This window comes from Rhodococcus sp. NCIMB 12038 (genome assembly GCF_002165735.1).
Classification (GTDB): domain Bacteria; phylum Actinomycetota; class Actinomycetes; order Mycobacteriales; family Mycobacteriaceae; genus Rhodococcus_F.
In genome coordinates, this window is record NZ_NHML01000022.1 from 56,738 (window position 1) to 114,146 (window position 57,409).

Here is a 57,409-nt window from a genome sequence, read left to right on the forward strand (position 1 = left end):
CATCAACAGCGCAGGGGTGCGGCGCGTAGAATTTGGCGGGTGCAGACCTGCCGCGAGCTGCTGCTCACCCGTCGCCGCACAGTCGACCTGTGTCGCGTCGGCGGTTGCTGTTGCCTTTGGCGTCGCTGACCGCGGTCCTACGTCATTTTTCGATTCGCCCTGCGACCACGTGCTGACTTTCCGCCCCTTCGGTGATCGACTCGCTCGCGTTCCATCGCATTCCCTCGGCCATCCGACACATTCGTGGAGCACAGTCAATGTCCACCACAACCGCCGCCGCCGAACAGGTCGACGTCCGCGGTCCCCGATTCGCCGCCTGGATCACCACGGCGGTTCTCGTTGCCGTCCTGCTCACAGCATCCGGCCGTAGGGGCCGCGCCGCGGTCCGACGGCGGCGCTGACGGCGAACAGCTGGTCGGCTTCATATTCTCAGCGGTGGGCCTCCTCGGATTCGCGTTGAGCGCGCCCGTCGTCGGTGCCGTCTTCACCGGCTTCGCGCTGTTCGCGGCGTTCCTCAACGCTGCCTTCGGCATCTGCCTCGGCTGCCAGATCTATCCGCTCGTCGCCCGATTCCGACCGTCCGGATCCGCCGACCACCCGACCCCCGACGGGAAAACCCCGGCAAGTTCTCAATCAACTACCCGGTCCTGAAGGACGCGGGTTTGCTGCTCACGTTCTCACTGGCTGTGAGAGGGGTGGCTGCTTTAGGCACGGTTGATTGGGCGGCCCGGTAATTGTCGTGTCCGAGTGCGGCAATGTTGGCGGCGGCGTTATGGTCGGCGTGGCCGGCCCATCCGCAGCCGCGGCACCGGAAAAGTGCTTGACTGCGCCTGTTCGCGGTGTCGCAGTACCCGCAAAGGTGGCACGTCTTACTGGTATTGCGAGGATTGACCACCTGCACCGGCACCCCTGCCGCGTGCGCCTTATAGGTGATCTGGTCGCGCAGCTGCGCGTATGCCCAGGAATGCAATTGCTGCCGTTGTCTGCGTGCGAGCCGTACCCGGTCCCGGATTCCCGACAGGTCTTCTACCGCGATCCCTTGACCGGCGCGTTGTGCCTGGGCAACAATCGTTTTCGAGAGTTGGTGATTGATATCGGTGGCGTACCGAGTCTCCTTCCTCCGCCGTTTCTTCAGTTTCCGTTTCGCGGACTTGGTCCCCACCTTCTGCAGCGCGGACCGCATGGCTGCGTTCTTTTTCCGGCGGGCGGTGACCGCACCACCGGACCACCGCACGTCGAGCTCGGCCGGGTCGTCTGCGGTGGTCACCGCCAGGTTCACGATCCCCAAGTCCACACCCAGCCACCCGGTGGGGTCGTCGGCGGGCACCAGCTGTGGCGGTGCGTCGGTGTCGACGGTTGCATGCAGGTAGAAACATCCGTCGCGGAAAATCAGATCCGACTCGCCTTTGCGGTCGGCGAGCATTCTCAGCTGCCACGGCGCGCACACGAATCCGACGTCGCGCATCCGGCCCGCGCTCGTCCAGATCGACACCGTCGATCGATCGATCTGCCACGACAAGCACCGATCGTCGAACGGTTGGCCCGCGTCCTGACGGAACACGATCGCCTTACCCGCAACCTTCGCATACCGTCTCGATCCCGGCGTGCCGTAATTGCCGTTACGCAGGTTCGCTGTCCGGGTCGCGTACGCATCCGCGACCTTCTTGATCACCCGGATCGCCGGCTGCGCCGACAACCCACACGCTTTGAGCTGGGCATAGACCTGCTTNTGCAGCGCGAACGGNCGCCGATCAGCGGCGGTGTGCGCGAGCTGCGCAACCANGTTCGCCCCCGCATTGCACAACTCCAGTGTCGATGTCAGCGCCACATACTGCTCCGGGGTCGGAGCCAGCTTCACGACAACGATCCGCTTCACACCCCNCGCCTTTCCCTGCGGATACNCTTTGGTCTATGTCACCGAGATGATGGCAGAGGTGTGTGACAAGTTCGGCGCAACGTTGACCGAGTTCACCGGAGAAACCGACCACGTCCACCTATCGATCCACCACCCACCCACCGTGCAACTCTCCACCCTGGTCAATAGCCTCGAGGGCGCCTCCGCCCGATACCTGCGCCAAGAGTTCCCCGACCACACCCAGAAATACCTGTTGGGGCAATCACTTCTGGTCACCGTCCTACTTCGCCGCCTCCGCCAGCGGAGCCCCACTCGCCACCGTCGCCGAGTACATCACCAACCAAAAACGACCCAAACCCACGCAAGAAAGCGACCCCGCTACGCGCCATCCCGCGGTAAAGAATCAGCTTCCTCCCAGCCCGACTGGGCCAGACTTCCTCTGATTAATCCGATGAACTCCCCCCTCACGGACAGCGGACCGGCGCCCCGCTGTGCACCGTACGTTCCGTGCGCAGCGGGGACCAGTCTTCTCGCGTCCTGCCCTCGACGTGTCGTCTAGGAGCCGGCGCTGAGGAAACCGAGAAGGTCGTGACGGGTGATGACGCCCGCGGGCTTTCCGTCGTCGACGACCATCAGCGCGTCGGTGTCGCCGAGCGCCTTGGTGGCGGCCGACACGGGCTCGCCCGAACCGATGAGCGGGAACGGCTTGCTCATGTGCTTCTCGACCGGGTCGGCGAGGTGTGCACGGCCCTCGAACACGGCGCTGAGCAGGTCGCGCTCGGTGACGCTGCCCGCGACCTCACCGGCCATGACGGGCGGCTCGGCACCGACGACGGGCATCTGGGACACCCCGTACTCGCGGAGGATCTCGATGGCGTCGCGCAGCGTCTCGGACGGGTGGGTGTGGACGAGGTCCGGGAGTTCGCCGGACTTGCCGCGCAGCACGTCGCCGACGGTCTTCTCGTCGGGCTTGCCGTCCAGCGGGGTGCGGAGGAATCCGTAGGACGCCATCCACTTGTCGTTGAAGATCTTCGACAGGTATCCGCGGCCGCCGTCGGGCAGCAGGACGACGATGACGGCGTCGGGGCCCTCACGCTTGGCGACCTCGAGCGCAGCGACGACGGCCATGCCGCAGGAACCGCCGACCAGCAGGCCCTCCTCGCGGGCCAGACGACGGGTCATCTCGAAGGAGTCGGCGTCGGACACGGCGATGATCTCGTCGGGGATGGACGGGTCGTAGGCGCTGGGCCAGAAGTCCTCGCCGACACCCTCGACCAGGTACGGACGGCCGGTGCCACCCGAGTAGACGGAGCCCTCGGGGTCGGCGCCGATGACCTTGACCTTGCCGCCGGACACCTCCTTGAGGTAGCGGCCGGTGCCGGTGATGGTGCCGCCGGTGCCGACGCCCGCGACGAAGTGGGTGATCTTGCCGTCGGTGTCGGCCCAGATCTCGGGGCCGGTGGTCTCGTAGTGGCTCTGCGGGCCGCCCGGGTTGGAGTACTGGTTGGGCTTCCAGCCGCCGGGCAGTTCGCGGGCGAGCCTGTCGGAGACGCTGTAGTAGCTGTCCGGGTGCTCGGGCGCGACCGCGGTGGGGCACACCACGACCTCGGCGCCGTAGGCCTTGAGGACGTTGCGCTTGTCTTCGCTGACCTTGTCGGGGCAGACGAACACGCACTTGTATCCGCGCTTCTGGGCGACCAGCGCGAGGCCGATGCCGGTGTTGCCGGATGTGGGCTCGACGATGGTCCCGCCCGGTTTCAGCTCGCCCGACGCCTCCGCGGCGTCGATCATCTTGACCGCGATGCGGTCCTTCGAGCTTCCACCCGGGTTGAGGTATTCGATCTTGGCTGCAACGGTCCCGTGGTTCTCACCGATGACGGAAGAGAGCTTGACGAGAGGGGTGTTGCCGATCAGGTCGACGACGTGTTCCGCGATGCGCATGCCTCCATGCTCCCAGATGCCCTGATCCGATGCTCACGGACGTCCGGCACGGGGGCCCCGATCCGACTAGATTGGTGCGGACGCAGTCCGCTGGAACCCGTGAGATGAGCACCAGGTAGCGGAAAGGTGAGACCAGTGCCCAAGAGGACCTGGCAGTCCGGAGTGAAGGCCGGCGCCGCGGCTGTCGTGGCAGGTTCGAGCGCAGGCACGCTGTCGTGGGCGGCGTACTCGTATCTGATGTCGCAGGCGACGGCGGCCCGCGGGGTGATCGGCCACAACGTCGCCAAGCCGCCGGAGGCCGACGGCGTCTACTCCCCCGGCGCGGCGGTGCCCGAACGCTGGCTGCGGACCACCCCGTACGACATCCACCTGATGATCTTCGGCGACTCCACGGCCGCCGGGGTGGGCTGCCTGTCGGCGGAGGAGGTGCCCGGCGTGCAGATCGCACGGCGCCTCGCCGACGAGACGGGCAAGCGGATCCGGCTGAGCACCAAGGCCATCGGCGGCGCCACGTCCCGCGGGCTCAGCGGGCAGGTGGATGCGATGTTCGTCGCCGGACCGCCGCCGGACGCCGCGGTGATCCTGGTCGGCGCCAACGACGTGACGAGCAAGAACTCCATCCGGGCGTCGGCGCGCAGGCTCGGCGAAGCCGTCGAACGGCTCCGCGCCCACGACTGCGCCGTCGTCGTCGGAACGTGCCCCGACCTGGGGGTGGTGACGGCGATTCCGCAACCCCTGCGGACCGTCGTCCGGACCTGGGGACTGCGGCTGGCCCGGGCGCAGGCGGCCGCGACCAGCGCGGCGGGCGGCCACCCGGTGGCACTCGCCGACCTGCTGGCCCCCGAGTTCCTGGCGGCGCCCGACCGGATGTTCTCCTCCGACCACTTCCATCCGTCGGCGGCGGGCTACGAATTGGCGGCCATCCAGATCGTGCCCGTACTCGCGACGGCCCTGGGCCTGTGGCACGGCGGGCCCCTGCCCGATCTGCCGGAGGTGTCGGAGGCCGCGGAATCACGCAAGCTGTCGACCCGGATAACGGCCTCGCTCAACCGTTTTCTGTGGCGACGCGACGTCCGGCGACGCGCACCCGCCCGCCTCGACGAACTCCTCGCGATCGAGGAGGCGTCCGCGCCCGGGACGCGACGGGTCGCTGAGTGAGATGGCGGCGACACCGGCGGCGCCCGGCAACGTAGGTTGTCGGGAAGGCCACAAACGGGTGGTCTGAAACACAGTGCAGACACCCGCCGTTGACAAAGGAGTTTTCATGCCCGAGGCAGTCATCGTCTCCGCAGTACGCTCACCGATCGGCCGAGCCATGAAGGGCTCGCTCAAGACCATCCGCCCGGATGATCTGACGACGCAGATGGTGGCCGCGGCGCTGGCGAAGGTCCCCGAACTCGACCCCACCGAGATCGACGACCTGCTCCTCGGCTGCGGCCAGCCCGCCGGACAGTCGGGCTTCAACATCGCCCGCGTCGTCGCGGTGGAACTGGGTTACGACTTCCTGCCCGGCGTCACCGTCAACCGCTACTGTTCGTCGTCGCTGCAGACCACCCGGATGGCACTGCACGCGATCAAGGCCGGCGAGGGCGACGTGTTCATCTCCGCCGGTGTCGAGTCGGTGTCCAGCTTCGTCACCGGCAACGCCGACGGCCTGCCGAACACCAAGAACGCGAGGTTCGCCGACGCCGAGGCGCGCACCGCGAAGCTCGCCGAGGGCGGTGTCGCCTGGACCGACCCGCGCGAGAACGACCAGATCCCCGACGTCTACATCGCCATGGGCCAGACCGCCGAGAACGTCGCTTCGGCCACCGGCATCACCCGCGAGGAGCAGGACCGCTGGGGCGTCCGCTCGCAGAACCGCGCGGAGGAAGCGATCAAGAACGGCTTCTTCGAGCGGGAGATCACCCCGGTCACCCTTCCCGACGGCACCGTCGTCAACACCGACGACGGCCCCCGCGCCGGCACCACCTACGAGGGCATCAGCCAGCTCGAGCCGGTGTTCCGGCCCGACGGCACCGTCACCGCAGGCAACGCGTGCCCCCTCAACGACGGCGCCGCGGCGCTCGTGATCATGTCCGACACGAAGGCGAAGGCCCTCGGACTGACCCCGCTCGCCCGGATCGTGTCCACCGGCGTGTCCGGCCTGTCGCCCGAGATCATGGGCCTCGGCCCGATCGAGGCCGTCAAGAAGGCGCTCGCCATCGCGGGCAAGTCCATCTCCGACATCGACCTGTTCGAGATCAACGAGGCGTTCGCCGTGCAGGTTCTCGGGTCCGCCCGCGAACTGAACATCGACGAGGACAAGCTGAACATCTCCGGCGGCGCCATCGCCCTCGGTCACCCGTTCGGCATGACCGGCGCCCGCATCACCAACACCCTGCTCAACAACCTCCGCGAGCAGGACAAGACGTTCGGCGTCGAGACGATGTGCGTCGGCGGCGGTCAGGGCATGGCGATGGTCCTCGAGCGCCTGAGCTAGGCCCTCCGGGCTCGTGCGCCTTTCTGGTAGCGGGAACAACCAGAAAGGCGCACGGGCGCGAAGCGCGAAAAGGCCCCGAGAGCTTCAGCTCGCGGGGCCCTTTTCGCGCGTTCGCGCCTAGTCGCTGTTGAAGTAGCTCAGCAGTCGCAGGATCTCGACGTACAGCCAAACCAGGGTGACGGTGAGTCCGAAGGCGACGCCCCATGCTGCCTTCTCCGGCGCCTGGGCGCGGATCAGCTGGTCGGCGGCGTCGAAGTCCAGCAGGAAGCTGAACGCCGCGATGCCGATGCAGACGAGGCTGAAGATGATCGCCACGGGACCGCCGTCGCGGAGGCCGAGGCCGCCTTCGGTGAAGAAGCTGGCGATCAGGTTGCCGAGGGCGAGGACGACGACACCGATGAGGGCGCCGATGATCATCCGCGTCAGGCGGGGTGTGACCCGGATGGCGCCGGTCTTGTAGACGACGAGCATGCCGAAGAACACGCCGAACGTGCCGAGCACGGCCTGCCCGATGAGCGCCGCACCGCCGACTCCGCCGAAGGTGACGTCGGTGAACATGAACGACAGCGCGCCGAGGAACAGGCCCTCCGCCACGGCGTAGGCGAGGACGATGCCCGGGTTGTCCATCTTGCGGCCGAACGTGGCCACGAGGACCAGCACGAGGCCGACGAGGCCGCCGCCGATGACGAGCGGGGTCGCCAGGTTCGCGTTGTTGCTCACCAGGAAGTAGGAGATGATCGCCGACACCGTGAGCACGCCCAGCGTGACGCCCGTCTTGGTGACGACGTCGTCGATGGTCATCGAACGGTGGTCGGGACCTGTCCGGTAGGGCTCGGCCTGCGGGTACTGCGGCTGACCGAACTGCTGCGTGACCTGCGCGGCGCCGGCCGTCGTAGATCCGAACGAGGCGTATCCGCCGCTGCCCTCTTGTTTGGGCAGGTTGCGGAACACCGGGTTACTGGTGGTGCGCACCGTGCACATCCCTTCTCGTGGCTCGCCGGGTGGATCCGGGTGTCTTGTACGTTGAACGTCCCGCACCCACCGCAAGTTCCCGTTCGTCGCTTTCGGGTCGGACAATTCGGACTCTACCGGTGCCGCGGGGACACTCGCCAGACGAGGCCGGTCGGCGTGGCGGTCAGGCCACCGACCGGGTGACCGTGAATTTGGGATTCCGCCCGACCACGTCGGTTCTCCCGACGAGCCGCTGCAACCGGCCCCGGTATCCGAGGTGGGAGTTGTACACGGTCCACAACTCGCCGCCGGGCCGGAGCACGCGCCCGGCTTCGGCGAACATCTTCGACGCCCCACCGGTGTGGACGGCCGCGCCGACGTGGAACGGCGGGTTGCACAGGACGACGTCCTGGCTGTCGGTCGCGAGGCTGGACATGGCGTCGTCGCGCAGGGTCGACACCCGCCCGTCGAGCCCGTTGGCGCGGGCGGTGGCGGCGGCCGACGCCACCGCCGCCGACGACTGGTCCGTCGCGATCACCGACACCTCCGGGAGGAGCCGGGCCAGGCTGACGGCGAGGATGCCGGTCCCGCAGCCGAGGTCCACCGCCGCGCGTGCTCGCGGGTTCACCCGGGGCAGGAAGTCGAGGAGGTATCGCGTCCCGATGTCCAGTTTGGGGCCGGCGAACGCGGCTCCGTAGGAGACGACGTCCAGCCCGATCTCGGCGAGGTGATCGGTGACGGGATACGTCTGCTGCGCCGACTCCCGCGGTCCGCGCGCGATCAGCACCCGCGACTTCTGCCTGCCGAGGGTAGCGCGGACGTCGGAGAACGACCGCCCGAGCACGTCGTTCATGGCGGTGGAGATGTGCTTGTTGCGTCCGCCCGCATAGACGACGACGGACGGGTCGGCGTGGCGGGCGATCGTCTCGGCGACCTCGGTGAGTTCGCCGAGGCTCCGCGGCAGTTGCATCAGCACGACCGTCGTCCCCGCGAGCAGTTCCTCGCCGAGCGCGCACGACCGGTAGCGGTCGGCGAGCCCGACCGTCTCGGCGTTGGCGGCCAGCGCCAGTTCGCCGGTCAGCGGGTCCTGGTGCACGCGGATTCCGGTAACACCGTGCGCCGCCGCGGCGCCGAGGGTCAGCGCACCGTAGTGATCGCCGATCACGGTGAGCGCCCCGGAAGGCGCGGCGGACAGCGCGGCCGCGGCCTCGTCGAGGATCAACCGGTCGGCGGCGTCGACTGCCGTCAGGTTGGGAGCCTCGATGTCGGGGCGGCGACGCAGCCGGGAGAACAGGTCGTCGCGGTCGAACACTTCGGAGTCGAGCACGCTACCGGGACACCCACTGCGCGACGTGGGCGACGGGTTCCCGGTGGGTGCGGAATCCGTTGACGGGGTTCTCGGTGTCGGGGTAGCCGAACGAGATCGCGCAGACCACCCTGCGGTCCTCCCCGAGCGCGAAGAAGTCGTGGATGAACCGCGAACTTCCCGCGACGGCGGCCTGCGGAATGGTCGCCACCCCGAGGCTCTGCGCGGCGAGCAGGAACGTCTCGACGTACAGGCCGCAGTCCACGGCGCCGTAGGTGCCGAGCGCTTCGTGGGTGGTGACGATCGCGACGTGCGGCGCCCCGAACAGGTCGAAGTTCTTCATCGTCTGCTCGGCGGACGCTGCCCGGTCGCCGGGGGCGATCCCGACGCTCGTGTACAGCTGCATGGCGCACTCGCGGCGGCGCAGTTTGTGCTCGCCCACGTATTCGCGGGGCCACTCGAAGTCGGACTCCTGCGGGTGGGTGCGGACGTACTCCGCCAGCCCGGCACGGAACCGCTCGGTGCCCTCCCCCTCGGTGATCGCGACCTGCCACGGCTGCGTGTTGCACCACGACGGCGTCTGCTGGGCGAGCTCGAGGATCCTCTCGATCACGTCGTGCGGCACCTGCTCGGGCAGGTATGCCCGGCAACTGATTCGCGCGTCGAGCAGCTGGGCCAGGGTGCGCTCGGCCGGGGTCGTGCGCGCTGTCGCAATGCCGGTATCCGTCACCGTCGAATTCTCCTCGGGTCTACTCGTTCTCGAACACCGCTCTCCGTGTCGCACGTCCGCGATATGCTGGCGTCAGTGCACCGAGAAGGTGATTTCATTGAGTGTGCCACGACACCCGGAAAGCAGTTCCGGGCCGACCGACTCGGATCCGCAGGCTACCAAGCGGATCGTCGTGACCGACATCGTCGCGGAGCTGTCTTCGGAAGGATTCGACGACGCCCGCGAGATCGGCCGGGGAGGGTTCGGGGTCGTGTACCGCTGCCTGCAGACGGCCCTCGACCGCACGGTCGCGATCAAGGTGCTGTCCTCCGATCTGGACGGGGAAGATCGGGAACGTTTCCTGCGCGAGCAGCGTGCGATGGGAAAATTGTCGGGGCATCCGCACGTCGTCGACATCCTGCAGTCCGGCGTGACGCGCAGTGGCAGGCCATACATCGTGATGCCGTATCACTCGCGCAACTCGCTGGACGCCTGGATTCGCCGTGAAGGGCCGCTGCCGTGGAGTGAAACGCTGCGCGTCGGCGTGAAGTTGGCGGGCGCCCTGGAGACGGCGCACCGGCTCGGCACCCTGCACCGCGACGTGAAGCCCGCGAACATCCTGCTCACCGGATACGGCGAACCGCAACTCACCGATTTCGGCATCGCGCGCGTCTCGGGGGGGTTCGAGACCACGTCGAGCATGATCACCGGTTCGCCGGCGTTCACGGCCCCGGAGGTCCTGCGCGGCGACGCGCCGTCCGCGTCCTCCGACGTGTACAGCCTGGGCGCCGCCCTGTTCTGCCTGCTCACCGGTCACGCCGCTTTCGAGCGGCGCAGTGGGGAGCGGCTTGTCGCGCAGTTCCTCCGCATCGCCACGCAACCCGTTCCGGATCTGCGCGGCGAGGACATTCCCGACGACGTGTGCTCGGCCATCGAGCGGGCCATGTCCGAGGAACCGACCGACCGACCGGAATCTGCAGCGGAATTCGGCCAGGAACTCCGCGACATCGAACGCAGGCACGGACTCGACGTCGACGAGATGGCGCTCCCCGCCGCGGCGGACGAGTTCCCTCGCACCGAGCACAGTTCGACGCCGACCACGCAGTCCGGGCGCAGTCGCAGCTACCGGCGGCGGTCGGGTGCCACCCCGCCGAGCGCCGCCGCCCGCTTCCGGCCGCCGACCCCGATGCGTTCCCTGGTGGAGCGCACCCGCCTCCTGGATCTGCTCCGGCTGGGCCAGCGGCGGCGGTTGACGCTCATCCACGCACCCGCCGGGTTCGGGAAGAGCACGGTCGCGGCCCAGTGGCGCGACGTCCTCATCGAGGACGGCGCCGCCGTCGCCTGGTTGACGGTGGACAACGACGACAACAACGTCGTCTGGTTCCTGTCCCACCTCGTCGAGGCGATCCGCCGGGCCGAGCCGACGCTGGCGGACGAACTGGGGCAGGCGCTCGACGAGAACGGCGCCGATGCGGAACGGTACGTGCTGACGTCGCTGGTGAATCAGGTCCACGACAGCAGGCGCCACGTGGTGGTGATGATCGACGACTGGCACCGTGTCACGTCTTCGGACACGATCGCGGCGATGGACTTCATCCTGGAGAACGGCTGCCATCACCTGCAGATGGTGGTGAGCAGCCGTAGCCAGGCGGGACTTCCACTCGCCAAGATGCGGGTGCGTGACGAGCTCGTCGAAATCGACTCCGTGGCTTTGCGTTTCGACCTCACGGAGTCGCAGCGATTCCTGGTCGACCTCGGCGGACTGCACCTCGACGACTCCGACGTGGAGGCGCTGGAGGAGACCACGGACGGGTGGGTGGCGGCGCTGCAACTGGCGTCCCTGTCGCTGCGCGATCGCGACGATCCCGGCGACCTCATCCGGCACATGTCGGGCCGCCACCACGCGATCGGCGAGTACCTGGCGGAGAACGTGCTCAGCACTCTCGAGCCTGCGCTGCTCGACTTCATGCTGGCCACGTCCATCACCGAGCGGGTGTGCGGCGAACTCGCGTGCGTGCTGGCGAACGTGCCCCGCGGTCAGGCCCTGCTCGAGCAGGTCGAATCGCGCGACCTGTTCCTGCGCAGCCTCGACGAGGACCGGGAGTGGTTCGAGTACCACCACCTGTTCGCCGAATACCTCCGCCGACGGCTCGAGCGCGATCATCCGTCGCGCGTCGCGGATCTGCACCGTGCGGCCGCGCACTGGTTCGCCGATCACCACTACGTCAGCGACGCAGTGGATCACGCGCTGGCGGCGGGCGATCGCGACGTGGCCGTCGCGGTGGTCGAGGAGCAGGGCATGTACCTGGTGGAGCATTCGCGGATGGTCGCGCTGCTCGGCCTGGTCGACAAGCTGCCGCAGTCGCTGGTCGAGTCCAGTCCGCGTATCCAGATCGCGGTCGCGTGGGCGAACATCCTGCTGCAGCGGGTGGCGCCGGCGCTGCAGGCACTGTCGCTCGTCGCGTCGGGCCTCGAGTCCTCGGCACTGAGCGAATCCGAGCAGGCGGACATCCGGGTGGAGGCCGACATCGTCCGGGCCGTGATCGCGGTGTCGTCCGATCGCGTCGCCGGGGTGCCCGACCTGATCGCGGAATGTCTGGCCCGTCCGGAAACCCTACGCGCGTGGGTGGTCTCGGCGGGGTCCAATCTCGCCTCCGCGGTCGCGATCGCCCAGTTCGATTTCGTGGAGGCGCGCCGCCTGCAGGAGTGGGCCACCGGATATCACCAGCGGACCGTCGGTCCGTTCAGCAAGATGTACGGCTACTGCTTCGCCGGTATCGCCGCGTTGGAGCAACTCGATATCACCGCAGCCGAGGACAACTTCCGGCTGGCCGTGCAGACCGCGACGAAAGGGGTGGGCCCGCACTCGCACGCCGCACGTCTCGCGGGGGCGCTGCTGGGCGAGTTGATGTACGAGTTGGGTCATCTCGACGAAGCCGAACGACTTCTCGACGAGAGCTACGAACTGGGGCCCGAGGCCGGCATCGTCGATTTCATGATCGCCCGGTTCGTCACGGGCGCCCGGCTGAAGGCGGCGCGCGGGGACGTCGCGTCCGCTGCCCGGCACCTCGACGAGGGTGCGTCCGCGGCGGCGGCGCTGGGACTCCCCCGGCTGCGCGCCCGGGTCGAGAACGAACGGGTCCGGCTCGGACTGCCCGCCTCGCCGCAGCCGCCGCCCACTGCCGGGAAACCCACCCGGGAACCCGATTTCGGTTTCGCCGAGATCATCGCGCAGCTCGACGACGCCACCGAGATCCGGAAGCAGTTGGCGGTCGAGCCGGACGTCGCGTGTCGCCGCGCGGAGGAGTGGGTGCGCCGGGTCGAACAGGAGCGCAGGCCGAGGGCGGCCATGCAGGCCAATCGCCTGCTCGTCGCGTGCCTGGTCGCGGCGGGCCGGGTCGACGAAGCGAAGTCGGTGCTGGCGTCCATCGCCGCGACGTGTGTGCGAATCGGCTTCGTGCGCTATCTGATCGACGGCGGGCCGCGCATGGTGCCCGTGCTGACTGCACTCCTCGAGGACAGGCTGGCGGGCCGGTGGCAGTCCGACTGGCCGGAGGTTCCGGCGGAGTTCCTGGCCGCGGCACTGGAGACGGCGACGCCGATCGAGAGCTAGCGGCGACCTCTCGCCGCTTCCGCCACGAAGAGGAACCGCCGCGGCATATCGTGGACTGATGACCGATCCATCGCCGCAGGACGGGCCACGGTTCAGTGGTCTGCGCGCTTTGTTCGTCAACTGCACCCTCAAGCGGTCTCCCGATGTGAGCAACACCCAGGGGTTGATCGACCGCAGTGTCGGCCTGATGGAGAAGGAAGGCGTCTCGGTCGACCAGTTCCGGGCGGTGGACCACGACATCGCGACCGGCGTCTACCCGGACATGACCGAGCACGGGTGGCCGAGCGACGAATGGCCACAACTGTTCCGGCGTGTGCTGGACGCCGACATCCTGGTGCTGGCGGGCCCGATCTGGCTCGGCGACAACGGTTCCGTCACGAAGCAGGTGATCGAGCGGCTGTACGGGTGCTCGTCGCTGCTCAACGACCACGGCCAGTACGCGTACTACGGGCGGGCAGGCGGGTGCCTGATCACCGGCAACGAGGACGGGGTCAAGCATTGCGCGATGAACATCCTCTACAGCCTCCAGCATCTCGGATACGTGATCCCGCCGCAGGCCGACGCCGGATGGATCGGTGAAGCGGGTCCCGGACCGTCGTATCTCGACGAGGGGTCGGGCGGCCCGGAGAACGATTTCACCAACCGCAACACCACGTTCATGACGTACAACCTGATGCACGTCGCCGCGATGCTGAAGAAGGCAGGCGGGTTCCCCGTGTACGGAAATCAACGTTCGGAGTGGGACGCCGGGTGCCGTCCCGATTTCGCCAACCCGGACTACCGCTGATCCGTCCCACCCGAGAGGGAAGTCATGTGCCGATTGTTCGGGTTGTCCGCCGCCCCGCACCGCGTTCGCGCGTCGTTCTGGCTGCTGGACGCCCCGGACAGTCTGGCGCAGCAGAGTCACCGCGAACCGGACGGCACCGGCCTCGGCACGTTCGCGGAAGACGGGACGCCGCTGGTGGAGAAGCAACCGCTCGCCGCGTACGAGGACGCGGAATTCGCGCAGGAGGCGAAGCACCGGTACTCGGCCACGTTCGTCGCCCACATCCGCTTCGCGACCACCGGTGAACTACTTCCGCAGAACACCCATCCGTTCGCCCAGAACGGTCGCGTGTTCGCCCACAACGGCGTGGTCGAGGACCTGCCGAAGCTCGAGGCGGAACTGGGCTCCGATCTCGCTCTCGTTCACGGCGACACCGACTCGGAACGGGTCTTCGCGCTCGTGACGCAGCACATCGGCAGGAGCGGCGGCGACGTCACGGCCGGCATCACCGCCGCCGCCCGGTGGCTGGCCGACAACGTGCCGATCTACGCGCTCAACATCCTGCTGACCACTCCCGGCGAACTGTGGGCGCTGCGCTACCCGGACACCCACGACCTACTCTTCCTCGAGCGGCGCGCGGGCGGTCCGAGCGGTGGCCGCCACCTCCAGCACGCGAGCACCCCCGGCCGGATCCGGGCCAGGTCCGAACACCTCTCCGAGCGTCCGGCGGTGGTCGTGGCGAGTGAGCAGATGGACGAGGACCCCGGGTGGACGCCATTGCAGTCGGGCGAACTGCTGCACGTCGGCCGCGACCTCGCCGTCACCCGGGAGGTGATCGTCGATCACCCGCCGCGGTACCCGATCCGCCTCGAGGACCTGAATGCCCGGGCCGCGGCGGCGCAGACGGAGAAGTAGCCACCCGGTCAGAACTCGATCCGCAGGTGCTCGCTGACGGGGCGGGCCTGGCACGCGAGGATGTAGCCGCTCGCGATGTCCTCGGGGTCGAGGATCGACGCGTTGTCCATGTCCACCTCGCCCTCGACGACCGTGCATGCGCAGGAACCGCATTCACCTTCGCGGCACGAGTACGGGACGTCGAGTCCCGTGGAGAGCATGACGTCGACGAGTGTCGCCTGGCGCGGCCAGCTCAGGTTGTGCGCTTCGCCGTCGAGTTGTACCTCGACCGTCGACGCCGTTCCCGGTTCCGTGTCCTCCAGTGCGTCGACGACGATCTCGGCGAACGGATCACCCGTCAGTGAGGTGAACACCTCGGCGTGCACCCTCTCCCGGGGGACGCCGGCGAGTGCGAGCGACTCGTGGATCGCCTCCATGAAGGGGCGCGGTCCGCACATATAGGCCCGGTGGTCCCGGAACCGGTCCGACAGGTTCGCCAGTTGCCGCGGCGTCGGCAGGCCCTGCACGCTCTCGAGCCAGTGCACGACGGTCAGCCGGTGTTCGTGGCGGGCGGCGAGGTCCCGCAACTCGTCGGCGAAGATCACCGACTTCTCGTCCCGGTTCGCGTACACGAGAACGACTTTCCCGGTCCCCTCACTCAGCGCCGATTTGAGGATCGACATCACCGGGGTGATTCCGCTGCCCGCGGCGAACAGGATCAGGTCTTCGTCCAGACTCGCCGGAGTGAACACTCCGGCGGGTGGCAGCACCTCGATGCGGTCGCCGACGCCGACGTTGTCGCACAACCAGTGCGAACCGTATCCGCCCGCGGTGCGCTTGATCGTCACCTTCGGCAGGTCGTCGGTGAACGGCGAACTGGCCAGCGAATAGCACCGGGCGACCGATCCCGTGCGATCGCTCGGGATACGCAGTGTCAGGAACTGCCCGGGCTTGTAGGCGAATTCGTGCCTGCGCTCGTCGGGGACGTCGAACACCAGCGAACGGGCGTCGGACGTCTCCTCCACGACGGCGGCCACGGTGACCACTACTGATCGCGAACTGCGTGGTGTTTCAACGGTCGTCATCGCGACGGTGCCCTCTCGCTACGGTAACTCGATCCTGTCGAAACTACTGCAGGTCGGCGGCGGCGGCCGCGGGTCTTCCCGCTGGGCGGGACCCGGATCGTCGCAGTCACCCCCACCGCGACTGCCCGCCGTCCAGCGGGATCGTCGCCCCGGTGAGGTAGCCGGCGTCGTCGCTCACGAGGAACACGACGGCGCGCCCGATGTCGGATTCGGCGTCACCGACCCGTCCGAGGGGGATACCCGCCACGAACTCCGCCGCCTCGTCCGGATTCCGGTCCATCCACCGTTCGAGCGCCGGACTCTTCGCGTGCGGGGCGACGGACAGCACCCGGATCCCGTCCCGGCCCCACTCGCAGGCCGCCGACCTGGTCAGCGAACGCATGCCCTCCTTGATCGAGCCGTACGCCCCGTAGTTGCTCGCGTCCCAGCGGACGGCCGCCGACGTGACGAGGTTGACGATCACGCCGCCGCCGCGCGCGACCATATGCGGGTGGCACGACTGCATCATCCGCAGCGTCGCGAGCGGTCCCGTCGCGAACGACCGCTCGTACTCCTCGTCGATCACCGACAGGATCGGTCCCGGTGAGCAGTCGTTGGCGTTGTTGACCAGGATGTCGACGCCGCCGAACGCGTCCACGGTCCGCTCGACGGCGGACGCGATGTCCTCGCGCCTGCTGACGTCGCACACCACCGGTGTGCTGCGGGCGCCGATCGCGGACAGTCGCTCGCACGTGTCGTGCAGTTTCGACTCCGTGCGTCCGGCGACCGCGATGGCTGCCCCTTCCCGCGCGAGGGCGAGGGCGATGCCCTGCCCGATGCCCTGCCCCGCACCCGTGATCAGCGCGACCTTGCCGTCGAGTGTGTTCATGTCCGCTCCCGTTCCCCTACTATCGAACCAAGCAATTGCTTGGTCTTGCGTATTCACTGATCACCGCCGAGCGCCGGATCTCCCCGCGCTCCTCACTCCGAAGGTCTCCCCGTGACACATCCCCATCCTCTCGATTTCCGTGGCCGCGCCGTCGTCGTGACCGGCGGCACCAAGGGCATCGGTTTCGTCGTCGCCGAAGCGTTTCTCGCCGCGGGTGCGAACGTGCTCGTGTGCGGCCGGTCCGCGCCGGACACCCTGCCCGCACACGGTGATCGCACCGCCGCGTTCCGCGCGACCGACGTTCGCGACCACGCCGACGCCGCCGGACTGATCGACGACGCCGTCGCCCGATTCGGCCGCCTCGACGTCCTCGTCAACAACGCGGGTGGGTCGCCCGACGCCGACGCCGCCACCGTGTCGCCGCGCTTCGTCGAGAAGATCGTCGCGCTGAATCTGCTGGCTCCCTTCACCGTCGCCCAGGCCGCGAACGCGGTGATGCAGCAGCAGTCCGACGGCGGCGCGATCGTCAACATCGGCAGCGTCTCGGCCCACGATCCGCAACCCGGCACCGCCGCGTACAGCGCCGCGAAGGCCGGCCTGCTCGTGCTGACGAAAGCGCTTGCGCTCGAATGGGCTCCGAAGGTCCGCATCAACCACATCACGACGGGACTCATCCGCACCGAGAGCGCGGCGTCCGTCTACGGGGAGGACGGCGGCGCCGCCGTCACCCGCACCCTTCCGATGGGGCGGATGGCGGTGCCGTCCGACATCGCGGACGCCTGCCTGTTCCTGGCGAGCGCGCAGGCGTCGTACGTCAACGGCGCCGATCTCGCCGTTCACGGCGGCGGCGAATACCCCGCGCGGTACCTCGCGACCCACTCCTGACGTCCGCGCCGAATGTCACCCCGGTTGTCCTGCACCGGTGTGACATTCGGCGGTGAAATCCCGACGTGCGGTCAGCCGAACTCGGCGCGGGCGCCTGCGATCACCGGCGCGTCGTCTCGGACCAGTTCGAACGACGCGTCACGCGCGTCGCCCCACGCCCGCAACGACGGCGTGTCGCCCGGGTAGACCGGCGCGGCGAACCGTCCCTCGAGCCGCGCGAGGTCGGCGGGGTGCACGTCCAGCGCCCGCGCGAGTTCCAGCGCGCTCGCGGCGAGGGTGCACAGGCCGTGCATGATCGGCCGGGGCTGCCCGATCCGCTCGGCCGCCGCCGGATCGATGTGGATGTGGTGCCGGTCGCCGGTCAGCCGGTACAGTGCCGCCTGGTTCTCCGCGGTGTGCAGCACGCGCTGCACGGCCGGTTCACCCTCGGGCCGAGACGGTTTCGCGGGACCGCGATCGCCGCCGAACCCGCCGGCGCCCGGCGCGAACAGCGACCACGTGGCGACGAAGTACTCGGATTCGACGCGCACGTCGAACACCGCCGCCGAACCCTTGTCCCACACCTCGCCGACGGACGCCGACAACGCGATCTCGCCGCGGCGCGGAAGCGGCGCGAGCACCGTCAGTTCCTGCGATCCGTGCAGCGCCGTCTTCGTGTCGAAGGCGCCCCGCGATCCGAGTGCGTCCGGCGCCCACTGGGCGAGGGTGAGCGCGAACGTGGGCAGCACCCGCAGACGCTCCTCGAAGACGAGGTCCAGTTCGGTGGCCGTCGCACCCACCGACAGTGCGTACAGGATGGCGTCGCGCTCGTCGTAACTCACGGTGCGGGTGCCGAGGTCCGCGCCTCGCCACGCTCCTGCCGTCGTGCGCTCGGTTGTCGTCATGATCAGTCCTCTCTGCCCAGGATCAGGCCACTGGTGGGCACGGCGGTGCCCGCGGTCACCAGCACGTTGCCGATGCCGTCCGGTTGTGTCGTCGACGTTCCGCGGATCAGGCGGACCGCCTCCGCGATGCCGTTGACGCCGTGCAGGTAGGCCTCGCCGATCTGCCCGCCGTGCGTGTTGGACGGGAGGCGGCCGCCGATTTCGAGGTTGCCGTCCCGGATGAAGTCCTTCGCGTCGCCGGGGTCGCAGAACCCGAGTTCCTCGAGTTGCGGCAGGACGAGCGGGGTGAAGTGGTCGTAGAGGATCGCCGCCGAGATGTCGTCCGATGCGAGACCGCTCTGCCCGTAGAGTTGCCTGCCGACGAGGCCCATTTCGGGTATTCCGGTGATGTCGGGCCGGTAGTAGCTTGCCATCATGTGCTGGTCCTTGCCGGACCCCTGCGCGGCGGCCTTGATCATCGCCGGGGTGGTGCGCAGATCGTTGGCGCGTTCGGCGGAGACCACGACGAGGGCCTGGCCGCCGTCGGTTTCCTGGCAGCAGTCCAGCAGGTGCAGCGGTTCGGCGATCCACCGCGACTGCTGATGGTCGTCGAGTGTGATGGGCCGCCCGTGGAACCACGCGGCGGGGTTGACGGCGGCGTGCTTGCGGGCGACGACCGCGACCCGGCCGAAGTCCTCGCTGGTGGCGCCGTACCGGTGCATGTACCGGCGGGCGAACATCGCCACCCACTGGGCGGGCGTCGACAGTCCCTGCGGGGTCAGCCAGGCGTAGGCGGCCCGGTCCGCGGTGCTGTCCATCGGGCGATCGTGCTGCCCCAGTCCGTAACGCACACCGGACCGTTCGTTGAACGCGCGGTAGCAGACGACGACGTCCGCGATACCCGTCGCCACGGCCATGGCCGCCTGCTGGACGGTGGCGCACGCAGCCCCGCCGCCGTAGCCGATGCGGGAGAAGAACTTCAGCTCGCCGATGCCCGTGTTGCGGGCGACGAGTACCTCACCGTTGGTTTCGGCGGTATACGTGGACAGTCCGTCCACCTCGGACGGGTCGATGCCCGCATCGGCGAGCGCAGCGACGATCGCCTCGCACGCCAATTGCAGTTCGCTGCGTCCCGAGTGCTTGGAGAATTCGGTGGCACCGATGCCGACGATGGCGGCGGCGCCCGACAGGGGGCTGGTCACAGGTCTCCTCGTGCAGGCAGGGCGACGACGACGGTGCCGGTGGCGTGGTCGCCGAGGCTGTTGGCGCCGCGGATCTTCACGGTCACGAGACCGTCGTCCTTCGCGACCACCTCACCGGTCAGGGTCATCTCGTCGCCGGGGTAGTTGGGGGCGCCGAGCCGCACCGCGATGCGGCGCAGCGACGCGTGCGGGCCGGCCCAGTCGGTGACGAACCGCCCCACCAGCCCGTTGGTGGTGAGGATGTTCATGAACACATCCTTCGATCCCCGCTCCACCGCGAGGGCCGGGTCGTGGTGGACGTCCTGGAAATCACGGGTGGCGAGGGCGGTGGCGACGATCAGGGTGCGGGTCAGCGGAATCACCAGTTCCGGCAGCCGGTCGCCGATCTGCACGGTCTCGTAGGTCGGGGCGCCGACGGTCGCGGTCATGCGACCACCTCGACGCCGGCCGCCAGTAGCGCGCCCAGACGTGCCAGGTCGGAGGAGGCGCCGCCGAGTGTGGCGGCGAGCTGTTTGCCCCACAGCAGGTGCCGGTGCACGGGGTAGTCGGTGTCGACGCCGATCCCGCCGTGCACGTGCTGGGTGCGGTGGACGACCCGCTGACCGCCGTCGGTGGCCCACCATTTCGCCACCGGCACGGCGGTTCCCGGATCCTCCCCGCTCCCGAGGAGCCAGACCGCCTGCCAGAGCGTCACCCGCATGGCCTCGAGGTCGATGTAGCAGTCCGCGAGCTGATGGGTGACGGCCTGGAACGTCGCGAGCGGGCGGCCGAACTGGGTGCGTCCGTTGAGGTAGGTGACGGCCTGACGGACCGCGCCCTCGCCCACGCCCAGTTGCAGGGCGGCGACCGCGAGTTCCGCCCGGTCGAGCAGCCACCGCACCGCGGCGCCGTCCGCAGGACCGAGCGGCTCCGCCGGCGCCCCGTCGAACGTGACGTTGGCGCAGATCTCGTGGGTGGTCGACTCCGCCTGCTGCGCAGTCACTCCCGCGGATTCCGGGTGCACCAGGAACAGTGCCGGGCCGCTGTCCGTGGCCGCGGAGACGACGAGGTGTTCGGCGACATGCGCCACCGGCACCGCGGCCTTGACACCGTGCACGTGCCACCGGCCGTCCACCTCGCGTGCCGTCGTCGACGGTTCACTAGCGGCATGCGCTCCGAACTCCTCGAGGGCGACGGTGAGGATCCCGCTGCCGTCCGCCGCCGCCGGCACCAGGGCGTCGCGTTGGGCGGGCGTCCCGAACTCGACGATCGCGAGCGCGCCGAGCACCTGCGGCCACAGGGGAACCGGGGCCACGTTCCGGCCCTGCTCCTCGAGCAGCACGTACAGTTCCGCGAGCCCCGCGCCGCCGCCCCCGAGGTTCTCGGGCAGGGCGATGCCGAGCAGACCAGTGGTGGCGAGTTCGCGCCACAGTTCCCGGTCGATCCGGTCGGCGGTCGACTCGACCTCCTTGATCCGTTCGGGTCGCGACTTGGCGGCGAACACGTCCGCGGCCAGTCCGCGGACCGCCTCCTGCTCCTCGCCGAATGTGAAGTCCATCAGTTCTCCTCCCGTGTAGCGGGCCGGAACGCGGGGAGTGTGAGTTCCGGGTCGGCGTCGATCCAGTCCAGTGCCACCGGCATTCCGATGTGCACGTCCGCCGGTTCGACGCCCGTCATGTTGGCGATCAGCCGGGTGCCCTCCTCGAGTTCGATCACCGCGACGACGAGGGGGTAGTCGAAGGCGTCGATTTTCGGGTGGTGGTTGACGACGAACGTGTAGACGGTGCCCCGACCCGACGCGTCGACGGTGTCCCAGTCGGTGGAGCGGCACTCCCCGCACATCGGTCCGGTCGGGTGCCGCAGCACCCCGCAGGCTGCGCACCGCTGGATGACCAGACGGTGCTCGCGGGCAGCCGCGAACCAGAAGGCGTTGTCCTCGTTGAGGGCGGGCCGCGGGCGCAGGGCGCGCGGGGCCGGGCCTTCGGCGGGCCGGAAGCGGAGTGTCCGCCACCGCTGGGTGCCGACGATCTCGCCGTCGCCGTTGCGGTACGTCTTGAGCGTGGTGACGAAATGCCCGGCGCCGAGGCCGGTCTGCTTCTCCGCGGAGACGGACTCGACCACCTCGGTCGTGCTCACCCGGTCGCCGGGGCGCAGTTCGGCGAAGAATTCCTGGTCGGAGTCCGTGGCGACGACGGACGTGAAACCGGCCTCGTCGAGGGTGGCGATCAACTCCGTCCAGACGGGTGACGGGTCGGCGCCGGACATCTTGTCGGCGTAGGTGCGCATCGTCCACACCTGCAGCATCTGGGCGGGCGCGACGGCACCGGAGCGGCCGGTGGCGCGTGCGGCATCGTCATCGAGGTAGACGGGGTTCGTGTCCCCCATCGTCTCGGCCCAGTGCCGGATCATGGGGGTATTCACCGGGTCGGGACCCCAGGCGGCCGGGACGATCGTCCGTCCCTCGAAGGCGCGCAGCCGGGTGAGGAGTTCGCTCATTTCACCCTCTTCTCGCGCACCAGGCCGAGGCCGAGGGTGCCGACCATGTCGCGGAGCACCTCGTTGACGCCGCCGCCGAACGTGTTCACCACGCTCTGTCGCGAGATCTGCTCGATCTGGCCCGCGAGGACCGCTCCCGGTGAGCCGGGGCGCAGCCGTCCGGCGGCACCGAGGATCCCGAGCAGCGTGCGGTAGACGTCGACGTGGGTTTCGGTGCCGTACGTCTTGGTGGCGCCGGCGTCGGCGCCCGACAAACTGTCCCGCGCGACCGCCGCGGTCATCTTCCAGTTCAGCAGTCGCATCGCTTCGAGCTTGGCGTGGGTGCGGGCGAAGTCCATCTGCACCCAGGGAAGGTCGAGCGCACCGTTCTCCCGCGCCCAGTCCAGGACCTGGTGCCACAGCCCCAGCGTGCGGCCGCCGAGCGCCGCGAGCCCGATCCGTTCGTGGTTGAGTTGCGCGGTGATCAGCTGCCACCCGCCGTGGACGTCGCCCACGACGTCCTGATCGCCGACCCGGATCCCGCTGTAGTACGTCGACGTGACCGTCAGCCCTCCCACGGTGTGGATGGGCGACCAGCTGAAGCCGGGGTCGTCGGTGGGGACGATGAGGATCGAGATGCCCTTGTGTTTCGGGGCGTCCGCATCGGTGCGGCACGCCAGCCACACGTAGTCGGCGGTGTTGGCGCCGCTGGTGAAGATCTTGTTGCCGTCCACGATCCACGAGTCCCCGTCGCGCACGGCCCGGGTCTGCAGCGAGGCGAGGTCGGTTCCGGCTTCCGGTTCGGTGTAGCCGATGGCGAACACGATGTCACCGGCGAGAATGCCGGGCAGGAACCGCGCCTTCTGCTCCTCGGTGCCGTACTTCATCAGCGTGGGCCCGACGGTGTTGACGGTGACGAACGGGAACGGCAACCCGGCCCGCTGCACCTCGTCGAAGAACACGAACTGGTCTTCGATCGACCGCCCCTGCCCGCCGTACTCCACCGGCCAGCCGACACCGAGCCAGCCGTCCTTGCCCAGCAGGCGCACGATGTCGCGGAAGTGTTCGCCGCCGACACCCTCCTCACCTGCGACGCGCCGCTTCTCCTCCGGCAGCAGCGCCGCGAAGTAGGCGCGCAATTCCCGCCGGAGTTCCCGCTGCGCGGGCGATTCCCTCAGATCCATCGGCGATCTCCTCATGCCTGTGCGTGGCTGTCGCCACGTGTGTTCTGGACGCTAACCAGCACTCCCCCACCCCGGTGCCGGTGTCTCGGTCACCGGGAGGCGGCTGTCGCCGATGCCAGGCGTCCGCTGGAATGGTGCAATGGCCACCGAATTCGCTCTCACCGAACTCACCGCCCACTACGCGCGGGCCGTCGACCGGCGCGAGGCGGCGACGCTCGCGGCGCTGTTCGATCCGGACGCGACGTTCGTCCTCCCGCCCGCGTTGACGGGCACCGGCGCGGCGACGGAACTGCGCGGCAGTGACGTGCTCGCGTCCGCCGTCGTGGACGCCGTCACACATCTCCATTCCACCCGGCACGTCGTCCACCAGCAGGTGCTCGACGTGGACGGGTCGACGGCGTCGGGTGAGACGTACTGCACGGCGCATCACGTCTACTCCGGCCGAAACGGCTACCGTGACAACCGGATCGCGTTGCGCTACCACGACCGCTACGTGCTCGGCGACTCCGGGTGGCGGTTCGCCCGGCGCGAACTGATCGTCGACTTCAGCGAGGACGTGCCGGTCACCGTGCCGGACTGAGTCCCAGCCGGGACGAGCACGCGGCCATCTCGTCGACGACCTGGTCCAGCGACTGCGCGTGCCGGGACGCCGACAGGACGAGCCGGTTCGCGCCCAGGTCCCGGGACCGGTCGAGTTTCGCCTCGTCCAGCCGGGGCAGCGTGGCGCCCAGCACGAGTTCGACGTCGGCGGGGTCGCGGCCCGCGTCTGCCGCGGCGGCCCGCATCCGGGCGATCGCCCGATTCAGGTCGTCGCCGGCGAGGCCGAGGGGCTGGAACCCGTCGCCGAGCCTCCCGGCGCGGCGTGCGGCGGCCGGGCTGTGACCGCCGATGAACAGCGGCACGCCCGAATCCCGCTGTGGTTTGGGCCAACTCTGCGCGCCGCGGAAGGAGAAGTACTCGCCCTTGAAATCGACCGCGGTGGTGCCTGACCACAGCGCCCGCATCACAACGATCGCCTCGTCGGCCACCGCGCCGCGCCGGTCGAAGTCGCCGCCGCACGCCTCGATCTCCTCCCGCATCCAGCCGAGACCGAGGCAGACGCGCAGGCGTCCCCCCGAAAGCCGGTCGAGGGTGGCGAGGCGTTTCGCCAGCACCACCGGGTGATGGTTGGGCAGTACCAGCACTCCCGTCGCGAGCCCAAGGGTCGTCGTGGCGCCGGCGACGAACGACAGCAGTTCCAGCGGGTCCGGCAGGCTGCAGTCGTCGGGCAGGTGCGACTTCCCGGTCGGCGAATACGGGTATTCGCTCTCCGTGTCCGCGATGACGACCGAGTGCTCGACGGCGGAGATCTCGTCGAATCCGAGTGATTCCGCGGCCCTGGCGAATTCGAGTATCCACTCGGGCTCACCGGCCCGTCCCAGCTCGACGGGAATCACCACACCCAGTTTCATGTCACCCTCACCGTCACACGTGCAGGAATCGTTGCCGGCCGTGCGTATGGAACTCCTGCTCCAGCGCGGCCTTCTCACTGTCGGTCATCTCGCGGTACTCGGGAATACCACGTCCCACCCACCGGAAGATCGGATCGTCGCACCGCCAGCGCTGTTCCTGCAGGGTTCGCTTGAGCACCTTGTTCGATCCGGTCACCGGCAGGTCCGTCGACACCCGGACGAACCGCGGGGCCGCTTTCGTGCCCAGGTCGTCCTGGCCGGCGATGAACGCGGCGAACTCCGCCGGATCGAAATCGGCCGGGTCCGACACCTCCACCGCGGCCATCACCTGATCACCCGACCTCGGGTCGGGGACGGCGTACACGCCGGTGGCGATCACTTTCGGGTGGCGGCGCAGAATTCGCTCCACCATCAACGCCGAGGTGTTCTCGCCGTCCACCCGGATCCAGTCGCCCTTCCTGCCCGCGAAGTAGATGAAGCCGGCCTCGTCGACGTACCCGAGGTCGCCCGTCCAGTACCAGCCGTGCCTGATCCGGTCGGCGATCGCGTCCTCGTTCTTGTAGTAGCCCTCGAACCGGGCCGCGCCGGCCTTGTCGATCATCTCGCCGATCGCCTCGTCCGGGTTGAGTACCCGGCCGTGCTCGTCGATCCGCGCCCGGGCCTTCTCCGCGAGAGTGTCGGGGTCGACGATGACGATGTTCTCGTTCGCGGGCCTGCCGAGCGCACCCTCGGGGGCGTGCGGGTCGAGCGTCACCGAACCGGCGCCCTCGCTCGAGCCGTATCCCTCGTACAGTTCGGCGCCGAACCGGCGCACGAATTCGGTCTTGTCCTCCGGGGACGCCTCCGTCCCGAAACCGCGGACCAGCGTGTTGTCCCGGTCGTCGGGTTGCTCCGGGGTGGCCATCAGGTAGGCCAGCGCCTTGCCGACGTAGGTGAAGAACGTGGCACCGAAGAATCGGACGTCGGGCAGGAATCCGGATGCGGAGAACTTGCGCGGCAGGCAGACGGTGGCGCCGACGGCGAGCGCCGGTGCCCACAGCGCCATCAGCGCGTTGCCGTGGAACAGCGGCATGCAGCAGTAGTCGACGTCCTCGCGCACGTGCCCGTACTTGGCTCTGTTCGCGTACGCCAGCCGGGCGAGGCGGCCCTGGCTGCACCGCACCGCCTTCGACGTGCCGGTGGTGCCGGACGTGAAGAGCAGCAGGAACAGCGTCCACGGGTCGAGCGCGGGGTCCTGGGCCGGGTGCTCCACGGCGTGGGCCGCGACGAGGCCCGTGTAGGCGGGTTGATCGACCAGCAGGAACCGGTCCTCGGACAGCCCGAGGTCCAGACCCGCGAGCTGCGCCTTCCCCGCGGTGTCCGTCACGATCAGCTGGCAGTCGACGTACCGGATCTCGGCCTCGAGTTCCGCCCCGCGGCGGGTCGGGTTGATGCCGACGACGGTGGCGCCTGCGAGGGCCGCCCCGCCCAGCCAGAACAGGAACTCCGGGGTGTTCTCGAGCAGGACGCCCACGTGGAACGGGCCGTCGCGGCGCAGCGAGGACGCGATCGCCCCGCGCGCGGCACTCTCGCGCACGACCTCGTCCCAGGTCCAATCCTGTTCCCGGGTACGGATTCCCAGCCTGTCGTCGCCGAGCCGATCGAGCAGCATCCGGGCGATCGTGGTGCGTTCCAACTCCAGTTCTCCTGTCGACACGGCCTGCGTGCTCACTGTGCCCGGAGCACGCAGTGGGTGCCACCGTAGATCGCCGTCATGCACTTGTTGCAGTGAATGCACAATCCGGGATTGTGGTTCTCCTCCGCGATGCGGTTGACGAGGTCGGGTTCCCGCAGCAGTGCCCGTGCGACCGCCACGAACTGGAAGCCCTCCTCCATCGCGAGGTCCATGGTCGCCTTGCCGGTGATGCCGCCGAGCAGCACGAGCGGCATCTTCACGGCGGCCCTGATCTGCCGGGCGTCCTCGAGAAGGTAGGCGTCGCGGTAGGGGTATTCCTTCAGGAAGTGCTTGCCGACCAACCGGATTCCCAGTTTCGTCGGCTGCGGCATGACGGCGGCGAACTCGCGGAGCGGTGCGTCGCCCTTGAACAGATACATCGGATTCAGCAGCGAACTGCCTGCGGTGAGCTCGAGCGCGTCAAGCGACCCGTCCTGTTCGAGCCACTGCGCCACCTGGATGGCCTCGTCCACCCAGAAGCCGCCGGGCACACCGTCGTCCATGTTCAGCTTGGCAAGGATCGCGATCCGGTCGCCCACCGCGTCGCGCACGGCCCGGGCGGTCTCGAGCGCGAACCGGGCGCGGTTCGCCAGTGACCCGCCGTACTCGTCCGTGCGCTTGTTGACCTTCGGACTGAGAAACGAGCTGATCAGGTAGTTGTGACCGAAATGGATCTCGACGGCGTCGAACCCCGCGTCCACCGCACGACGGGCCGCGTGCGCATGCGCCTCGACGATCCGGGTGATGTCGGCGGCGGTGGCCGGCTTGGAGAAGTTCTGCGTCGTCATCCGGAACGCGCGGGACGGGCCCAGCGCGGGGTAGCCGATGTACTTCGCGGCCGCGACCGGTCCCGCGTGGCCGATCTGCGCCGACACGGCCGCGCCCTCGTCGTGGATGGCGTCGGTCAGCTTCCGCAGGCCCGGCATCGTCTCGTCGGTCCATTGGATCTGTCCGGGCGACGTCCGGCCGTCCGCGGCGACGGCGCAGTACGCGACCGTCGTCATGCCCACGCCCCCGGCGGCAGGCTGCCGATGGAAGTCGATGAGCTCGTCGGTGACCAGCCCCTTCGGGGTCAGCCCCTCGTACGTCGCCGCCTTGATCACGCGATTACGCAAAGTGATCGGCCCGAGCCGGGCCGGGGCGAGTGGATCGACCTTCACTGCGGGCGGGTCGAGATCTATCGTCATAAGAGTTCCTCCAGCTGCGATTCGCTGTCGAACGTAGCGGCGCCGGGATGTCACGGATCGTGGCAGTCTCGCTGAGTGGTAACCACGTCCGGGCGCCCGTCACGGCGTGCCATCTTGTGTCGGTACGAGTGCCCGAGGACGAAAGGTCGCCCCGATGACTGCCCCTACAGATCCACAGTTGCTCCTGGATCAGGTGATGTCCCGCCTCACCGGACCCGGTGGCCGGTTCGAACTCGTCGAGGAACCGGTGCTCGGCACCCGGATGCCGGTGATGAAGAACCGCGGACGCTCGGTGGGCGAACTTCTCACCACCTCACTGCGCTGGGGCGACCGCGACTACCTGGTGACCGCCGACCGCCGGATGTCGTACACCGAGCACGCCGCCGCGGTCGCCGCCCTGGCGACGGCGCTGCGCGAGGAGCACGGAGTCCGGAAGGGTGACCGGGTGGCGATCCTGGCCGCCAACACCCCGGAGTGGGTGGTCGCGTTCTGGGCCACGCAGGTACTCGGCGCCATCAGCGTCGGATTGAACGGCTGGTGGGTTCCGCGGGAGGTCGAGTACGGACTGACGCACAGCCGCCCCACCGTGGTGATCGCCGACGCGAAGCGAGCCGAGACGCTCGCCGCGGTCGGCACCGGTGTCCCCGTCCTCACGATGGAGGAGGATCTGCCCGGCATCTTCGCGCGCTACGCGGGCTCCCCCATGCCACACGCCGACGTCGACGAGGACGACCCCGCCGCCATCCTGTACACCAGCGGCACGAGCGGCAGGCCCAAGGGAGCGCTGCACTCGCAGCGCAACATCCTGGCCGTCGTCGACTACCACCGCTTCAGCGACGCCGTGGTCGGCGAATTCAGTGGACGGCCCGTCGATCCGGCCGTGCCGAGCCCGCTCCGCTACCTCCTGACGTCTCCCCTGTTCCACATCGCGAGCCTGCACAATCTGGTGATCCCGCGGCTGGCGACGGGCGGCGCCGTCGTCATGCACCAGGGTGGATTCGACGTCGACGCCGTGCTCCGTCTCGTCGAGCGGGAACGCGTCACCAACTGGGGTGCGGTGCCCACCATGGCGTCCCGACTGGTGGAGCACGAGAACCTCGACCGGTACGACCTGTCGTCGCTCACGTCGTTCTCGCTGGCCTCCGCGCCGTCGTCGGTCGCGTTCAAGGAACGCCTCCGCGAGAAGGTGCCGTTCGCGCGCAACGCGCTCGTCGACAGTTACGGGCTCACCGAGTGCAGCACCGCGATCGCCGTCGCCACCGCCCCCGAACTCGAGCAGTTCCCGGGAACCCTGGGGCGCCCGATCATCACCGTGAGCATGGAGATCCGCGACCCGTACGGGGAGTGGCTGCCCGACGGCGTCGAGGGTGAGGTGTGCGTGCGCAGCCCGTTCGTGATGCTCGGCTACTGGGAGGACGAGGCCGCCACCGCCGCCGCGATCGCCCCGGGCCGGTGGCTCCGGACCGGCGACTTCGGGCTCGTCGAGAACGGCCGGCTCCGGCTGACCGGACGTCGCTCGGATCTGATCCTGCGAGGCGGCGAGAACGTGTATCCCACCGAGATCGAGCAGTGCCTCGACGAGCACCCCGACGTGCGCGAGTGCGCGGTGATCGGCGTGCACCACGAGGATCTGGGGCAGGAGGTGGCCGCCGTGGTCGTGTTGCAACCGGGTGCCGTGACCACCGAGGCGGAACTGCGGGACTACGCCGCCGATCGCCTGTCGTATTTCAAGGTCCCGACCCGCTGGCGGATCAGCACGGACCTGCTGCCCCGCAATGCGACCGGCAAGATGGTCCGCCGCGACATCACCGCTTGACAGCCGAACGCCGCGGGGGTGCAGTCGAACTGCACCCCCGCGGCATTCGGGTGAGGGAAGACCGGGCGAACGTCAGCGGATGAGGTTGCCGAGATCGACGGGGATCTGCGCCCCGGTGATGTACTTCGCTTCGTCGGAACACACCCAGGCGACGACGGCGGCTACGTCTTCCGGCTGGGTGATGGTGTAGGGCAGCGTGTTCTGGTAGATCGAGCCGAGAGTCGACGCGTACTTGGCGATGAGCGGGTGCAGGTCGCGCATCTTCATGCCGGTGTCGACCCCGGCCGGGTGCACGGTGTTGACGCGGATGCGGTGCTCTCCGAGTTCGTTCGCCATCGTCTTGGCGAGCCCGGTGATGCCGTGCTTGGTGGCGACGTAGTGCCCCGTGAACGGGGTGCCCTTCAACCCGGACACCGAACTGGTGAAGACGACGGCGCCGCCCTCCCCCTGTTCGATCAGGTACGGAATCGCCGCCTTCGCGGTGTGGAAGGTTCCCGTGAGGTTGACGTCGACCGTCTCCTGCCACTGCTCGGCGGTGATCTCCCACGACAGCGCGCCCGAGCAGATGCCCGCGTTCGCGATCACGACGTCGAGGCGGCCCAGGCGGTCGATGCCGTCGGCGAGTGCCCGCGAGAGGCCGCCGAAGTCGCGCACGTCGGCGGTTGCCGCGACGATCCGCCTGCCCGTCGACTCGACGAGCCGGACCGTCTCGGCCAGGTCGTCCTCGGTGGCGCCGGGATAGGGCGTGGACGCGAATTCGGTGCAGGCGTCGATCGCGATGACGTCGGCGCCCTCGGACGCGAACCGGACGGCCTCGGCGCGACCCTGTCCGCGGGCGGCGCCGGTGACGAAGACGACCTTGTTCTCGAAACGCTGCGGTGACGTCACGTTCTGCTCCTGTTCGGGGTCATCGTGGACGGGGCACGGACTTGTCGACGAACAGTCCCTCGACGGAGACGCACACCTGGCCGTCCGCGGTCCGGATGTCGCCGGCGGTGGTGATCTTGCGGCCGTCGACCGAGATCAGCTTCCCGGTCAGGGTGAGCGGTTCGAACAGCGGCGTCGGGCGGTGGTAGCGGGTGCTCAACTGCGCTGTCATGCCCGCCTTTCCACCCCAGGCGTTGGCGACGCCGAGGACGTGGTCGAGCAGGAGCGCGGACACGCCGCCGTGGACGTGCCCGGGCGGCCCCTGGTACGGGATGGTCAGGGTGACGGTGCCCCGCACCGATCCGTCCGGCAGGCCTTCGAGGACCAGGGGCGGCGCGAGCGCGTTCTCGGGTCCGGTGACGGGATCGTGCCGGGTGACGCCCTCGCCGTTCCACATGTCGATCAGCCGCTCCGCGACGGCGGGGGCGTGTTCCTCGAGGTGTTCGGCGATGCCGTTCAACTCCTCCGCGACGCGCTCGAGGTTGGCGTTGCCGCGGTCGGTGCGCAGCAATGCGTCGACGACGCGCCGGGCGGCGCCGGTCGCCCGGTCGACGGCGGAACCGTCGGGCGGCGACGTCAGCACCGTTCCCGGCGGGCTGTTCTCGAACGTGGGGTGCGTTCCGACGCTCATCCGGTCACCTCCATCGTCGCCTGGGTCAGCACCGGTTGCCCGGCCCGGTCGGGGCACGTCGCGCGGAGGGTGAGCCGGTCGCCCTCCTGCCAGACCGCGGTCTCGACGGTGTCGCCGGGGTACAGCGAGCCCGCGAACCGCACCGCGTAGTGGCGCAGTCGCGTGGGATCGCCGTCCAGCATTTCGTCGACGACGGCCTTGCACACCACACCGTACGACGCGAGCCCGTGCAGGATCGGCCTTTCGAACCCGGCCGCGGCCGCGAACTCGGGGTCCGCGTGCAGCGGGTTGAGGTCGCCGCTGAGCCGGTACAGCAGCGCCTGCGCTGTTCCGGTGCGGGACACGAGCACCTTGTCGGGCTCCCGGTCGGGGATCGTGGCCACCGACTCGGGTCCCGGGGAGCCGCCGAACCCGCCCTCATCACGGGCCCAGATCTGCATCCCCGTGGTCCACAACGGGTTCCCGCCCGAGGCGGTGGCCGTCTGTTCGAGCACGATGACGGCGGCCTTGCCCTTGTCCCACACGTCGGCGACCCGCGAGGACACCCGGGCGGCGCCCGAGGCGGGGATCGGGGCGTGCACGGTGAGCGACTGGCCGCCGTGCAGGATCTTGCGCAGGTCGATGTCGATGCCGGGCAGACTCAGCCCGGCCGCAGGCACGTCGCCCGCCGAGATGCCCTGGCCCGCGACGAGCGCGAACGTCGGCAGCACCCGCAGATTCTTCTCGTACACCCAGCGCAGTTCCGCCGGGTCGCGGGTGTTCTCGCCGGCGCCGAGTCCGAGGTGGTAGAGCATCACGTCACGTTCGGTCCACGACAGTTCGCGCACGGCCGGGTCCGCGGCCAGCGCCGCCTTCACGTCGATCGTCATGTCAGGCCACCGCTCCCTGTCCGGGCTCCGGGTCGCGGGGTAGACCCAGCAGCCGTTCGCCGATGATGTTGAGCTGGACGTTGGTGGTGCCGCCCGCGATCGACATGCACTGCGAGTTCAGGAACATCTGCGTGTCCGACGTGCGGGGCCGGTCACCGAGCAGGGCCCGCGGTCCCGCCCAGTCCATCGCCACCTCCCACACCTGCTGGATGTGTTCGACGCCGAGCAGTTTCGCGATCGACGACTCGGCGCCCGGTTGCCCGCCCGCGATCGAGCGCAGGGTGGTGCGGAGTGCGAGCAGCCCGCCGGACTGCGCGTCGCAGAGGACCTTGCCGAGCACGGTCAGCTGCTCGTCGTCGATGCCACCGGGCAGTTCACCGGCCAGGGTCAGCAGCGCCTCACCACCGGACCCCAGCGACGAGTCGTGCGACAGCGACACGCGTTCGTTGGCGAGGGTGGTGCGGGCCAGCTTCCAGCCGTCGCCCGGTTCGCCCACGAGGAGTTCGTCCGGAACGAAGACGTCGTCGAGGAACACCTCGTTGAACAGGGCCTCGCCGGTGATCTCGCGCAGCGGCCGGATGTCCAGGCCCTCGCTCGCCTTCATGTCGATCAGGAAGTACGACAATCCCTTGTGTTTGGGGACCGTGGCGTCGGTGCGGGCGAGGCAGATTCCCCAGTCCGCGTCCCGGGCCATCGACGTCCACACCTTCTGTCCCTGCAGTATCCAGCCGCCGGCCACCTTCGTGGCCCTGGTGTTCAGGCCTGCGAGGTCCGATCCGGCGCCGGGTTCGGAGAACAGCTGGCACCAGACGACGTCGCCGCGCAGCGACGGCGGCACGAAGCGCTGCAACTGGTCTTCGCTGCCGTGTGCGATGAGTGTGGGCACCACCCAGTTGCCGATAATCATGTCGTGCGGCTTCAGCGCGGCCGTGCGCAGTTCCTCCGCGATCACGAGTTGTTCCACGGCGCCCGCACCCCTGCCCCACGGTGCGGGCAGGTGCGGTGCGGTGTAACCCTTCTCGGCGAGGTACGTCCTGCGTTCCGTCTCGCCCAGCGAGCCGGCGGACGCGAGTTCCGCGCGGACGCGGGCCCGGATCCCGGCGGCCTCCGGCGGCAGATCGATGCCGAGCACCCGGCGGGCACCGCCCAGCGTCGCGCGGGCAACGCGCCGCCGCCAGAACGCGGTGGACCCCAGCAGGATCCGCAGCGACTGCGCCCGGCGCAGGTACAGGTGGGCGTCGTGTTCCCAGGTGTAGCCGATGCCCCCGAGCACCTGGATGCAGTCCTTGGTGACGGAGAACGCCGCGTCGGGTGCGGTGGCGCCGGCGACCGCGGCGGCGAGTGACGCCTCCGCTGCACCAGTTCCCGAATTCATCGCGCGGGCGGCGTCCCACGCGCAGACGCGGGCCTGCGCCGCGAGGCCGAGCATCCGCGCCACGCGGTGCTTCACGCCCTGGAACTGGCCGATGGGACGGCCGAACTGCCGACGCACCTTCGCGTAGTCGGCGGCGGTGGTCACTGCCCAGTCGGCGACGCCCGACGCCTCGGCGGCGAACAACGTCGCGGCCAGGTCGAGGACGCGCTGCGCATCGATCTGCAGGACGTCGGCCTCGGTGATCTGGAGGCCGGTCACCGCCGCGGTCGCGTTGCGGCGCACCACGTCGTGGCTGGGCAGGTCGGTCACGTCGAGGCGGTCGCGGGTGAGCGCCACGAACACGGTGTCGTCGCCGTCCGCGGCGGCGAGCAGGAACAGGTCGCCCACCTGCCCGCCGAGGACGTACCCGGACTCACCGTCCAGCGTCACTCCTTCGCCGTCCCGGACGAGGCGCAGCGAACCCGGCTGCAGCGCCACTGCACCGAGGGTCGCACCGTCAGCCAGTCCGGAGAGTTCACCCGTGCGGCCGGACTCGTGCAGGACGGCGCCGAGCAGCACGGTCGGCAGGAACGGCCCGGGCAGCAGGACCCGGCCCAGTTCCTCGGCGACCACGGCCAGCTCCACCAGCCCGCAGCCCGCACCGCCCACGTCCTCGGGCAGGTGCAGTCCCAGTACGCCCAGTTCCGCCAACGACTTCCAGAACGACGGTCGCTGCTCGGTCTTGGCCTCGACGGCCTCCCGGAGCACGGCCGGGGTCACGGTCCGCGTGGCCCAGCCTCGCACCGAGTCGCGGAGGTCGCGCTCTTCTTCGGTCAATCCCATTGTCATGTCGGCCTCGATCGTTCGGGGTTCAGATGCGTTCGATGATGGTGGCGGTGGACAGCGCGCCACCGGCGCACATCGTGACCAGTGCGGTGGCGGTGTCGGAGCGTTCCAGTTCGTGCAGGGCGGTGGTGATCAGCCGGGCCCCGGTGGAGCCCACCGGATGTCCGAGGGCGATGGCGCCGCCGTTGACGTTCACCTTCGACAGGTCGGCGCCGTGCACCTGCGCCCACGACAGCACGACGGACGCGAACGCCTCGTTGATCTCGACGAGATCGATGTCGCCCAAAGACATTCCGGCGCGATCGAGGACCATCCGCGTCGAGTCGATCGGTCCGTCGAGGTGGTAGTAGGGGTCGGAGCCGACCATGCCGGATGCGACGATCCTCGCGCGCGGCCGCAGTCCGAGTTCACGGGCACGGTCCTCGTCCATGAGCAGGACGGCGGCGGCGCCGTCGCTGATCTGGGACGAGTTGCCCGCGGTGTGGATGTGGCCGTCGATCACCGGCTTCAATGCGGCCAGGGCGTCGGCCGTCGTTTCCCGCAGTCCGCCGTCCCGGGTGACCACCGCGGATTCACCGGTGGGTGTGCCCGCCTTGTCGACGACGGGGGTGGTGACCGGCACGATCTCGCGGTCGAATCTGCCTTCCGCCCAGGCCTGTGCGGCGCGTCGTTGCGATTCGAGGCCGAGGGCGTCGACGTCTCCGCGCTTGATCCCGCGCAGGTCGGCGATCCGCTGGGCGGAGGTGAACTGGTCGCCCATGTCGATCGACCAGTCACCGGGGTACGGGTTGCCCGTCTCCGGGGTGGCGGCCTGGCCGAGGAACACCCGGCTCATCGCCTCGACACCGCACCCGATTCCGGCGGAGATCTGGCCGGACGCGATCAGGCCCGCCACGACGTGCACGGCCTGCTGGGACGATCCGCAGGCGCAGTCGATCGATGTGGCCGCCGTCGTGTACGGCAATCCCGCGTGCAGCCACGCCTGCCGGGTCACGTTGTTGGACTGTTCACCGGCCTGGGTGACGCATCCGCCGACGATCTGCCCGACGTCCTCCGAGGCGACGCCGGCCCGTTCGAGGACGCCCCGCTGCGCGGCGCCGAGCAGTTCGGCCGGGTGCAGTCCGGCCAGCGCCCCGCGCCGGCGCCCGATCGGTGTCCGTGCCGCGTCGACGATGACGGCGTTGCCCATGTTCCGCTCCCTTGGGTTCTTCTGACTCGGGGTTCGTGTGGCTCGCGAACACGTCCGCGGCTCATTTTTGGAATTTATTCTATTTCTTGGAAGACAGCAATGCCCTTTGTCTTGCGAAGGACGATTTCCTACCCGCCTCAGCGGTCAGGAATGAATTTCACTTCGGGGGCGCCTACGAAGCGCCCCCGGCCCGGCGAGCGGTCAGCGGTGCGACAGTCCGACCAGCAGCAGGTCGCATGCCTTGCGGATGTCGGATTCGGCGTCGGGAATGGTGACCCGGCCGTTGAGGCAGGACTGGATCACGCCGAACCACAACTGCACCAGCAGGCGCAACGCGGTCAGGTCTTCCGCAGTCGGGTGTTCGATCCCGGCGGCGTCCAGCATGATCTGCCGGAACGCGCGGTCGACCTTCCCTGCGTCCGGCACGGACGCCACGTTGGCGGTGCTCGTGGATTGGATCATCGCCGTGGAGAGCGCGGGCCGGCGCAGCAGACCGCGGGTGGCCCGGACGAGCACGTTGTACACCGCGTCCTGCGGCGATTCCCCGGGCGGCGCACTCTTCTTGAAACCGGCACCCATCCGGTCGATCTGATCGACCATCACCGCCACGAACAGGTGCGTCTTCGACGGAAAGTACCGGTACAGCGTCCCGATCGCGACACCGGCGCGTTTGGCCACCTCATGCATCTGGACGCGGGCGAGTTCCTTCTCGGTCGCCAGTTCGACGGCGGCCTCGAGCATGCGGACGTGGCGGGCCCGCTGTTCCTCCGAACTCGGTTCGGCAGCGTCCCGCACCTCGGCGATTCTCGGCACCCTCGATCCCCCTTCACTCCGCACACAGCCCCGGATCCGGTGTCGATTCTCGCACTGGATCGGCAAAGCTTCGAATTTCGTCCGGTGAGTGGGACCGCACGTGCCGCACGCCGCCCGGATGCGATTGCGTGAACCCCACGACTGGACCGCCAGTCACCACAAACCATTCAACGGAGGAAACGACGATGCAGGACTGGACAACCGAGTGCGACGTGCTGGTGGTCGGTTCGGGGGGCGGCGCCCTGACCGGCGCGTACACGGCCGCTTCGCAGGGTTTGCGCACCCTCGTCCTCGAGAAGACCCCACTGTTCGGCGGCACGTCCGCGTACTCGGGCGCCGCGGTGTGGCTGCCGGGCACCGCCGTGCAGGAGCGTGCCGGAATCGGCGACTCCACGGACAAGGCGCGCACGTACCTGCGCGCGGTGGTGGGAGACGAGGGGATCGACCGCCAGGAGGCGTACGTCACGACCGCCCCCGAGGTCGTCGAACTGCTCGAACGCGATCCTCACATCGAGTTCGAGTGGCGCGCATTCCCCGACTACTACAAGGCGCCCGGCCGCATGGACTACGGTCGCGCGATCAACCCGCTCGACCTGCCGGGCGACGAGGTCGGGGAACTCCGTGAGGTCATCCGGCCGGAGGCCGACGTCGACCGGGCCGGCGAACCGCATCCCGAGGGAACGCTGAACGGGGGCCGCGCCCTGATCGGCCGCCTCCTCATGGCCCTGTACGGCACCGGGCACGCGGAACTGCGCACCGAGACCGCGGCCCGCTCGCTGATCGTCGAGGACGGCCGAGTCGTCGGCGCCCTGGCAACGGACGCGGCCGGTGAGACGATCCGCATCCGGGCGACGCGCGGCGTGCTGCTCGCGGCGGGCGGGATCGAAGGCAGCGCCGCCCTGCGCACCGAGAACGGAACGCCCGGCCGAGCCGAGTGGAGCATGGGCCCGCGCGGGGCCAACACCGGCGACCTCCTGCAGGCGGCGGTGGAGGTCGGCGCCGACACCGCGCTGCTCGACGAGGCGTGGTGGTGCCCCGGCGTCGAACTTCCGGACGGCTCGGGCGCTTTCATGGTGGGTGTGCGCGGCGGGATTCTGGTCGACACGGCCGGCGAGCGGTACCTCAACGAGTCGCTGCCGTACGACCAGTTCGGCCGCGCGATGATCGAACACGGAAGCGCCGGGTCCTACCTCGTCTTCGATTCGAAGGAGGGCGGGCCCGTGTTGCCTGCCATCTCCATTCCGCAGATCTCCGCCGAGAAGCATCACGCGGCGGGCACCTGGGTCTCGGCCGACACGATCGAGGAACTCGCGGAGAAGATCGGCGTCCCCGCGGACGCTCTGCGCCGCACCGTCGAACAGTTCAACGACTTCGCCAAGCACGGCGTCGACGAGGCGTTCCACCGGGGAGAAGATCCGTACGACAATTTCTTCTGCCCGCCCGGCACGGCTGCAGACGCCCCGCCCAACCCGGCGCTGAGCCCGGTGTCGCAGGGCCCGTTCCACGCGGCCCGCATCGTGCTGAGCGACCTCGGCACCAAGGGTGGGGTCCGGACCGATGCCGACGCCCGCGTCCTGCGCGCCGACGGCTCCCCCATCGACGGGCTGTATGCGGCAGGCAACACCAGCGCATCGCTCAGCGGCCGGTTCTACCCCGGCCCCGGCGTGCCACTCGGCACCGCAATGGTGTTCTCCTACCGGGCAGTTCAGCACATGCGGGCCTGACTAGACGAGAGCTATACGAGGTTGTCCTCCACCGGGAGCCCGAACGCACCCCTGCCGAACAGGGCGAGGGCGCGTTCGGGCTCGTTGGCCACGTGCGCGCTGCCCGCGTGGGCGTCACGCCACGACCGTTCGATCGCGTTGCCGCGGAACAGCGAACTCCCGCCGGCGGTCTTGAACAGCAGGTCGATCGCCTCGAGGGCCCGCTCGGTGGCGCGGACCTGATCGCGGCGCACCCGCAGGCGCAAGCCCATGGGGAGTTCCTCACCGGCCTCGGCCAACTCCCACAGTTCTCGCACGTTGCGGTCCATCTGCAGGATTGCGGCATCGATCTCGGACGCCGCCCGGGCGACCGCGACCTGGGCGAACTGGTCGTCGACGAATCGGCCGCCACCGAGGCTGAGCCGCACCCGCTCCCGCATGAACGTCAGATAGCGCTCGTAACATCCCGCGACGATGCCGACCCCGGGCGTCGCGACGGCAGTGGTGAACAGCGTGGCGAACGGCAGCCGGTACAGCGGTCCCCGGTTCACCTTCTGCCCGGGTCCGCGCAGTTGCGCCGTCTCGTAGTTCCTCTTGATCCGGTAATCAGGAACGAACACGTCCCGGGCGCTGATCTCGTTGCTGGCGGTGCCGCGCATCCCCACCACGTCCCACACGTCGTGGATGCGGTAGTCCGACCTCGGCACCAGTGCGGTCATGAAATCGACCGGGCGGCCCTCGGTTCCGACGACCATCGCGCCGAGCAGCGCCCACGACGCGTGCTCGCAGCCCGAGGAGAATCCCCAGTCCCCCGTCAGCCGGTATCCGCCCTCGACCGGGACGAGCCGCCCGACGGGTGCGTAGGCGGACGACACCAGCACCGAGTCGTCGTGGCCCCACACGTCATGTTGCGCCCGGTCGTCGAACAGGGCCAGGTGCCACGGGTGCACGCCGAGCACGGACGCCAGCCAGCCCGTCGAGCCGCACACCCCCGACACGGCGCGCACCACCTCGTAGAAGTGCACCGGATTGCTCTCGGTGCCGCCGTACCGTCGGGGCTGCAGCATCTTGAACAATCCGGCGTCGCCGAGTTCACGGATCACCTGCTCGGACACCCGCCGCGACTCGTCGACCTTGTCCGCGCACTCCGCGATCGTCGGCAGCAGCCCGCGGACCGATCTGAGGACCTCGTTCGTCATCTGTCGGAGGGTAGGGCGATCGCACCCGCGCGTGGATATACATCTCGCTCAACGGGAAACGCCGCCCTCCGACCGGTCCCGTCCAGTGGGACCACACGATGCCGGCCGTTCACGCTCACTTAGCGTGCAGGGCACCGCACAAGCCCAGGAGAGGACGGGACGCATCGTGACCACCCAACAGTCCGAGACAGTCGAGGTACGCGAGATCGACGCGGGCGCAGCGCCCACCCGATTCGCCCGTGGATGGCACTGCATCGGATTGTCCGAGCCATTCCGGGACGGCAAGCCGCATTCCGTCGAGGCGTTCGGCACCAAGCTCGTCGTCTTCGCCGACAGTGCCGGCGACCTCGCGGTGCTCGACGGCTACTGCCGGCACATGGGCGGCGATCTGAGCCAGGGCACCGTCAAGGGCGACGAGGTGGCGTGCCCGTTCCACGACTGGCGGTGGGGAAGCAACGGCCGGTGCAAGAAGATTCCGTACGCTCGCCGGGTGCCGCCGCTCGCGCGAACCCGGTCGTGGCACGCGCTGGACCAGGACGGGATGCTGTTCGTGTGGAACGATCCGGAAGGCAATCCGCCGCCCGCGGACGTCACGATTCCCCGCATCGACGGCGCTCTCGACGACGAGTGGACGGACTGGGTCTGGTACCGCACCACCGTCGACACCAACTGCCGCGAGGTGGTCGACAACATCGTCGACATGGCGCACTTCTTCTACGTGCACTTCTCGTTCCCCACCTACTTCAAGAACGTCTTCGAGGGCCACGTCGCCAGCCAGTTCATGCGCGGGCAGGCCCGTGAAGACATGCGCCCGCACGCGTCGGGTCAGCCGAAGATGGTCGGAAGCCGCTCGGACGCCACGTATTTCGGACCGTCATTCATGGTCGACGACCTGACGTACCAGTACGAGACGCACGACGTCGACTCCGTGCTGATCAACTGCCACTATCCCGTCAGCGCCGACAAGTTCGTGCTGCAGTACGGCATCATCGTCAAGAAGTCCAAGGAACTCGAGGGCGACGCCGCCACCGCGATGGCAAAGAATTTCGGCACGTTCATCGCGAAGGGCTTCGAGCAGGACATCGAGATCTGGAAGAACAAGACCCGCATCGAGAATCCGCTGCTGTGCGAGGAGGACGGTCCGGTCTACCAGCTGCGGCGGTGGTACGAGCAGTTCTACGTCGACGTCGCCGCGGTGACGCCGCAGATGACCGAGCGTTTCGAGTTCGAACTCGACACCACCCGGCCCGTGGAATCGTGGAAGCGGGAAGTGGACGAGAACCTCGCACGAAAGGCGCGCGAAGCCGATGCAGCCGCTGCAGTGCACTGAGTGCGGCGCGCGGGTGCTCGTCCAGAAGAACAGCTGGGAGCACACGTCCATTCAGTGGGACGACGCGGCCCGCTCCCGGTGCCGTGAGATCGGCGGTACCGGACCGGGACGTCCCGGCGCTCCCCGGGAAGGGTGCGCGGCGCTGACCGCGTCGATCGCCCGGGCCGCGCAGGCGGGTGCCGTCCCGGTGCGCGATCCCGACCCCGTACCGACGCCCGTCGTCGTCCACTGAAATCATTCCCGAAGGGACACATCATGATCGACACCGACTACTACGGACCGTGGGCCGTGATCGCAGGCGGCTCCGAGGGTGTGGGCGCGAGCTTCGCCGAGGAACTCGGCCGAGCGGGGATCAACCTCGTGCTGATCGCCCGCAAGCCCGGCCCACTCGAGGAGACCGCCGCCAAGGTCCGCGCGCACGGCGTCCTGGTGCGCACCCTCGCGCTCGACCTCCTCGACCCGGACGCCCCCGACCGGATCCGCACGGCCACCGACGACGTCGAGGTCGGGTTGCTGATCTTCAACGCCGGAGCCAACAGCTACGGGCACGAGTTCGTCAGCGGAGACCTCGCCGGTTTCCAGCGCGTCATCGACCTGAACATCACCTCCCAGCTGCACCTGTCGCAGCACTTCGGCGCGAGGATGAAGGACCGCGGCCGGGGCGCGATCGTGCTGGTCGGTTCGCTGGCCGGCTATCTGGGGTCGGAAGACCAGAGCATCTACGCGGCGTCCAAGGCGTTCGGCCGGATCTTCGCGGAAAGCCTCTGGCTCGAACTGGCGCCGTTCGGCGTCCACGTGGTCGAACTCGTTCTCGGCGTCACCCGCACGCCGGCGATGGTCCGGGCAGGCCTGAACTTCGACCTGCCGGGGATGAACGTCGCCGAGCCCGAAGACGTTGCCCGGGAGGGGCTCGCGCACCTCGCGGACGGGCCGGTCTGGGTTGCGGGCGGCAACTACGACGCGGCGCAGAAGCGCAGCGGTTTCCCCCGCGACGCACTGGTGCGCGGTGCGGCCGAGGGCATGCGGAATCTTCTGGGCCGCCGGTAGGCTGCGGGTGGTCAGAGGGTGGTCAGAGGGTGGTGACGAGTCCACCGTCGATCACGAAATCGGATCCCGTCACGTTGCCCGCCCGATCGCTCGCGAGGAACACGACGAGATCCGCCACCTCGTCCGGGCGGGTGAACCGGCCCGTGACCGACTGTTTCGCGACACTCTCCGCCACCGCCTCCGCTTCGCCGCCCGCGGCGCGCGCCACCGTGGCGGCCACCCCGTCGTCACCGAGCCACAGGGCGGTCGATACCGGACCGGGGCTGACCGTGTTCACCCGAATTCCCGACGGCCCCACCTCTTTCGACAGAGCCTTCGAGAAGTTGGTGAGCGCGGCCTTCGACGCGCAGTAGTCGATGACGGTGGGATCGGGCAGGAAACTGTTGACCGAACTCGTGGTCACGATGCTCCCCCGGCCCGCGGCGATCATCGTGGGCAGCGCGGCCCGGATCGTCCGCACCGCCGACATCAGGTTGAGATTCATCGTCGTGATCCAGTCTTCGTCGGTCACGTCGAGGAAACCGGTCAGCCTGGGGTGGGCGGCGCCGACGTTGTTGACGACGACGCCGAGACTGCCACGGGCAGCGGCCGCGGCGACGAGTTCGCCCGGGCCGGTGGGTGTCGACAGGTCGACGCTCACTGCCTCCACGTTTCCGCCACGGACGAGTTCTTCCAGTTCCAGGCCGGGTGATCGTGCCCCCGCCACCACGAAGGCGCCTTCCGCGGCGAGCGCCCGGGTGATGGCAAGCCCGATACCCTTGCTGGCTCCGGTGACCACGGCGACGGTGCCGTGCAATGCGAGATCCACGGGGTTCCTCCTGACGTCGGCGAAGCGTGCACGAGCGGAATGCCCCCTCCGCTCACGCTAGCCGAAATGATGCCGACCGCGCTGCGGGCGAGTAATCTCAGCGACGAAGGGCCAGGCCACGGCGTCGTCCGTCGTACTGCACTGCTTCTCGTCGCACGACTGTTTGTGGCGCACAGTCCCCTTCACCCCTGACCACTGTGTTCCGCCCCGACCCGGGAGACGAGTGATGCGACTTCTTCGACTTCGAACCGCCGTCGCCGCGTGCGCGATCGCCGCTGCCGGCACACTCACCGCCGGGGCCGGACCGGCCGTCGCCCAGGATCTGCCGACGGTGGTGCTGGTCCACGGCGCGTTCGCCGACACGACCAGCTGGGACGCGGTGGCCGCGAACCTACGCGGTCGCGGGTACGAAGTCGTCGTCCCGGACAACCCGCTGCGCGGACCGGCGTACGATTCCGCCGCCATCGAGAAGGTGCTCGCGGACATCCCGGGACCGGTGGTGCTCGTCGGCCACTCGTACGGCGGCGCCGTCATATCCAATGTGCACTCGCCGAACGTCGAGGCTCTCGTCTACGTGGCGGCATTCGCCCCGGCGCAGGGCGAGCCGGTGATGCTGAACCTCGACCCGATCCGCTTCCCCGGCAGCCAGTTGCTCCCACCGGTGCTGCAGGTGAAGGTCGTCGAGAACGATCCCACCGGGATCGCGGGCAGGAACCTCGACGGCTACATCAACCCGGCCGACTTCCATCGGGTGTTCGCACCGGACGTGTCGGACGCGACGGCCGCCGAGATGCTCGCGCACCAGCGGTCGGCCGCGCTGGTGGCGAACCTCGAACCGAGCGGCCCGCCGTCGTGGGCGTCGACTCCCAGCTGGGCCGTGGTCGCTCAGAACGATCAGGTGATTCCGGCGGCGTCCGAGCGGTTCATGGCCACCCGGGCGGGGGCACAGATCACGGAGATCCCCGCGTCGCACGCCGTCCTGGTGTCTCAACCCGTCGCCATCGCCGACCTCGTGGTGCAGGCAGACCGGGCGACACCGTAACGGCCGGGCCGTGAACGCACCCGACCGATCGGCATCGAACAACAGGAGCCTCGCCCACCGCGTCCGGAAGATGGTCGGACGCGACCCGGACGAGGAACACCGCACGGCAACGCCGTTGGAGTTGCTGTTCGACCTGACGTTCGTCGTCGCGTTCGGTGTCGCGGGCAATCAGTTCGCCCACCTCGTCGCCGAAGCACACGTCGGCGCCGGGCTGGCCGGATTCTCGTTCGCGATGTTCTCGATCATCTGGGCGTGGATCAACTTCTCCTGGTTCGCCTCGGCCTACGACACCGACGATTGGATCTACCGGGTCACCACCATGATCCAGATGATCGGCGTCGTCGTCCTGGCACTCGGGATGCCGCAGATGTTCGCGTCCATCGACCGTGGAGTCGAACTCGACAATTCCGTGATGGTGTCCGGGTACATCGTCATGCGGGTCGCCATGGTGTTCCAGTGGTTGCGCGCGGCCCGGCACGACCCCGACCACCGTTCGGCGTCGCTGACATACGCCACGGCACTCGTTTTCGCCCAGATCGGCTGGGTCGCCCTGCTGATCGCACCCCTCACCGTCGAGTATGCGTTCGGCCTCGGCGCCGTCCTCATCCTCGTCGAGATGAGCAGCCCCGTCATCGCCGAACGGTACAGGGGCGGAACACCCTGGCACGCACATCACATCGTCGAGCGTCACGGCCTGCTCGTGATCATCACGCTCGGTGAGGGTGTGATCGGCACGGTGGCCTCACTGTCCGCCGTCGTCGAACACCAGGGGTGGACGCTCGACGCGATACTCGTCGCGGTCGCGGGCATCGGACTCACGTTCGGACTGTGGTGGGTGTACTACACCCTGCCGTCGGCCGAGGTGCTCGCGGTGTATCGCCGCCGCTCGTTCGTGTGGGGGTACAGCCACATCGTGATCTTCGCCGCACTGGCCGCCGTCGGGGCCGGTTTGCACGTGGCGGCGTACTACATCGAACACGCCTCCCACATCGGCGAAACGGCGACGGTGCTCGCCGTCGCCGCTCCCGTCGCGATCTACCTCGCGGCCGTGTACCTGCTGTACACGTATCTGCTGCGGGTTCCCGATCCGTTCCACGTCCTGCTCCTCGTCCTGACCGCGGCCACGATCGCGCTCGCACTCGTGCTGGCGGCGCAGGGCGTGTCGATGGCGTGGTGCCTGATCGTGGTGATGCTGGCACCGGTCGTCACCGTCGTCGGATACGAGTTGCTCGGGCACGCCCACGAGGCCCGGGCACTCGAGATCGCGCTCGGCGGCGCAGACGCCGCCGAGGATTAGGACCAGGGAGTCAGGGAGCGAGGCCGGGCGACACCGTCGACGATCAGATCGATCCGCTCGTCGAAGAAGGCCACGAGTCCTCGAACTTCCGACGCATCGACGAGTGGGTTGTCGTAACGCCACGCGATGTCGTGAAGCAGTCCGCCGGGGGTGACCGCCGACTGATAGGTGGCCTCACCCTTGTATGCGCAATACGTCTTCGTCTCACTCGGTTGCAGTTCCGCGACGACGTCTTCGGGCGGCAGGTATTAACGGACCGGCAGCATCGTTTCGAACAGCATGCTCGCCCGCCGCGAGTCGGCCAGGACCGTGTCGCCCAACATCAACTGCACACGACGGGATGTGCGGCGAACGTCGATGCGCTGGAACGGGTCGTGCGGATGGCCGACGATCTCGTCCTCCTCCTCCAGCCAGCGGTCGAAGCTGTCGAAATCGAGAACCACATACCCGGCCAGGTCTGCGTCAGCGGGCCGGAAGCCCAGGGCGTACCGCTCGCCGTCGGTGCGGATCGCGACGGGCTCGCCCTCCGCACTGTGCACAGAAAACGGCACCCGCGGATCGAGCACCTGCATCGACGTCACGTCCGGCAGCGCGAAGCCGACTGCGTCCGCCGCCGGCACCGGCCTCGCCGGCTCCGGCGTCACCTCCGCGGCGATGTCCTCCTCCGGCACCGCGTAGGTGGGAACGACGCGCCGGGGTTCCCAGACCAGAACCGCGCGGTCGCTGTCGACCACCGTGGTCGCGTTCAGCACGGCGCGGATCCGCTTCGCTGTCGGCTCGTAGCGAAGCTCACGTAACTGACGTCCGACGGTGTCGCGCAGTCGCAGGCCCATGAGTTCGAGACTAGGCCGTATCACCGGACCAGGCCGAGGGACGCGATGAGGTCCTCGTGGAACTCGAACCAGACGCGGTGGCAGGAGTCGCGGTCGGTCGCGGTGATCCAGGCCGGATCGGTGCTCGCCCGCTCGACGGCTTCGGCAAACCGCCGGTGGTAGCCGGCAAACCGGTCCGCGTCCGCGACCAGGCGCGCCTCGAAATCGGCCAGTGCCCGGGCCGCGGACGCGAGGCGGGTGGTGGTCTCGTCGAGGGTCACGGTTGCGTCGCCGATACCCAGCTCGGCCAACTGCCAGGCGGTGCATGCGTCCGCGACGACGACGTTGTGCGGCAGGAATTCCCGGTGCACCTGCACCACCACGGCACGGATCCCGCACCGGTCGAGGTCGGCGGCGAGCAGTCGCTCGCCGTGTACCTTTCCGAGATCGGTGAGGGACCAGCCACTGTCCTCGGCGAACGTGGTGCGGGTGACCCACCCACGGGCCTGGGCATCGAGCAGGTGCTCGGCGGTCGCCTCGACGGGCAGCTCGAATCGGGCAGCCACACGCGCGGTCTCGGCGTAGCCGAGGATCCGCACGGCGTGCAACACCAGAATGTCCGTCGGAGTGCGGTAGGCCATCAGATCCTCCCGGCGTTCGGAACGGCGACGTGCCCGCGCGTGCCGTCCACGCGTACAAGCAAGCCGTCGGTCAGGGTGATCATGGCCTTCGGCGCAGCCACGACCGCGGGGATGCCCAACTCGCGGGCCACGATCGCGGCGTGCGCCGACAACCCACCGGTCTCGGTGACCACCGCGCAGGCTGTGGCCAGCAGCGGGGTCCAGGCCGGCGACGTCGTGCGGCAGACCAGGACGTCGCCCGGGCGGAAGCGGGCGAAGTCGTCCGGGCCGCCGACGATCCGCGCGGGGCCGACCGCGGTGCCGGGGCCGGCCGCGATGCCGGTCAGCAGCACCTCGCCCGGCGCAGCTTCCGGGTGGGGAGTGGACATCACGAGGCCACCGCTCAGTCCTCCGCGTCGCGGTCGCCGACTCGGGACACGACCCGGTTCAGGCGCTGCTGGGCGGCCTGAGCCGAACCCAGGCCGAGCGCCTCGGCGATGTGCGGCCAGGTCAGCCCACTGCCCCGGGCGGCGAACAGCAGCCCGGCCTCGATCTGGTCGAGTTCGACCCGAGCCGAAGACAGCAGCCGTAACCCGGCCGAGAGAACGGTCGGGTCCGCGCCGTTCGGATCACGGCACACCCACGCAGCGAACCTGACGAGGTCGCCGTCCGAATGTGGCTGCCCGGGCTGCTCCCACGGGCGCCGCTCGAGCCTCGCGGCACCGGCCCGGTTCAGCGTCGTGCGGGCCGAATCCAGCTCGGCCGCGTGTGTCTGGTCGTCGGTGGTCACCCGACCACCCCACGCCATCAACAGTCTGTTGTCAACAGACTGTTGATGGTTGTGTCGTCCGGGGAGGTCCCGGCGCCGTCAGCGGGCGAGGATCCCGGCGACGAAATCCTGCGCGTCCTGCTGCGATGCACCGATCGTCCCGCGATGGTCCACGCCCTCGTACGTCTGATACGTGAGTTCGTTCCCGTTGTCCTGCAACGTCTTCACCATCAGATCCGTCGACGGTTTGCTCACCACCAGGTCACCGGAACTCTGCGCGACCAGCGTCGGGACCTGCACGTGGACCCGCGACGGCTCCTGGCGGCCCAGGTACTCCGTCAGCGGTCCCAGGTCGGCGTCGGGGCGGAAGACCTGACCCGCGGGCACGGGCGGCACCTTCCGGATGTCGTCGATGCACCCGGTCCGCGCCGCCGTCAGCAGCGGTTGCGCCTGCTCCGTCAGCAGCGCCGACGGGTCGATCGCGGGATCGGCGGCCTGCGCGCCGAGGAGGATCAGCGGGAGGAACGCCTCGGCCGCTTCGATACCCGGCACGCCCGACCGGAAGTAGTTCGGAGTCTGGTCGAGCCCGTTGCCCGGGGCGATCGCCACGGCACCGCCGAGGTCCAGTTCGGGGGCGCGCTCCCCTGCCTGCGCCGCCGTGAACAGCGCCGCCTGCCCGCCCTGGCTGTGCCCGATCACGAACCACGTCGAGCCGACCGCCGGATCCACCTCGCGGGCGGCACGGACGATGTCCACGACGGCGTTCGCCTCCGTGTCACCGTTGATGTACGGATGGATACCCGGTGTGCCCAGACCCTGGTAGTCAGTGCTCACCACCGCGTACCCCTTCGCCACCCAGTCGTCGAGGGAGGCGTTGACTCCGGAGAGGTAGCTGTGGGCGGGACCGCCCGCGAAATCCGCGGACGGGGCGCAGGCGTCCGCGACTCCGGTGGTGCCGTGCGCCCAGCTGATCACCGGATACCCGCCGTCGGGTGCCGGCGTGCGGGGAATCGCCACGGTCCCCGACACCACGACCGGGCCGCCGTTGCCGTCCTGCGACGCGTAGGTGATCACCTCGGTCCGCGCGGCGCTCGGCAGCGCGGGACCATCGGTCACGGCGCGGGCCGACAGCAGTTGACCCGGCCGGGGCGACGTGTCGGTGGTCGTCTCGGAAGCCGCACTGGAACAGGCACTTCCACCGAGGAGAACGAGTGCCGCCACAGCGCCGATGCGGGCGCGCGAGGACGTCACGAGAACGCCGCCAGCGGCTCGGAACCCGACCAGTCGTGGCCCCAGTAACTGTCCGCGGTGATCTCCTCGGCGGTGTAGTGCGCCTCGTCGACGAGCATGCCCTCCGTGCCGAATTCGAGGTCCCAGCCGCCGGGGGCGCGCACGTAGAACGACACCATGCGGTCGTTGGTGTGCCGACCGAGGGTCGACGAGATGGAGAAGCCGAGCTTGCCGAGCCGGTCGAGTGCCTGACCGACGGCGTCGAGGGTGTCGACCTCCGTCATCAGATGCACCATCCCGGGTTCGCCGCTGTGCGGGGCGGGGCACAACGCGAGACTGTGATGGCGCTGGTTGACGCCCATGAACCGCACCCGGCGGGCGGGTCCGGGGGCGTCGGCCGGTCCGAGGCGGATCGCCCCGCGGGGCAGGAACCCCAGCACCTCGGTGTAGAACGTGTACGCCTCCTCGAACGCTGGCGTCGGGAGAACCACGTGCCCCAGCCCCTGTGCGCCGGTGACGAAGCGGCCCCCGTGCGGGGTAACGACGGGACTGTGGTCGAGGACCGGCCCGAAGAACACCTCCACCCGGGTACCGGACGGATCGTCGAACGCGAACACCTGCTCGGCGTCGCGGTAGCGCGACTCCTCCTCGGACAGGACGTCGACCGTGACACCCGCCTTCTCCACCTGCTCGCGCACCCGCTGGAGGGCGAACTGGTCGCGCACCTCCCACCCCACGGCGAGCGCCTTGTCCGTGTCGCCGGGCAGGACGATCAGCCGCGACCGCCGCTCGTCCACGCGCAAATACAGGCCGTCGGGTTCGGGGCCCGACCCCTCGGCCATGCCCAGGCCGTCCACCACCAGCTCACGCCAGCGTGGCACGTCCTTCGTCTGGATCCGCAGGTAGCCGAGCCCTCGGATGTCGGTCATGTGAAGTCCTTTCCTGGGGGCGGCTCCGCCACCCGTGCGCCTTTCTGGTAGCTGGAACTACCAAAAAGGCGCACGGGCGCGGAGCGCCTAGATCATCGAGCGGTGGATGCCCTGGGGTTCGCCGCCGAGCTGGGTGAGGGCCGAGGAGTGGAAGATCGATCCCGGCACGTGGATGGCGTGCGAGAGGCCGGCGTGCGCATCCCGCCAGAACCGCTGCATCGGTGTCTTCAGTTGGAGCGCACCGCCACCGGAGCGCGCGAAGATCTCGTCGACGGCGCGCACCGCCCGCCAGGCGGCGGCCGTCTGGGTGCGACGACCGATCGACCGCTGTTCGAACGACACCTCCCGGCCCTTCTCGGTCATGTCCCAGAACCGGTCGACCGTCTCCAGGATCGCCGCGCGGGACGCCGCGATCTCCGCGGCCGCCTCCCCGATCGCGAACAGCACGTAGGGGTCGTCCTTGATCGGGGTGCCGGAGACGGTGACGCGTTCGCGTTGCGCGTTCAGGTGGCAGGCCAGCGCGCCCTCGGCGATGCCGATGAGCGAGGACGTGATGCCGAGCGGGAAGATGCACGAGAACGGGAAGTTGTAGAGCGTCTGGGTGCGGCCGAACTCCTTCGGCGCGGACCCGTCGAAGACCTTGTCGGCCTGCAGCGTCCGGTGTTGCGGGATGAACGCGTCCTTGACGATCAGGTCCTTGGATCCGGTGCCGCGCAGTCCGACGACGTTCCAGCTGTCCTGGTCGATGTCGTAGTCCGAGCGCGGGAGCAGCACGTGCAGGATCTTCGGGGGCATGACCCGGTTGCCGTCCCGGTCGCCGACCGCGGCGCCGATCATGACCCACCCGCAGTGGTCGGTGCCCGAGGAGAACGACCACCGACCGTTGAGGACGTAGCCGCCGTCGACGGGCACGGCCACCCCCATCGGGGCGTACGGCGACGCCATCCACATGTCGGAGTCCTCGCCCCACACCTCGTCCTGCGCGGTGCGGTCGAAGAACGCCAGCTCCCAGGGGTGGACGCCGACGATGCCGCTGACCCAGCCCGCGGCTCCGTCGATGGCGCCGATGCCCATCGCGGTCTCCGCGAATTCGCGCGGGTGGGATTCGTAGCCGCCGTACTCCTTGGGTTGCAGCATCCGCATCACCCCGGAGTCGCGCAGCCTTTTCGCGGAGGTGTCCGACAGCCGCATCAGCTTGTCGCCCTCGGCGCCTTCCGCACGGATCTCGTCCGCGTACTGTTCGATCCTGTCAAGAACCTGGCCCATAATGATCTCGGCTTTCTGGTGTCGGTACCCGGCGGAACGCCTAGGCGGACTTCTTCTCGGCGACTACGGGTTCCGCGGACTGCCGGTCCGCGAGGCCGAGGGCGATTTCGATCAGCTGGTCCTCCTGACCGCCGACCAGCTTGCGTCTGCCGGCCTCGATGAGGATTTCCGCACCGGACACGCCGTACCGGCGGGCGTGGGAGTCGGCGTGCTTGAGGAAGCTGGAGTACACGCCGGCGTAGCCCATGGTCAGCGACAGCCGGTCGAGCAGGCAGTCGCCGTCCATGACGGGCCGGACGACGTCCTCGGCGGCGTCGATGATCTTCAGGGTGTCGATGCCGGTGCGGATTCCGAGCTTCTCGGTGACGGCGGCGAACGCCTCGACCGGGGTGTTGCCCGCGCCGGCGCCGAAGCGCCGGGTGGAGCCGTCGATCTGCAGGGCGCCCGCCTCGACGGCGAGCACCGAGTTGGCGACTCCGAGGCCGAGGTTTTCGTGGCCGTGGAATCCGACCTGTGCGTCGTCGCCGAGTTCCGCCACCAGGGCGGACACGCGGTCGCTGACGGCGTTCATGATCAGCGCGCCCGCCGAGTCGACGACGTACACGCACTGGCAGCCGGCGTCGGCCATGATCCGGGCCTGCTTCGCGAGCACTTCCGGCGACTGGCTGTGCGACATCATCAGGAAGCCGACGGTCTCGAGCCCGAGTTCGCGGGCGAGGCCGAAGTGCTGCACGGAGATGTCGGCTTCGGTGCAGTGCGTGGCGATGCGGCAGATGCTCGCGCCGTTGTCCGCGGCCTCGCGGATGTCGGATTGGACCCCCAGTCCGGGGAGCATGAGGAACGCGATCTTCGCCCGTTCCGCCGTCTCCACCGCGGCCTTGATCAGTTCCTGTTCCGGGGTGTGGCTGAATCCGTAGTTGAACGAGGAACCGCCGAGTCCGTCGCCGTGGGTGACCTCGATGACCGGAACCCCGGCGGCGTCGAGCGCCCCGACGATGGAGCGGACGTGGTCGACGGTGAACTGGTGGCGCTTGGCGTGGGAGCCGTCGCGCAGGGACGAGTCCGTCACCCGGATGTCGAGTTCGGCACTGTAAGGCATCGGTATTCCTTCAAAAGAGTGAATGGGCGGACGCGCTCAGACGCCGGCGCCGAGGATCTGCGTCGCGAAGCTCTCGCCGACCTTGGTGGCGGCGGCGGTCATGATGTCGAGGTTGCCGGAGTAGGGCGGCAGGAAGTCGCCGGCGCCCTCGACCTCGAGGAAGATGCCGACGCGGGCGAGTCCACCGCTGATCGGCGTCGGGTCGTCGAATTGCGGTTCGGCGCGCAGGCGGTAGCCGGGGACGTACGCCTGCACGGACGCCGCGACGTCGTGGATGGACGCGGTGATCGCGCCGCGGTCGGCGTCGGCCGGGATGGAGCAGAACACGGTGTCCTTCATGAACATCGGCGGTTCGGCCGGGTTCAGGATGATGATCGCCTTGCCCTTCTTCGCCCCGCCGATCGTCTCGATGCCCCGGCTCGTGGTGATCGTGAACTCGTCGATGTTCGCGCGGGTACCAGGTCCCGCGGACGGCGAGGCCACGCTGGCGACGATCTCGGCGTACGCGACCTCGGTGATCCGGGAGACGGCGTGGACCATGGGGATGGTCGCCTGGCCGCCGCACGTGATGAGGTTGACGTTCGGTGCGGTGCGGTGCTCGCCCATGTTGACGGCGGGCACGACCGCCGGTCCGAGCGCGGCGGGGGTGAGGTCGACGGCCTGGATGCCGAGTTCCGCGTAACGGGGCGCGTTCGCCCGGTGCACGTAGGCCGAGGTGGCCTCGAAGACGATGTCGGGGCGCTCGTCCTGGGCGAGCAGCCAGTCGACGCCCTCGGCGCTGGCGATCACACCCCGGTCCGCGGCGCGCTTCAGTCCCTCGCTGTCGGGGTCGACGCCGATCATCCAGCGGGGCTCGATGATCTCGGAGCGGAGGAGTTTGTACATCAGGTCGGTGCCGATGTTGCCGGATCCGACGATCGCGGCGAGAGCCTTGGTCACAATTGTCGCCTTACTTGAATTCTACTGATACGGAACCGATGTCACTGAAATCAGCGCGGAACACGTCGCCGGGGCGGGCGTCGATCGCGCGGGTGCACGACCCGGGCAGGATCACGTGCCCGGCCTCGAGCCGCACCCCGAAGCTCCCGACCTTCCGCGCCAGCCAGGCCACGGCCTTCGTGGGATTGCCGAGCACCGCCGACGCCTCGCCCCGCGCGATCTCCGTCTCGCCCTGGAAGAGCACCGCGGAGATTGCGCCGATGTCGACGTTCGCCGGTTCCACGCGTCCGGCGCCGAGGATCACGCCGGCCGACGACGCGTTGTCGGCGATCGTGTCGGCGAGCCCGATCGTCCAGTCGGTGATGCGGGAGTCGATCAATTCGATACTGGGAACGATGTATTCGGTGGCCGCGAGCACATCCGCCTCGGTGCACCCCTCCCCCGGCAGTGTCTCGCCGAGGACGTAGCCGATCTCCACCTCGATGCGCGGGTAGCAGAACTGCGCGGTGTCGATCGGCGTCCCCTCGGCGTACACCATGCTCGACAGCAGGTGTCCGTAGTCGGGCTCGTCGACGCCCATCATCTTCTGCATTACCTCGGACGACAGCCCGACCTTGTGGCCGTACACCGTCTCCCCCGCCGCCAGCCGCGCCCGGATGTTCAGCAGTGCGATCTCGTACGCGTCGACGACGTCGATGCCCGGAAACACGGTGGTGAGCTGGTCGATGGGTGCACGGTCGCGTTCGGCGTTCCGCAGGAGGTGGGCGGCGGACAGCCGTTGCGCGTCGCTCAGCATCACGCCACCTCTCCCGCACGTGAGTGCTGTCGTGTGTTCCGGGACTCTTTGCCACTCACCTGGGCGGCGTGCTGCGCGGCGATGTAGCCGAACACCATGGCGGGACCGATGGTCGCGCCGGCGCCGGCGTATTCGTTGCCCATCACCGACGCCGAGGTGTTGCCGGTGGCATACAGGCCGTCGATGACCGAACCGTCCTCGCGGAGCACCCGGGCGTCGGCGTCGGTGACGAGCCCGCCCTTGGTGCCCAGGTCGCCTGCCTCGCAGCGGATCGCGTAGAACGGGCCCTGCGTGATTTCGTCGAGGCACGGGTTCGTCATCGTCGGGTCGCCGTAGTACCGGTCGTACGCGCTGTCGCCGCGGCCGAAGTCCTCGTCCGTGCCGGTGCGGGCGAAACCGTTGAACCGGTCGACGGTCGCGACGAGGGTGTCGGCCCGGACGCCGATCTTCTCCGCGAGGTCGCGCAGCGTGTCGGCCTTGTGCACGACACCGGAGTCGTAGAACCCCTGCGGGAATGGCACACCCGGCAGGACCTGCGCGAACGGGTACCGCGACTTCGCCTTGGTGTCCATCACGAACCACGCCGGGACGTGCCCGCCGTCGAGTTGGTCGTGGACGAAGTTCACGTACGGCGACGACTCGTTGGTGAAGCGTTCACCGCGGCCGTTCACGATCACCGACGGCGGAATGCACCGCTCCGACACGAGCGGGATCACGGCGCCCATCGGATGCAGCACCGACGGCATCCACCAGGCGTCGTCCATGAGGTCGACCGCCGCGCCCAGCTTCTGGCCTGCGACGATGCCGTCGCCGGTGTTCTCCCGCGCGCCGGCGCTGACGTCCGGAACGCCGTGCCTGGGCAGGTACTTGGCCCGCATGTCCTGGTTGTGGTCGAACCCGCCGGTCGCGAGCAGCACGCCGCGGCGGGCGCCGATCCGGACCGTCTGCCCGTCGCGCTCGGCGAGGACACCCACGACCGCTCCGGCGCCGTCGACGATCAGCTCCGTCATCGACGTCTTCAGCCACAGCGGCACCCCGGCGTCCTTGAGGACCATCCGCATCCGCGCCACGAGTGCGCGTCCGCCGGTCGCCATGTGGCGTCGGCGGATCACGTTCGACGCCACCCGCCATGCCGCCACCAGCGACGCCTTGCGGCCCTTCCAGGTGCGCTTGACCATGGCGAGGTCGTGGTAGTCCTTGGACGTGACCCACAGGCCCAGCGGACCCTTCATGCTGTTGGGACGCTGGAACTGCTCGTCCTCCTTCAGCGCCCGGGTGTCGAAGGGCATGCATTCGATGGTGCGCCCGAGCGGCCGCCCGCCCTCGTATTCCGGGTGGTAGTCGGAGTAGCCCTTCACCCAGTACAGCTTCATGTGCGGGCTGCGGTCGAGGAGTTCCATCAGCTCGGGACCCTTGTCGACGAACGCGTCGAGGCGGTCGGCGGCGACGGTGCCCTCGGTGATGATGTCGAGGTAGCGGCGGATCGACTCGCGGGAGTCGACGACGCCCTTCGCGCGCAGCGTCGGGGCGTTGGGTATCCAGATGCCGCCGCCGGAGATGGCGGTGGATCCGCCGAACGTCGCGCCCTTGTCGATGACGAGGGTGTCGATCCCGCGGTGGGCCGCGGTGATCGCCGCGGCCATGCCGCCGCCACCGCTGCCGACGACGAGGAAATCGACTGTGGTGTCGAAGTTTTCTGCGGTGCCGCTCATCGTCCGCTGCCGTCCTTGCGGAGGAGGAAGGCGAGGACGGCACTCTCGAACGCCGTCTTCTGCTCGATCATCGCCCAGTGCCCGCAGTTCGGGAACACGTGCAGTTCCGCCCGCGGGATCGACCGCATCGGGATGATCGCCATGTCCAGCGGGCTGACCCGGTCGTCGCGACCCCACGTGAGCAGCGTCGGCGCCGTCACCTTGTGCAGCTGGGCCCAGTACGGGGTCGCGTCGGACGCGAGTGCCGCCTTGGCGCCGGCCTCGAACGCGGCCTTGCTGTACATCTTGCGGGCGCTGGCGAGGGTCTCGGGGTCGGTGGCCTGCGTCCAGCGTTCCTCGATCAGTTCCTCGGTGACCATGGCTGGGTCGAACACCATCGAGTGCAACCACGCGATCAGTCGTTCCCGGGTGGGGTCGTCGGTGAATTCCATCAGGAGGTTGATGCCCTCGCCGGGACCGGGGCTGAAGAGGTTCCTGCCGATGCCGCCGATGGTGATCAGCTTGGCGACGCGGTCCGGGTGCGCGATGGCGAACTGGGTGCCGACGATGCCGCCCATCGAGTTTCCGAGCATCGGCACCTCGTCGAGTCCGAGCCCGTCGAGGAAACGGAGCACCGCGTCGCCCGCGGTGAGCATCGGGTGGCCACCGAAGTCGTCGCTGACCCCGAATCCCGGGAACTCCAGGATGAAGGTGCGGAAGTGCTCGGCGAAGACGCCGAGGTTGCCGCGGAAGTTGCGCCACCCCGTCACGCCGGGGCCGGAGCCGTGCAGCAGCAGAAGAGGCGGACCGTCGCCGGCCTCGTGGTAGCGAAGCACGCCGAGGTCGGTCTTCAGCTCCTTCAGGGTGCCCTCGTAACTCGAGTCAGTCGTCATGGTCGATCACGTTGCCAGCGTGGTCCCGGCTCGGACAGGAGCGATCCCGGTCAGCGAGACACCACCCGGCCCGGGCATGGTCCGGGCGGGGACTTCCACTGACCGAGACGGCATCTCGTGGCCTTTCGGAGGCGTCCCTAGCCTCGGGATCGATCGCCGAATCGGTCGGCGACGCAGAGCAATCGGAGGCGGTCTGATGGCAACCGAACCGGCCGGCAACAAGCCCGCGACACACCCGCACGCACCGTCACCGGACGAGATGCGCCGGGCCCTCGGACAATTCGCCAGCGGCGTGACGGTCGTGACGGGGCTCGACGCGGAGGGCCCGGTGGGTTTCACGTGCCAGTCGTTCGCGTCGGTGTCGCTGGAGCCGCCGCTGATCCTGTTCTGCGCCGATCACCGCGGGCGGGCGTGGCCGCGCATCCGGCGGTCGGGGCGGTTCACGATCAACGTGCTGCGCGAGGACCAGGCGGACCTCTGCGCCCGGTTCGGTTCGAGCCGGGGTGCCAAGTTCGACGGGCTCGCGTGGGAGCCGTCGCGGTGGTCGACGCCGTCGCTGCCGGGGGTCCTGGTGCGTGTGCATGCAGACGTGCAGTCGGTGCACACGGCCGGCGATCACGACGTCGTGATCGGACGCGTCCGGGAACTCGAATCGGTCTGCGAGGAGCGTCCGATGGTGTTCTTCCGGGGCGGTTTCGGTCTCGATGCCGCTCCGCTGCCCGTGCGTGCGTAACGAGTCCAGGGACTCGTCAGGCACGCACGGGCGTCAGAGCCACTGGCCCGACTGCACCGCGAGGAGCTGGTCGAGGGTCTCGGTCGACCACGAGCTGTCCGGGATCTCCGGGGTCCGGCGGCCGCGACGGGGCGTTCCCAGTTCAGGGTGCAGCGTCCGGGTGACTTCCCGGGCGGCGTCGACGACGAGCGGGGCGACGCGCTCGAGTTGGACGGTGCGCGCATCACCGCACAGCGAGATGCCGGCCACCGGCCCGTCGGCACTGCGGACCGCGACTCCGACGCACCCGATTCCGCGCACCGCCTCCCCGCGCTCGAAGGCGAGTCCGCGGCGCTGCCGGATCCGGTTGAGCTCCTGGTGCAGCGTGGACAGTTCGGTGATCGTGCGGTCCGTGCTCCGGGTGAGCCGCGGCCCGTACATGCCGTCCACCTGCTCCGGGTCGACCCACGCGAGCATCGCCTTGCCGCCCGCCGTCGTGTAGGCGGGCACCCGCCCGCCCACGCGGGACGGCAGGCTCGCGGCCATCCGCCCGCCGACCTTGTCCAGATACACGCTCTCCGCGCCGTCCAGCACGGCCAGGTGCACGACCATCCCGGTCTGCATGTGCAGTTCGTGCAGCAGCGGCGCGGCCGCGGCCCGGACCTGGCTGTGCCCGTTGTCGCCGCCGCCGAGCCCCATCGCCCGCCGCCCGAGGCAGTAGCCGAAGCTGGCGTGGTCGACCCAGTCGAGACGGACCAGCTGGTCGAGGATGCGGTGCACGGTGGACCGCGGCAGCCGGGTGCGGCACGCCACCTCTTCGAGCGTCAGGCGCGACGTCCGGCCGTCGAACGCGTCGAGGATCAGCGTCATCCGTTCCACCATCGACGGCGGCAGATCCTTCTTCGCAGCGGGTACCGACAGTGCATCATCCGAATCGACGACAGTCATCGACGCCTCCAAATATCCTGGTCACACGCATGCGTCCGACAAAAACTGAAATGAATTCTTAAAATACTAACAGCCGCGCCCGCCGCGGGGAAGGAATCGGACAACCACCGCGCCCGGTCACCGGGAATGCCCGCGCACCCCGCGGGGTGCCTCCACTACAACGGTGACGACAGACGACCCCGAGAGCGGAGTTACGAACTGATGCACATAGGAATCGCGCCGCCCATCGTCATCGCGCACCCCGCAGTCCGCGCGGACTGGGAACGCGGCGCCGGCATCGCGGAGTTGACCGCGATCGCCCGGACCGCCGACCGCCTCGGCTACCACCACCTCACCTGCAGCGAGCACGTCGCCGTCCCCACCGACGTCGCCGTCGAACGCGGCGGCACCTACTGGGACCCGCTCGCGACTCTCGGGTTCCTCG

The 57,409-nt window shown here is 69.1% G+C and carries 52 protein-coding genes and 3 pseudogenes (1 of these 55 only partly in view); 18 read left to right on the plus strand and 37 right to left on the minus strand.

The genetic code is table 11. The features are described from left to right. The first annotated feature begins 257 nt into the window (after positions 1–257). Positions 258–651: pseudogene (locus CA951_RS29240) on the plus strand (DUF4395 domain-containing protein). Here CA951_RS29240 and CA951_RS29245 read toward each other — a convergent pair. Next, the gene (locus CA951_RS29245; RefSeq protein ID WP_087560173.1) at positions 638–1,876 is read right to left on the minus strand and encodes an RNA-guided endonuclease TnpB family protein; all 1,239 of its coding nucleotides are present in this window, start codon (positions 1,874–1,876) and stop codon (positions 638–640) included. The pseudogene CA951_RS29240 and the gene CA951_RS29245 overlap by 14 nt on opposite strands. 49 nt (positions 1,877–1,925) lie before the next feature. Between CA951_RS29245 and tnpA the strand changes: the two are divergent. After that, positions 1,926–2,298: pseudogene (gene tnpA, locus CA951_RS45220) on the plus strand (IS200/IS605 family transposase). A 112-nt stretch (positions 2,299–2,410) separates the two neighbouring features. Here tnpA and CA951_RS29255 read toward each other — a convergent pair. Then, a complete protein-coding gene (locus CA951_RS29255) occupies positions 2,411–3,796 on the minus strand; it encodes a cystathionine beta-synthase (protein WP_005255744.1) in 1,386 nt (461 codons plus the stop codon). Between the two features lie 135 nt (positions 3,797–3,931). Between CA951_RS29255 and CA951_RS29260 the strand changes: the two genes are divergently transcribed. Together CA951_RS29260 and CA951_RS29265 are read left to right on the plus strand one after the other, a co-directional pair. Then, the gene (locus CA951_RS29260; RefSeq protein ID WP_087560175.1) at positions 3,932–4,954 is read left to right on the plus strand and encodes an SGNH/GDSL hydrolase family protein; all 1,023 of its coding nucleotides are present in this window, start codon (positions 3,932–3,934) and stop codon (positions 4,952–4,954) included. A 106-nt stretch (positions 4,955–5,060) separates the two neighbouring features. Further along, complete coding sequence (locus tag CA951_RS29265; RefSeq protein WP_087560176.1) at positions 5,061–6,278, plus strand: acetyl-CoA C-acetyltransferase; 1,218 nt, start codon at positions 5,061–5,063, stop codon at positions 6,276–6,278. A gap of 117 nt (positions 6,279–6,395) precedes the next feature. Here CA951_RS29265 and CA951_RS29270 read toward each other — a convergent pair whose 3' ends face one another. The 3 genes from CA951_RS29270 to CA951_RS29280 all read right to left on the minus strand — a co-directional run bounded on the left by CA951_RS29270 (position 6,396) and on the right by CA951_RS29280 (position 9,265). After that, positions 6,396–7,250, minus strand: coding sequence for a Bax inhibitor-1/YccA family protein (locus CA951_RS29270; RefSeq protein ID WP_179220343.1), 855 nt, complete (start codon positions 7,248–7,250; stop codon positions 6,396–6,398). A 163-nt stretch (positions 7,251–7,413) separates the two neighbouring features. After that, a complete protein-coding gene (locus CA951_RS29275; protein WP_087560178.1) occupies positions 7,414–8,556 on the minus strand; it encodes a class I SAM-dependent methyltransferase in 1,143 nt (380 codons plus the stop codon). Position 8,557: 1 nt separating this feature from the next. After that, positions 8,558–9,265 carry a nitroreductase gene (locus CA951_RS29280; protein WP_087560179.1) on the minus strand — a complete coding sequence of 236 codons (708 nt, stop codon included), beginning with the start codon at positions 9,263–9,265 and terminating at the stop codon, positions 8,558–8,560. 103 nt (positions 9,266–9,368) lie between these two features. On the opposite strand from CA951_RS29280, the gene CA951_RS29285 reads away from it, so the two are divergent. Genes CA951_RS29285 through CA951_RS29295 form a run of 3 tightly spaced genes read left to right on the plus strand, consistent with a single transcriptional unit; the run spans position 9,369 to position 14,538 of the window. Further along, complete coding sequence (locus tag CA951_RS29285) at positions 9,369–12,857, plus strand: serine/threonine-protein kinase (RefSeq protein WP_087560180.1); 3,489 nt, start codon at positions 9,369–9,371, stop codon at positions 12,855–12,857. 58 nt (positions 12,858–12,915) lie between these two features. Continuing rightward, positions 12,916–13,644: a flavodoxin family protein gene (locus tag CA951_RS29290; RefSeq protein WP_072940749.1), complete on the plus strand. Its 729-nt coding sequence runs from the start codon at positions 12,916–12,918 to the stop codon at positions 13,642–13,644. A 24-nt stretch (positions 13,645–13,668) separates the two neighbouring features. Further along, entirely contained in the window at positions 13,669–14,538 is an 870-nt protein-coding gene (locus CA951_RS29295; protein WP_087560181.1) for a class II glutamine amidotransferase, read from the plus strand. Between the two features lie 8 nt (positions 14,539–14,546). On the opposite strand, the gene CA951_RS29300 is transcribed toward CA951_RS29295, so the two are convergent. Both CA951_RS29300 and CA951_RS29305 read right to left on the minus strand, forming a co-directional pair. Further along, the gene (locus CA951_RS29300) at positions 14,547–15,602 is read right to left on the minus strand and encodes a ferredoxin--NADP reductase (RefSeq protein WP_087560182.1); all 1,056 of its coding nucleotides are present in this window, start codon (positions 15,600–15,602) and stop codon (positions 14,547–14,549) included. Positions 15,603–15,708: 106 nt separating this feature from the next. After that, positions 15,709–16,470 carry an SDR family NAD(P)-dependent oxidoreductase gene (locus CA951_RS29305; protein ID WP_087560183.1) on the minus strand — a complete coding sequence of 254 codons (762 nt, stop codon included), beginning with the start codon at positions 16,468–16,470 and terminating at the stop codon, positions 15,709–15,711. Positions 16,471–16,581: 111 nt separating this feature from the next. Between CA951_RS29305 and CA951_RS29310 the strand changes: the two genes are divergently transcribed. Further along, a complete protein-coding gene (locus CA951_RS29310; protein WP_087560184.1) occupies positions 16,582–17,355 on the plus strand; it encodes an SDR family oxidoreductase in 774 nt (257 codons plus the stop codon). A gap of 71 nt (positions 17,356–17,426) precedes the next feature. On the opposite strand, the gene CA951_RS29315 is transcribed toward CA951_RS29310, so the two are convergent. Genes CA951_RS29315 through CA951_RS29340 form a run of 6 tightly spaced genes read right to left on the minus strand, consistent with a single transcriptional unit; the run spans position 17,427 to position 23,058 of the window. Then, positions 17,427–18,239, minus strand: coding sequence for a MaoC/PaaZ C-terminal domain-containing protein (locus tag CA951_RS29315; RefSeq protein WP_087560185.1), 813 nt, complete (start codon positions 18,237–18,239; stop codon positions 17,427–17,429). Between the two features lie 2 nt (positions 18,240–18,241). Next, positions 18,242–19,420, minus strand: a complete 1,179-nt coding sequence (locus CA951_RS29320) for a lipid-transfer protein (protein ID WP_087560186.1) — start codon at positions 19,418–19,420, stop codon at positions 18,242–18,244. Next, positions 19,417–19,848, minus strand: a complete 432-nt coding sequence (locus tag CA951_RS29325) for a MaoC family dehydratase (protein ID WP_087560187.1) — start codon at positions 19,846–19,848, stop codon at positions 19,417–19,419. Before CA951_RS29325 ends, CA951_RS29320 begins: the two co-directional genes overlap by 4 nt. After that, positions 19,845–20,957 (minus strand): acyl-CoA dehydrogenase family protein, encoded by a 1,113-nt coding sequence (locus tag CA951_RS29330; protein WP_087560188.1) that lies wholly within the window; start codon positions 20,955–20,957, stop codon positions 19,845–19,847. The genes CA951_RS29325 and CA951_RS29330 overlap by 4 nt, the downstream gene beginning before the upstream one ends. After that, positions 20,957–21,895 (minus strand): bifunctional MaoC family dehydratase N-terminal/OB-fold nucleic acid binding domain-containing protein, encoded by a 939-nt coding sequence (locus tag CA951_RS29335; protein ID WP_087560189.1) that lies wholly within the window; start codon positions 21,893–21,895, stop codon positions 20,957–20,959. Before CA951_RS29335 ends, CA951_RS29330 begins: the two co-directional genes overlap by 1 nt. Beyond that, the gene (locus CA951_RS29340; protein ID WP_087560190.1) at positions 21,892–23,058 is read right to left on the minus strand and encodes an acyl-CoA dehydrogenase family protein; all 1,167 of its coding nucleotides are present in this window, start codon (positions 23,056–23,058) and stop codon (positions 21,892–21,894) included. Before CA951_RS29340 ends, CA951_RS29335 begins: the two co-directional genes overlap by 4 nt. 139 nt (positions 23,059–23,197) lie before the next feature. Between CA951_RS29340 and CA951_RS29345 the strand changes: the two genes are divergently transcribed. Continuing rightward, a complete protein-coding gene (locus CA951_RS29345) occupies positions 23,198–23,638 on the plus strand; it encodes a nuclear transport factor 2 family protein (RefSeq protein WP_087560191.1) in 441 nt (146 codons plus the stop codon). Here CA951_RS29345 and CA951_RS29350 read toward each other — a convergent pair. The 3 genes from CA951_RS29350 to CA951_RS29360 are packed head-to-tail and all read right to left on the minus strand — an operon-like array spanning position 23,622 to position 27,410. Then, positions 23,622–24,509: an LLM class F420-dependent oxidoreductase gene (locus tag CA951_RS29350; protein WP_087560192.1), complete on the minus strand. Its 888-nt coding sequence runs from the start codon at positions 24,507–24,509 to the stop codon at positions 23,622–23,624. The genes CA951_RS29345 and CA951_RS29350 overlap by 17 nt on opposite strands. A 13-nt stretch (positions 24,510–24,522) precedes the next feature. Continuing rightward, complete coding sequence (locus CA951_RS29355) at positions 24,523–26,190, minus strand: AMP-binding protein (RefSeq protein ID WP_087560258.1); 1,668 nt, start codon at positions 26,188–26,190, stop codon at positions 24,523–24,525. Positions 26,191–26,216: 26 nt separating this feature from the next. Continuing rightward, on the minus strand, positions 26,217–27,410 hold the full coding sequence (locus tag CA951_RS29360; protein WP_087560193.1) for an NADH:flavin oxidoreductase: 1,194 nt from the start codon (positions 27,408–27,410) through the stop codon (positions 26,217–26,219). 154 nt (positions 27,411–27,564) lie between these two features. Between CA951_RS29360 and CA951_RS29365 the strand changes: the two genes are divergently transcribed. After that, a complete protein-coding gene (locus tag CA951_RS29365; RefSeq protein ID WP_087560194.1) occupies positions 27,565–29,226 on the plus strand; it encodes a class I adenylate-forming enzyme family protein in 1,662 nt (553 codons plus the stop codon). 72 nt (positions 29,227–29,298) lie between these two features. On the opposite strand, the gene CA951_RS29370 is transcribed toward CA951_RS29365, so the two are convergent. From CA951_RS29370 to CA951_RS29395, 6 genes are all read right to left on the minus strand, one after another. Next, positions 29,299–30,114, minus strand: a complete 816-nt coding sequence (locus tag CA951_RS29370) for a mycofactocin-coupled SDR family oxidoreductase (protein ID WP_087560195.1) — start codon at positions 30,112–30,114, stop codon at positions 29,299–29,301. Positions 30,115–30,133: 19 nt separating this feature from the next. Further along, positions 30,134–30,784, minus strand: coding sequence for a PaaI family thioesterase (locus tag CA951_RS29375; RefSeq protein WP_087560196.1), 651 nt, complete (start codon positions 30,782–30,784; stop codon positions 30,134–30,136). Next, a complete protein-coding gene (locus CA951_RS29380) occupies positions 30,781–31,653 on the minus strand; it encodes a MaoC/PaaZ C-terminal domain-containing protein (RefSeq protein ID WP_087560197.1) in 873 nt (290 codons plus the stop codon). The genes CA951_RS29375 and CA951_RS29380 overlap by 4 nt, the downstream gene beginning before the upstream one ends. 1 nt (position 31,654) lies before the next feature. Further along, the gene (locus tag CA951_RS29385) at positions 31,655–33,856 is read right to left on the minus strand and encodes an acyl-CoA dehydrogenase (RefSeq protein WP_087560198.1); all 2,202 of its coding nucleotides are present in this window, start codon (positions 33,854–33,856) and stop codon (positions 31,655–31,657) included. 22 nt (positions 33,857–33,878) lie between these two features. Continuing rightward, entirely contained in the window at positions 33,879–35,042 is a 1,164-nt protein-coding gene (locus CA951_RS29390; protein WP_087560199.1) for a steroid 3-ketoacyl-CoA thiolase, read from the minus strand. Between the two features lie 201 nt (positions 35,043–35,243). Continuing rightward, positions 35,244–35,855 (minus strand): TetR family transcriptional regulator, encoded by a 612-nt coding sequence (locus tag CA951_RS29395; protein WP_179220344.1) that lies wholly within the window; start codon positions 35,853–35,855, stop codon positions 35,244–35,246. Positions 35,856–36,040: 185 nt separating this feature from the next. On the opposite strand from CA951_RS29395, the gene CA951_RS29400 reads away from it, so the two are divergent. Continuing rightward, complete coding sequence (locus CA951_RS29400; protein WP_087560200.1) at positions 36,041–37,579, plus strand: FAD-dependent oxidoreductase; 1,539 nt, start codon at positions 36,041–36,043, stop codon at positions 37,577–37,579. Between the two features lie 11 nt (positions 37,580–37,590). Here the strand turns inward: CA951_RS29400 and hsaA are convergent, their stop codons facing one another. Next, positions 37,591–38,757 carry a 3-hydroxy-9,10-secoandrosta-1,3,5(10)-triene-9,17-dione monooxygenase oxygenase subunit gene (hsaA, locus tag CA951_RS29405; RefSeq protein WP_087560201.1) on the minus strand — a complete coding sequence of 389 codons (1,167 nt, stop codon included), beginning with the start codon at positions 38,755–38,757 and terminating at the stop codon, positions 37,591–37,593. A 166-nt stretch (positions 38,758–38,923) separates the two neighbouring features. Between hsaA and CA951_RS29410 the strand changes: the two genes are divergently transcribed. From CA951_RS29410 to CA951_RS29420, 3 genes are read left to right on the plus strand one after another with little or no spacing between them, the layout of a single operon-like run. After that, the gene (locus CA951_RS29410; protein WP_087560260.1) at positions 38,924–40,087 is read left to right on the plus strand and encodes a Rieske 2Fe-2S domain-containing protein; all 1,164 of its coding nucleotides are present in this window, start codon (positions 38,924–38,926) and stop codon (positions 40,085–40,087) included. Continuing rightward, positions 40,065–40,319 (plus strand): hypothetical protein, encoded by a 255-nt coding sequence (locus tag CA951_RS29415; RefSeq protein ID WP_087560202.1) that lies wholly within the window; start codon positions 40,065–40,067, stop codon positions 40,317–40,319. The genes CA951_RS29410 and CA951_RS29415 overlap by 23 nt, the downstream gene beginning before the upstream one ends. Before the next feature lie 23 nt (positions 40,320–40,342). Then, positions 40,343–41,134, plus strand: a complete 792-nt coding sequence (locus CA951_RS29420; RefSeq protein WP_087560203.1) for an SDR family oxidoreductase — start codon at positions 40,343–40,345, stop codon at positions 41,132–41,134. Between the two features lie 22 nt (positions 41,135–41,156). Here CA951_RS29420 and CA951_RS29425 read toward each other — a convergent pair whose 3' ends face one another. Further along, positions 41,157–41,942 carry an SDR family NAD(P)-dependent oxidoreductase gene (locus tag CA951_RS29425; protein ID WP_087560204.1) on the minus strand — a complete coding sequence of 262 codons (786 nt, stop codon included), beginning with the start codon at positions 41,940–41,942 and terminating at the stop codon, positions 41,157–41,159. Positions 41,943–42,168: 226 nt separating this feature from the next. Here CA951_RS29425 and CA951_RS29430 point away from each other — a divergent pair, with 226 nt between their 5' ends. Together CA951_RS29430 and CA951_RS29435 are read left to right on the plus strand one after the other, a co-directional pair. Beyond that, complete coding sequence (locus CA951_RS29430; protein WP_087560205.1) at positions 42,169–42,984, plus strand: alpha/beta fold hydrolase; 816 nt, start codon at positions 42,169–42,171, stop codon at positions 42,982–42,984. A gap of 70 nt (positions 42,985–43,054) precedes the next feature. Next, a complete protein-coding gene (locus CA951_RS29435; protein WP_087560261.1) occupies positions 43,055–44,281 on the plus strand; it encodes a low temperature requirement protein A in 1,227 nt (408 codons plus the stop codon). Here CA951_RS29435 and CA951_RS29440 read toward each other — a convergent pair. The 12 genes and pseudogenes from CA951_RS29440 to CA951_RS29495 form a co-directional block, all read right to left on the minus strand. Next, a pseudogene (locus tag CA951_RS29440) lies at positions 44,278–45,114 on the minus strand (DUF427 domain-containing protein). The gene CA951_RS29435 and the pseudogene CA951_RS29440 overlap by 4 nt on opposite strands. Before the next feature lie 20 nt (positions 45,115–45,134). Then, entirely contained in the window at positions 45,135–45,734 is a 600-nt protein-coding gene (locus CA951_RS29445) for a hypothetical protein (RefSeq protein WP_087560206.1), read from the minus strand. Beyond that, positions 45,734–46,102: a PEP-utilizing enzyme gene (locus CA951_RS29450; protein ID WP_087560207.1), complete on the minus strand. Its 369-nt coding sequence runs from the start codon at positions 46,100–46,102 to the stop codon at positions 45,734–45,736. The genes CA951_RS29445 and CA951_RS29450 overlap by 1 nt, the downstream gene beginning before the upstream one ends. Positions 46,103–46,116: 14 nt before the next feature. Next, positions 46,117–46,503, minus strand: a complete 387-nt coding sequence (locus tag CA951_RS29455) for a hypothetical protein (protein ID WP_087560262.1) — start codon at positions 46,501–46,503, stop codon at positions 46,117–46,119. A 78-nt stretch (positions 46,504–46,581) separates the two neighbouring features. Beyond that, on the minus strand, positions 46,582–47,733 hold the full coding sequence (locus tag CA951_RS29460) for a S9 family peptidase (protein WP_087560208.1): 1,152 nt from the start codon (positions 47,731–47,733) through the stop codon (positions 46,582–46,584). Next, a complete protein-coding gene (gene bphC, locus CA951_RS29465; protein WP_087560209.1) occupies positions 47,730–48,641 on the minus strand; it encodes a biphenyl-2,3-diol 1,2-dioxygenase in 912 nt (303 codons plus the stop codon). The genes CA951_RS29460 and bphC overlap by 4 nt, the downstream gene beginning before the upstream one ends. A gap of 87 nt (positions 48,642–48,728) precedes the next feature. Further along, positions 48,729–49,907 carry an acyl-CoA dehydrogenase family protein gene (locus CA951_RS29470; RefSeq protein ID WP_087560210.1) on the minus strand — a complete coding sequence of 393 codons (1,179 nt, stop codon included), beginning with the start codon at positions 49,905–49,907 and terminating at the stop codon, positions 48,729–48,731. Positions 49,908–49,947: 40 nt separating this feature from the next. Next, a complete protein-coding gene (gene dmpG / locus CA951_RS29475) occupies positions 49,948–51,006 on the minus strand; it encodes a 4-hydroxy-2-oxovalerate aldolase (RefSeq protein ID WP_087560211.1) in 1,059 nt (352 codons plus the stop codon). Between the two features lie 36 nt (positions 51,007–51,042). Continuing rightward, positions 51,043–51,948, minus strand: coding sequence for an acetaldehyde dehydrogenase (acetylating) (locus tag CA951_RS29480; protein ID WP_218780527.1), 906 nt, complete (start codon positions 51,946–51,948; stop codon positions 51,043–51,045). A gap of 7 nt (positions 51,949–51,955) precedes the next feature. Beyond that, the gene (locus CA951_RS29485; RefSeq protein ID WP_087560213.1) at positions 51,956–52,741 is read right to left on the minus strand and encodes a 2-keto-4-pentenoate hydratase; all 786 of its coding nucleotides are present in this window, start codon (positions 52,739–52,741) and stop codon (positions 51,956–51,958) included. Next, positions 52,741–54,453: an FAD-binding protein gene (locus CA951_RS29490; protein ID WP_087560214.1), complete on the minus strand. Its 1,713-nt coding sequence runs from the start codon at positions 54,451–54,453 to the stop codon at positions 52,741–52,743. Before CA951_RS29490 ends, CA951_RS29485 begins: the two co-directional genes overlap by 1 nt. Next, entirely contained in the window at positions 54,450–55,325 is an 876-nt protein-coding gene (locus tag CA951_RS29495) for an alpha/beta fold hydrolase (RefSeq protein ID WP_087560215.1), read from the minus strand. The genes CA951_RS29490 and CA951_RS29495 overlap by 4 nt, the downstream gene beginning before the upstream one ends. Positions 55,326–55,521: 196 nt before the next feature. On the opposite strand from CA951_RS29495, the gene CA951_RS29500 reads away from it, so the two are divergent. Continuing rightward, the gene (locus CA951_RS29500) at positions 55,522–56,058 is read left to right on the plus strand and encodes a flavin reductase family protein (RefSeq protein WP_087560216.1); all 537 of its coding nucleotides are present in this window, start codon (positions 55,522–55,524) and stop codon (positions 56,056–56,058) included. Positions 56,059–56,091: 33 nt separating this feature from the next. Here CA951_RS29500 and CA951_RS29505 read toward each other — a convergent pair whose 3' ends face one another. Further along, positions 56,092–56,985: an IclR family transcriptional regulator gene (locus tag CA951_RS29505; RefSeq protein WP_087560217.1), complete on the minus strand. Its 894-nt coding sequence runs from the start codon at positions 56,983–56,985 to the stop codon at positions 56,092–56,094. A gap of 201 nt (positions 56,986–57,186) precedes the next feature. On the opposite strand from CA951_RS29505, the gene CA951_RS29510 reads away from it, so the two are divergent. Further along, positions 57,187–57,409 carry the 5' end (the start) of an LLM class F420-dependent oxidoreductase gene (locus CA951_RS29510; protein WP_087560218.1) on the plus strand. The gene runs 674 nt beyond the window's last position, so the window shows 223 of its 897 coding nt (coding positions 1–223); its start codon is at positions 57,187–57,189; its stop codon lies beyond the right edge, outside the window.

Coding starts and splice junctions, on each gene's coding strand:
- bphC (WP_087560209.1), bottom strand. CDS start 48,641: ATGACCGACATCCGAGGGCTCGGCTACCTGCGGATCCAGACGAAGGAC.
- CA951_RS29290 (WP_072940749.1), top strand. CDS start 12,916: ATGACCGATCCATCGCCGCAGGACGGGCCACGGTTCAGTGGTCTGCGC.
- CA951_RS29360 (WP_087560193.1), bottom strand. CDS start 27,410: ATGACGATAGATCTCGACCCGCCCGCAGTGAAGGTCGATCCACTCGCC.
- CA951_RS29255 (WP_005255744.1), bottom strand. CDS start 3,796: ATGCGCATCGCGGAACACGTCGTCGACCTGATCGGCAACACCCCTCTC.
- CA951_RS29300 (WP_087560182.1), bottom strand. CDS start 15,602: ATGACGACCGTTGAAACACCACGCAGTTCGCGATCAGTAGTGGTCACC.
- CA951_RS29450 (WP_087560207.1), bottom strand. CDS start 46,102: ATGTCCACTCCCCACCCGGAAGCTGCGCCGGGCGAGGTGCTGCTGACC.
- CA951_RS29390 (WP_087560199.1), bottom strand. CDS start 35,042: ATGGGCAACGCCGTCATCGTCGACGCGGCACGGACACCGATCGGGCGC.
- hsaA (WP_087560201.1), bottom strand. CDS start 38,757: ATGACGAACGAGGTCCTCAGATCGGTCCGCGGGCTGCTGCCGACGATC.
- dmpG (WP_087560211.1), bottom strand. CDS start 51,006: ATGCCTTACAGTGCCGAACTCGACATCCGGGTGACGGACTCGTCCCTG.
- CA951_RS29420 (WP_087560203.1), top strand. CDS start 40,343: ATGATCGACACCGACTACTACGGACCGTGGGCCGTGATCGCAGGCGGC.
- CA951_RS29385 (WP_087560198.1), bottom strand. CDS start 33,856: ATGACAATGGGATTGACCGAAGAAGAGCGCGACCTCCGCGACTCGGTG.
- CA951_RS29400 (WP_087560200.1), top strand. CDS start 36,041: ATGCAGGACTGGACAACCGAGTGCGACGTGCTGGTGGTCGGTTCGGGG.
- CA951_RS29435 (WP_087560261.1), top strand. CDS start 43,055: ATGGTCGGACGCGACCCGGACGAGGAACACCGCACGGCAACGCCGTTG.
- CA951_RS29330 (WP_087560188.1), bottom strand. CDS start 20,957: ATGGACTTCACATTCGGCGAGGAGCAGGAGGCGGTCCGCGGACTGGCC.
- CA951_RS29345 (WP_087560191.1), top strand. CDS start 23,198: ATGGCCACCGAATTCGCTCTCACCGAACTCACCGCCCACTACGCGCGG.
- CA951_RS29315 (WP_087560185.1), bottom strand. CDS start 18,239: ATGACGACAACCGAGCGCACGACGGCAGGAGCGTGGCGAGGCGCGGAC.
- CA951_RS29335 (WP_087560189.1), bottom strand. CDS start 21,895: ATGAGCGAACTCCTCACCCGGCTGCGCGCCTTCGAGGGACGGACGATC.
- CA951_RS29495 (WP_087560215.1), bottom strand. CDS start 55,325: ATGACGACTGACTCGAGTTACGAGGGCACCCTGAAGGAGCTGAAGACC.
- CA951_RS29365 (WP_087560194.1), top strand. CDS start 27,565: ATGACTGCCCCTACAGATCCACAGTTGCTCCTGGATCAGGTGATGTCC.
- CA951_RS29430 (WP_087560205.1), top strand. CDS start 42,169: ATGCGACTTCTTCGACTTCGAACCGCCGTCGCCGCGTGCGCGATCGCC.
- CA951_RS29325 (WP_087560187.1), bottom strand. CDS start 19,848: ATGACCGCGACCGTCGGCGCCCCGACCTACGAGACCGTGCAGATCGGC.
- CA951_RS29380 (WP_087560197.1), bottom strand. CDS start 31,653: ATGACGATCGACGTGAAGGCGGCGCTGGCCGCGGACCCGGCCGTGCGC.
- CA951_RS29295 (WP_087560181.1), top strand. CDS start 13,669: ATGTGCCGATTGTTCGGGTTGTCCGCCGCCCCGCACCGCGTTCGCGCG.
- CA951_RS29505 (WP_087560217.1), bottom strand. CDS start 56,985: ATGACTGTCGTCGATTCGGATGATGCACTGTCGGTACCCGCTGCGAAG.
- CA951_RS29415 (WP_087560202.1), top strand. CDS start 40,065: ATGCAGCCGCTGCAGTGCACTGAGTGCGGCGCGCGGGTGCTCGTCCAG.
- CA951_RS29470 (WP_087560210.1), bottom strand. CDS start 49,907: ATGGGCCAGGTTCTTGACAGGATCGAACAGTACGCGGACGAGATCCGT.
- CA951_RS29305 (WP_087560183.1), bottom strand. CDS start 16,470: ATGAACACACTCGACGGCAAGGTCGCGCTGATCACGGGTGCGGGGCAG.
- CA951_RS29445 (WP_087560206.1), bottom strand. CDS start 45,734: ATGGCCTACCGCACTCCGACGGACATTCTGGTGTTGCACGCCGTGCGG.
- CA951_RS29490 (WP_087560214.1), bottom strand. CDS start 54,453: ATGAGCGGCACCGCAGAAAACTTCGACACCACAGTCGATTTCCTCGTC.
- CA951_RS29375 (WP_087560196.1), bottom strand. CDS start 30,784: ATGAGCGTCGGAACGCACCCCACGTTCGAGAACAGCCCGCCGGGAACG.
- CA951_RS29485 (WP_087560213.1), bottom strand. CDS start 52,741: ATGCTGAGCGACGCGCAACGGCTGTCCGCCGCCCACCTCCTGCGGAAC.
- CA951_RS29265 (WP_087560176.1), top strand. CDS start 5,061: ATGCCCGAGGCAGTCATCGTCTCCGCAGTACGCTCACCGATCGGCCGA.
- CA951_RS29350 (WP_087560192.1), bottom strand. CDS start 24,509: ATGAAACTGGGTGTGGTGATTCCCGTCGAGCTGGGACGGGCCGGTGAG.
- CA951_RS29500 (WP_087560216.1), top strand. CDS start 55,522: ATGGCAACCGAACCGGCCGGCAACAAGCCCGCGACACACCCGCACGCA.
- CA951_RS29340 (WP_087560190.1), bottom strand. CDS start 23,058: ATGGATCTGAGGGAATCGCCCGCGCAGCGGGAACTCCGGCGGGAATTG.